Here is a 54,891-nt window from a genome sequence, read left to right as displayed (position 1 = left end):
GGCAGGCGGGTGACTTCGATTCCACCGTGGTCACCCTCCGGGGTTCCAAAGATGAACTCGTGACCATCTTCAACTCAAGGCATTCCGCGTATGGCTACGACCAGCGCATCGAGGCCTTCGGGTCAACCGGCTTGCTTCAGGTGGCCAACAAGAACGACAGCCTGGTCCGGCACTGGGGTGCCAGGACGGTGGAGGGAATAGCGCCGTACCAGAGCTTCTTCCTTGAGCGCTACGCGGAGGCGTATCGGCTTGAAGTCGCAGAGTTCCTGCGCGCTGTCCGCGGGCTTCCCTCGCGGAGTCCCGGTTTCGAGGACGGCCGTGCTGCCTTGATCCTGGCCGACGCGGCGGAGAAGTCCGCCCGAACAGGAGCTGCGATAGCCGTGGAGCTGTCAGCGTAGCCCTTATGACTGCCCGGTTTGGGCACGGATTCTTTCGCAACAATCCGTGCCTGGGCCGGGCTTTGTCCTTTAAGAGACTTAACCGCCAAGAATTGTTTCCCGCAGCAACAATTCCGGCAGGTCCGTGTTCCAAAGTGGCACACATGCCGGGTTATCCAATCCGTCAAAGTTCAAGTAAGTGAAACAGTGTGGCGAAGGTCACGCAGTTGTGGGGCTTTCTTGAATTACCCCGGAATCTGCAAAGTCGAACAACGTTGTTTGATGGTCCATCGCCAAAGGTGTTTCACCGGTTCATTTGCATGGCCCTATCAAACGAGGATGAGATGACCGACGCACCACCGGCGACAGCCCCACTTGTCGCCCTAAAGGACATACACAAGACATTCGGGGCGGTGTCCGCTCTGCGCGGAGTCAGCATCGATGTCATGCCCGGCGAAACCTTCGCACTTCTTGGAGACAACGCCGCCGGCAAATCAACGCTCATGAAAGTGCTGACGGGCGTCTACCAGCCCGATCGTGGCTCGATCGAGCTGGAAGGAAAGCGGACCGAGTTCCCAACGCCTTCCGCCTCCCGCGACCAAGGCGTCGAGATGGTCTACCAGGACTTCGCACTGGCCGACAACCTCGATGTCCGGACCAACATCTTCCTGGGCCGCGAGCCCCAGAAGAACATCCTGGGTCCGCTGTTGAGGATCATCGACCGGAAAAAGATGGAGGCGGAGACCAAGCGCGTCCTGGAACGCCTGGACATCCCCATCAACCCGCGGCTCAAGGTCAAGCGGCTCTCTGGTGGCCAGCGGCAGGCTGTGGCAATCGGACGCGCGCTGGCCTTCGACGCCCGCTTGATCATCATGGACGAGCCCACCGCCAACCTGTCGGTGGCCAAGGTGGACAAGCTCATCGAAGTCACCCAGCGACTCAAGGACCTTGGCATCGCGGTCATCATCATTACGCACCGCCTCGACGAAGCCTTCGCCGTGGCTGACCGCTTTGCCGTCATGCGCCAGGGCCAGGTAGTGGGACGCTTCCGCGTGGGCGAGGTCTCCGAGGCCCAGGTGGCCCACCTGATCTCCCACGGCACCTTGGACGACTACGTCGACCACGGCAGCGGCATTCCCGAGGACCGCCGCAAGATCGGAAGCACTTCATCCATGGAAACCGTTGATGCCTTTGCCGCACGCGGTACCACCAACGGGAGCAACTCATGAGCATCACCATGGACAACATCAAGACCAAGCTGGGGCCTGCAGACCTCAAGGAAGGCCTCACGGCCACCAAGGTCAAGCGCTTCATTGGCGATTACGGAATCATCATCTTGTTCGTGGTGATCCTCGTCTTCCTCGCTGCAGCGGCTCCGAACTTTCTCACACTGAACAACATCGTCAACGTGGTCAGGCAGTCCTCGATCATCGGGCTGATCGCACTGGGAATGACCTTCGTCATGATCACGGCAGGAATCGACCTGTCGGTGGGATCGGTGGTGGGCCTGGCCGGCATGACCTTCGCCCTGCTTGCCCCCGCCAGTGGTGGCGCCTTCTGGCTGCCGCTGATCGCCGGCCTGGGCGTCGGCCTCCTGGTCGGCTTCCTCAGCGCAGCGATGGTGGTTTGGGGAGCCATCCTTCCCTTCCTGGCAACGTTGGCCACCATGGCCATAGCCCGCACGGCGGCGCTCGTGATCACCGATGGCCAGGTTGTCTCCGGTCTCAGCGGTCCGGCCGAGTGGCTCGGATCCGGCTTCCTGGGCCCCATCCCGCTTCCCGTGATCATCTTCCTGGTGGCTGCCATCATCTGTGAGTTCGTGCTGAGCCGCACCAAGTTCGGTTCCCACGTCTACGCCGTGGGCGGCAATGAGGAATCGGCCAAGAAGGTCGGCATCTCGACAGGCCGCGTGCTCTTCATGGTCTACCTCATCGGTGGCGTCACCGCCGCCCTCGGTGGTCTCGTCCTGACAGCCCGTCTCGACGGCGCGGCCCCTGTGGCAGGTACCGGTTACGAACTCCAAGTGATTGCCGCCGTCGTGATCGGTGGAACGAGCCTCTTCGGTGGCGTCGGCACCATTCGCGGAACCGTCATCGGCGTGCTCCTGCTGGGTGTGGTGATGAACGGCATGAACCTGATGGGTGTTTCCTCTTACTTCCAGCAAGGCGTCCAGGGCGTGATCCTGGTGCTGGCCGTCCTGCTGAACCGCTGGAAGTCCGACTGAGCCGCCGAAAAGCACCAACAGTAACAACAATCTCCCAACGCACAGGCAAAACCACTGAAAGGAACAACCATGGGTATGCGACGTAAGATCGCCGCGGCGGTCGCCATGATGGCAGCGGGGGCACTGACCCTCACCGGCTGCGCGGGAAGCAGCAACGCCACCAGCAGCGGCGGGACGGGCAAGACCTACAACATCGGCGTTGTGGTCCTTGACCTGCAGGACCCGGACCTGGCCCACATGACGGACGCCATGAAGAAGACGGCTGATGAAAAGGGCGTCAAGCTCAACATCACCGACTCCAAGAAGGATGTCGGCAGCGAACTGAACCAGGTGGAGGACCTCCTCACCCGCCAGGTGGACGCCGTCATCATGCAGCCCCTTGACGGCGATGCCAGCCAGAACGCGGCCAAGCGGGTGATTGCGGCCAACATTCCCCTGTTCATCCTGTCCACCGAATTCGCCGAAGGTTCGAACATCGGTTACAAGAGCTACATCGGCGTGGACGACACCGTGGCAGGCCAGATGCAGGCCGAATACCTCAACAAGCTGATGCCCAACGGCGGCAACCTCGTGTTCGCGGCCGGCATCTACGGCGCCTCGTGGACCGACCGCCGCAAGTCCGGCTTCGACAAGACCATCAACAAGAACTTCAAGATCGTGGCCGAGTTCCAGGCCAAGGGCAGCCGGGATGATGCCAAACGCAACATGGAGGACACCCTGCAGCGCTTCCCGTCCGGCCAGGTGGACGCCGTAGTTGCCAACAACGACGAGATGGCCATTGGTGCCGCCTCCGCCATTGCCGACGCGGGCCGCTCGGCCGAGTTCAAGGCCGTGGTGGGCGTCGACGGTACAGATCCGGCACTCCAGGACATCAAGGCGGGCACCATGTCCGCTACGGTCCGCCAGGACTCTGCGGGCCAGGGTGTCAAGGCAGTCGAGGTGGTGACCGACTTCCTCAAGGGTGGAAACGTGGAGAACCGCTACACCCTGCCGTTCACGCTCATCACCAAGGACAATCTGTCTGAGTTCCTGAAGTAACCTCTTTCGGAAAAGGAACGGGCACAGCGGATCCCTCCGCTGTGCCCGTTCTGTTTTGGCACATTCCAGCAGCGCGCGGGCCTGCCTAAACTTCCAGCGGACCACTACGAATTGGAGACGGCCAACATGCCCCATGGTGACGACGGAGACACGAAAGTAGAGCAGTTGCTTGGCGCCCTGCGCGGGCAAGGCATCGAGGTGGATGACTCCGCGCGACGGCTCTCCGAGTACTCCTACGATGCTTCCAATTACCGGGTCCGGCCAGCCGCCGTCGCCTTCCCGGCAAGCGTCAAGGACGTCGGGAAAGTCGTACGCGCGTGTTCCATGCTTGGCGTCCCCATCACCCCGCGCGGCGGTGGAACGTCCATGGCAGGCAACGCTATAGGGGATTCCTTGGTGATAGACCTTTCGCGCCACTTGACATCCATAGGAGAGTTCGACGGCGGTAAGGCGGCGGTTTGGGCGGACGCCGGCGTGGTCCTTGGCGAGCTGCGCTCCTACGTCGAGAACGCGAGCGGCGGGGAGTTGACCTTCGCCCCGGACCCTTCGTCCATGACCCGTGCCACCATCGGCGGCTCCATCGGCAATGACGCCTGTGGCAACCACTCGGTGGCCTACGGACGCATGACCCAGCATGTGCAGGAACTGGAGCTCGTCACGGCGGACGGCGCCCACCTGCATGCGGGCACGGACTTCCTGCGGGCCGTGGACGCGGGTGACCAGCACTCCGTCGCCAGGGCCGAGGAACTTCTCATGGGCCTGAAGGAGTTGGCCCAAGCCAACCTTGCCCCGCTGCGCGTGGAGTTGGGAAACATCCCACGGCAGGTTTCGGGCTACCATCTGGGGCACCTCCTGCCCGAGAACGGCCTGGATGTGGCGGCCGCCTTGGCGGGGAGCGAAGGCACGTGTGCCCTGGTGGTCCGGGCCAAGGTGGGACTGGTGCCGAGGCCCCGAACCACGGCGCTCCTGTGCCTTGGCTACGCGAACACCATCGATTCGGCTCGCGATGTGATGACCATCCTCGCCGCGAAGCCAAGCGCCATCGAGGGCCTGGACGCCTCGATTGTGGACATCATGCGCCACCGCCGGGGCGCCGCCAGCGTGGACTCCCTGCCGCAGGGCAAGGCCTTCCTGATGGTCGAGTTCCCCGCGGACGGCATCGAACGTGCCGCCGCGCACTGCGAGCAGCTGCTGGAGAAACTCAAAGCCGACGGCCGGGTTTTGGACCACGCCCTTGTCACTGAGCCCCGGGAGCGCGCCAAACTGTGGCGGGTCCGCGAAGACGGGGCCGGGCTTTCCTCACGCAGGATCGACGGCGTCCAGACCTGGCCCGGCTGGGAGGATTCCGCGGTCGCTCCCGAGCGATTGGCGGACTACCTCGCGGAACTGCTGCCCCTCGTGGAGAAGTACGGCTACACCGCCTTCCTGTACGGGCATTTTGGTGCGGGCTGCGTGCACATGCGTCTGGACTACGACCTCCGAAGCGGTACTGGCCGGGAGTCTTTTGAGAACTTCACCCGCGAAGCCGCGGCCCTCGTGGTTGCCCACGGCGGCTCGCTTTCCGGGGAACACGGGGACGGCCGGGCACGCAGCGAACTGCTGGATGTGATGTACTCACCGGCCATGGTGGGCATTTTCAAAGCGTTCAAACACCTCTGGGATCCTGCCGGAATCCTGAACCCGGGAATCATCGTGGACCCCGAGCCCTTCGCTGCCTCGCTGGCTCTCGAAGGCGTGCCCCTGCCGGGGCCCGCGCACGGTGAGCCCGCCACGGTGCCGGGTACCGCCGTCGTACTTTCGTCCGAAAACCGCAGCCTGCTCCCGGTGGTGAGCCCGTTCGTCGGTAACACCCACGCGTGCATCGGAGTGGGCCGCTGCCGGGCGACCACCGGCGGTTTCATGTGTCCCAGCTACCGCGCCACGAAGGACGAGAAGGACTCGACGCGGGGCCGGGCGAGGGTCCTGCAGGAGCTTACCCGGACCAAAGGCACCAGCCACGACGGTTGGTCCAGCCCCGAGGTGCGGGAAGCGCTGGACCTGTGCCTTTCCTGCAAGGCCTGCTCGGCCGACTGTCCCACGGGGGTGGATATCGCTGAGGCCAAGTCGGAGCTGGTGGATGAGCACTATCGCGGCAAGATCCGGCCCTTCACGCATTATTCGATTGGCTGGCTGCCGCGTTGGCTGCCGCTTTTGACACGCATCGCCCCGATCGCCAATGCAGGGACTGGCTTCCGTCCGTTCCGTTGGGTGGGCGAAAAGTTGGGCGTTAGCGCACGACGACGGCTCCCGGACTTCGCGGGGAACGGCCGCATCCGGCGGCTGGCGCGGGAAGCGCAGTTCACGGACGCGGCCGACGTCCTGCTGTTCATCGACAGCTTTACCCGCGCCTTCCGTCCAGAGGTGGTCCCCGCCGCAGCCCGGGTGCTGCGTGACGCGGGAAGCTCCGTGGGCTGCACGCCGGACGCCTGTTGTGGGCTGACGTGGATCTCCACCGGACAGCGCGACGGTGCCCGGCGCCGCTTGGCCCGGTTGATCAGCAGGCTCGACGACGGCACGGACCGGGACATCGTGGTGCTGGAGCCGAGCTGCGCGGCAACCATACGCGACGAGGGACCCAAAATGGTGGGCGGGGCGGCGGCCGCGCGCGTGGCTGCCCGGGTCCGCTCGTTCTCCGTGGCGGTTGACGAGGCCATTAAGCGTGGATGGACGCCGTCCGCCGTTCCACCCCAAACTGCTGTCCTGCAGACCCACTGCCACGAGCATGCGGTCTTCGGTTCGGGTGCACAGAAACGGGTCCTGGAGGCGTGGGGAGTGCCTAACGTCGTGGAGTCGTCCTCGTGCTGCGGAGTGGCCGGAAACTTTGGCTTTGAGGCAGAGCACTTCGACATGTCGATGAAGGTGGCCGAGCATTCCATTGTGCCGGCGCTGGACAGCGGTGACGGGCTCGTGCTCACCGACGGGTTCAGCTGCGCCATGCAGGTCTCGCAGATTGACCCCGATCGCTCCAGCAAGCACCTGGCGATTGCCTTGGACCCGCTGAGTGCCCGATGGACGGAGGACTGAGTGGTGTACGTCGGCATTTTCCTCATCCTCGCAGCGGCCGGATTGCGCGTGGCGGGCCGGCATTACGCCGGACCGTCCCGTGAAACCCGGGCCACGGCCAGTTTTCGCGGCGTCCATGCGGTGCCCTTGGGAGCCGCGGCTTTCCTGGTTGCAGCGAGCGGCATTTTCATCGTCGCAACGGGCATCAGCCTTGGGTGACTTGCGGCCGTCGCGGGCTGTGTCCAGAAGGTGTCCCAACCGTGTCCCAAACTGACACGGTTGCTGCGGGTTCCCGGGACGGATGCTTGAAGGGACCCAATAGCCCCAATACTTTTTGAGAGTTGATCTCGATGATGAACAGGAAGCTCGCACAAGGACGGCACGTCGAATGGTTGCGGGCATCGGCACACTTCAACGAAACCGATCTCGGCGAACGGACCGACCTTCAGCTGAAGCGCTCCGGGAAACTCGTTCACCGTCTCCTTCAGGACATGGCAGAAGGCCGCGATAGCAGCGACGCCTCACCGTGGCCAACCCCGGGCATCTAGCCCCTCCAGCCGCGGTCCGTGGCGTTTGTTCCTGGCACTGTGTTCAAGCGCCACGGCCCGCTTCCTTTTACCTCAGGAGGCACAGTGGTCCCGCCAGCCAGCTACGTGTTGCCCGTTGCTTTCGGCGGGCCTGCCGGGCCTGACCTGGGGACGGCTGGCCTGCTCCTTGATATGCCGCCGCGGTCTTTGATCAGGCGCCTCTGCCGGACAAAGCACACCGTCAGACGGTTCACAGCGCCTGCGGCCTCTGCCCTGATAGAAGTTCCGTGGGGGATGGACTGGCACCAGACGGCCCACGCCGGCAGACGGATCAAAGCCGTACCCCAGGGATCCCTCACGCTCTCTGTCCTCGGCGTCACTCTAACCAGTTGCGATGGGTACACGGACGACCTTGTGGTGGGCCGGGTGCAGGAATGTTTCGCCGAGTGCCTCATCGGTGAAGGCGACTCTGTTTGGCTTCGGTCTTCTCAGCCTAACGACTGTTAGTTAGACTTATTTCATTACGACCCTTTGAGGATGAAATGAGTCCATCTCCGCGTGAGCAGGCGAACGCTGCTGTCCGGGAATTCCTGTCCAAGCGTGACTGGTCGGCACAGACGCCTGCCAGGAAGCGGATCCTCGCAGCTTTCCTCCGACTGGCCGCCACCAGCGGTTACAACTCTGTGAGCATGCGTACGCTGGGTCGCGAGCTGGGCCTCAAAGCGCCAAGCCTCTATTCCAGTTTTCCGCAGGGCAAGGAGCAGATTGTGGCGGAATCGCTCCTCTGGTTCACCCACGGATTCGCGCGCGAGCTCCTCGATGCAGTGCAGGACACTATGTACGCGGGCGACTACTGGGCGGCCCTTGTTCGCTTCCACGTCGCCCAGCAGGTGAGCACGCCCGAGGCCGATCTCTGGAATCTTTTGGTTGCTTCGGACAAGGTGGCTGGGTTCCTAAATCAAGGACTGCGGGAAGAGCTGGCTTTTTGGCAGCTTCTGCACGAGGAGATGTACACGGCTGCAGCCGAGGAAATGGGCCTCTCCGTTACTCGGCAAACCATCCAAGCCATTTTTACGCTGCTAGACGGCGCAGCCCACTGGTCCGCGTGGGACGGCACGGCGGCACATCTGGAAAGCCTGGCTGACCACGGTGTGGCACTGACCCGTTCCTTGCTTGAAGTCGGCGCCGCCACCCGCGCCGGCACGTAGCCTGTGCTGTCCCAACATGGCACACCGCCCTTATCTGCCCGGTCGATACTGTGATTCAGAACTCAATAATCAGTGATGAGGATTACATGAATAGCACCACTCTCGACGCCCCAAAGGTGTCGCGTCAGATCCAGGAGAATCGGCTCAGCGGCAACATGGGAGTGGGCGAACTCGTGATGAACGTGCTCGCTTTTTCTTCGCCACTGGCCACGGTGGCCGGAACGCTTCCCGTGCTGCTGATGTTCAGCGGTCAAACAGCGCCAGCCATCTATCTGCTGGTGACGATCATGCTGCTGATTTTCTCGGTGGGATTCGTCAAGATGAGCCGCAGCGTCCAGGGACCGGGTGGCTTCTACTCCTTTGTCACGGCCGGACTGGGCAAGCCGGCAGGTCTCGGCGGCGCCTTCCTCGCACTGTTTGGCTACATCTTTATCGGCTTCTTCGCTCCATCGTTCTTCGGGGTGACGCTCCAGGGGTTTGTTGTCGATACCCTTGGCGGACCGGATATAGCGTGGTACTGGTACGCCCTGGCCATCACTGCCGTTACCACGCTGCTGGCCTACAACCGCATCGACCTGTCCGCCAAGCTGCTGACCATCGTTATGTTGCTGGAAGTGGCAATCATTATTGTGTTCGACGTCGTGTCCTTCTCCAGCAACGGACTTGAGACAGTGCAGAGCGCAGGATTCGCCCTGCCGTCCATCACTGACGCCACCCTGGGCCTGGCATTGCTTTTCGCCGTGGGCAACTTCTTCGGCTTCGAAGCAACAGTCATTTACCGGGATGAGGTCAGGAACCCGGACAAGACCATCTCGCGGGCAACGTATCTGGCCGTCGCGGGCATCGGCGTTTTCTACGCAGTGGCAGCGTGGGCCTTCATTGCGTTCTTTGGGCCGGATAAGATCCAGGCCGAGGCAGAGAACAACACGGTGAATCTCTTCAACGACGCGCTTGTCGGCCTTGTGGGCAGGATCTTTGCCGATATCGCCGTCATCCTGCTCATCACATCCGTGCTCGCGTGCATGCTGTCCATCCAGAACATTGCCGCCAGGTACAGCTTCGCGCTGGCCTCGGACCACGCTCTCCCCAGGTTCCTGGGCCGGGTCCACCCGAAGCACAAGTCGCCGTACGTCTCGGCGTTGGCTGTGGGCATCGTTTGGGCTGCTGCCACCGTGCTCTTCACGGTCCTGGGTGTTGCTCCGGAAGCCTTGTATCCCATCGCCAGTGGAAGCGGAACCTTCGCCGTGCTGCTCCTGATGTTCATCACGAGCTTCGCCGTCCTGGTCTACTTCATCCGCCGCCGCGGCTTCGCGCCGGAATCGGTCTGGAAGACCATCGTCGCACCCATCATCAGCGTCCTGTTCCTAGGGGCCATCACTTACCTGGCAATTGCTAACTACCCCGAACTTATCGGCGGTTCGGCGGTCCTGACCCTCATCTTCATGACGTTCACCTTCGCGCTTTTCTTCGGCGGAATCGTCTACGCCTTCTTCCTGCGAAACAACCGTCCCGACATCTACGCCCGCTTGGGCCGCCAGCGCATCGACTGAGCCGGAACGGGCGGCCATGGGGCACAGGACCGCCCGTTCCCACCGAAGCACTCAGGAAACGGCAACCGCCGGGCCGGGCGAGGCTGGAACCTTCCCTTCAAAAGCGTCCAGCATGGCCTGGCGATCAAACTGCCCTTCCCACTTGGCAACCACGAACGTGGCTACGCAGTTGCCGAGCAGGTTCACAACTACGCGCATCGAGTCCATGAGCCGGTCCGCGCCAAGGAGCAATGCCACCCCGGCGACGGGGAAGATGCCCAGCGCTCCAGCCGTGGCGGATAGGGCCAGGAAGGCTGAACCTGGTACGCCGGCCATGCCTTTGGAGGTCAGCATGAGGACTCCCAATGCGGCGAGCTGCTGCCCGAGGTCGAGGTTGTGCCCGAATGCCTGTGCCAGGAAGAGCAGCGAAATGGACAGGTAGAGCGCGGCTCCATCAAGGTTGAAGGAGTATCCCGTGGGCACGACCAATCCGGTGGTTGCCCGGGAGCAGCCTGCATTGTTCAGCTTGGTCATGATGCGGGGCAGCACGGACTCGGTCGATGCAGTGCCAAGGGCCAGCAAGAACTCCTCCCGCGAGTATTTGATGAACTGCCACAACGGCACGCGGGGATAGGCCCAGGCCACCAGGAAAAGAAGGCCGATGAAGACCAGTGCCGAGCCGTAGCAGCATGCCACCAGCACGGCGTAGGTGCTCAGTGAGCTGAGGCCATATTGCCCGATGATGAACGCCATCGCTCCGAAGGCGCCGATGGGAGCGACGCGCATCACCCAAGCCATGATCTTGAAGAACAGTTCAAGCGTGGTTTCCATGACGTCGATGACGGGCTTGCACTTGTCCCGCCCGACCACAACGATTGCGGCTCCGAAAAACACGGCAAAGCAGAGCACCTGCAGCAGCGAGTTTGAGGCGAAGGCGCCAATGACGCTGCTCGGGATGATGCCAAGCAGGAATTGGCCGACATCCTTGGGAGGGGCGGTGCTGGTTTTGGCGTTCAGTGCATCCTGCGAAAGGGTGGCGGGATCTATGTTGAGTCCAGCTCCGGGTTGAACGAGGTTGGCCACCACCAGTCCGAACGCCAGTGCAAACAACGTGGCTGCAGTGAAGTAGGCCAGCGCCTTGATTCCTACCCGCCCCACTGCTTTGACGTCTCCCACCGCGGAAATTCCGGTCACGATCACCATGAAGATCAGTGGGGCGATGATCATCTTGATGAGCTGGATGAAACCGTCACCGAGGGGACGCAACGCCGCGCCGGCGTCGGGCCAGAGGTATCCGATGGTTATGCCGGCCACCACGGCAACCAGGATCTGGGTAAACAAGGATTTGTGCAGCGGCCGCTTGCTAATGGAGGCGGCCGGAGCCGGGGAGGTTTTCAATGGATCGCCTATCTGTGCGGGGCCGCGCAGGAGACCGCGGGGCCGGATCACAGATGACGCTATGGGTGGCATGTTTCCGGATTGCTAAAGGATGCGCTCGCCCATGTTTAATATTGGAATACACATTCCATCATGCGGAAATTCTAGATGAGGCCAAGTGGGCGACAGCCCTCGGCCCTGACCTCCGCAGGTTTAGGTGCCGGCCTTTGGCAGTCATCCAGATAGACGCGGTAGGACATGACGTGTGCGCTGAGCGGTCCGGCTGAACAATCGCATTTGTAGACGTGGGGCATCCACAAATCTCCTACGAAGGCTTTCAACCAGGCTTCGCATTCAAGCGGCAAGAGTTTGGCGGGCAGGCCGCTGGCCTCGTGATGTGCGGTAAGGGAGACCGTTACGCAGGTTCCGGCGGGCGCCGGACCTGCAGTGAACCAACCAAGCTCAGCCAATTCGGCAACGAGCGTGATCTTTACCGTCGAATCCTCCGTGGCCGCGAGCGGTCCGAGCCGATGCCGAGTGCGGCCGGATCCGGACCTTATCGCAGCACGGAGTTCTCCCAGGTCTTTGCCGTAGGTCCGCTGGATCCGTGCCGTCAGTTCCGTGCTTGACGCTAGCTGCGCTTCGCCACGATTCCCCGCACCGCGCACGACGCCTCCCAATCGCTCATCACCCCGGACACGGCGACATTACCCGCTCGGGGCATTAATTGGCCATAGGGATGCGACTATTCCTGCCTGAGGCCCTGATCATCCAGAATCAGGCTCGCCGTCACGAATCTCGGGCACTGTTCCCCGAACGGATACCTGCCTGTGGGAGTGAACGTCAGGCTGCGCGTCGGCAGGGGGGATCCCGAAGGTGATGTCCCGGTAGTCGTAGCTTCCATTGGGCTTTCCGTCAGGCTGGGCAAATCCAGGAGGCCCCGCACGGTCCCGTCATACGTCGACTTGGCGGAGCATACCCCTTCAGCGTTGCAGCCTTGGTCCACGGTGGCGGAACCGGGCCGCAGCACAAGGTCTCCTTCGCTGCAGGCCCCGTTCTGGCAGGCTTTCAGGTGCAATGTACCCACCGATGCCGAGTACCAGGCTGCCACCGTCACGGACACCCCTGTCACCTGCCCCATGGCGGGACAGGCAACCGGCCGTGGGTCGCAACTTGGCAGCAGCGCAGAAGCGCTCACAAGAGTCAATGCCAACGCAATCTTCCCCATGGCTTCAGGGTAGGGCGGGATGCGCTAGGCAGGAAGCCGCAGACCGCCGTCGTGCATTTCCGCCAAACCGTCGCTCAGCAGCCCGTCCAGCGCACGCTCGAGCTGTTCCGGAGCGGAGTTGAGCCGGTGTAAGGCGGCCAGCGGAACCCCGAAGCCCGTGGGTGCGAATCCAAGGTCAGCCGGCGCCCGTTCAAACAGCTCGCGGGGCACCGGGGCGTCGGCGACGCGCAGGACCGCCATCACGGCTCCGCGGACCTGCCGGTCGGTGCCGTGCCAGGCCTGTCCCTTCGGGGTGTACGACGGCGGCGGCTCGCCGGCCGCAAGCCAGGCGCAGCTTTCCCGGACCGGACAGTCGGCGCACTTCGGACTGCGGGCGGTACACACCGTGGCTCCGAGCTCCATCACCGAAGCATTCCAGCGCACGGACAAGCGGTGGTCGTCGGGGAGCAGGGCGTCCGCCAGCCGCATCTCAGCGGCCGTGAGCGCGGGCGCCGGAAGCGCGTGGCCGGACAACAGCCTCGCATGCACGCGGCGGATGTTGGTGTCCACCACGGTTTCGCGTTTGCCAAAAGCGAAAGAGGCGACGGCGGCGGCCGTGTAATTGCCCACGCCCGGCAGTTCCAGCAGTTCAGGATAGTTGTCCGGCACCTTGCCGCCGTGCCTGTCCCGGATGGCGACGGCGGCGGCGTGCAGCCGGAGGGCCCGGCGTGGATATCCAAGCCTGCCCCAATGCCGGACAGCCTCGCCGGAGGGCTCATTGGCGAGATCCGCGGGGGAAGGCCACCGCTCCATCCAATCCAGCCACACGGGCAGCACCCGGACCACTGGAGTCTGTTGGAGCATGACCTCGCTGACCAGGATTCCCCAGGGGCCGCAATCGGGTTCACGCCACGGCAGCTCGCGGGCGTTCTTGCCAAACCACTGGTCCAGGGCCTCGTGGAGCTGCTTCAAATGCTCGGTGTTCATGGGTGACATGCTGCCCTCCACTCTAGTTGAAACCGGGCCCGGCCCTCCCGTCCACGGAAGCATGGCGGACGTCACATTTGCGGTGGGCGGCGTGGTGGTGAGGTACCCGGAGGGTGCGCCGCCTAGCCTAGAAATATGGCCACCCAGGGTAAGCAGCAGTCGTCCGCGCGCGCGTCGGTGCCGACGCAAAAGCGGCGTCCCAGCCCTGCCGTGTACCGCCGTCGCAGGCTTGTTGTACTTATTGGGCTGCTGGTGGTGGTCGCGCTTCTGATCGCCGGTGTTTCCGCGATCGGGCGTGCCCTCGCGGGCGGTTCCGAGCCCCAAGCCGTCAGCACGCCGCCGGCCACCACCGCGGCGACGCCTGTGAGCACGCCCTCCGCCGGGACGGCGTCACCGTCAGCTTCACCGACCCCCGTCTGCGACTTCAACCTCATGACCGTGGCGGCCAAGACGGACAAGCCGGCCTATGCCGCAGAGGAACTCCCGATGCTCACCATGACCATCACCAATGGGGGCTCCGCGCCGTGCGAGGTCAACGTCGGCACCTCCCAGATGGAGTACCTGATCATGAGCGGAGCCGACCGGATCTTCTCATCCAAGGACTGCCAGACCGGTGGCGTTGACCTCATCAAAACCATCCAACCGGGCAAGAGTGAGACCGCCAACTTCCCGTGGCAGCGCAACAGGACCCTCGAAGGTTGTGGCGCCATCACCGCCAAGCCCGGGGCAGGCGGTGCCTACTACACGTTTGAGGCAAGGCTTGGAAACAAGGCCAGCCCCAAGGCCGTGTTCCAGCTGAACTGACCGTTAGAGGAAACGGTCCAAAAGGCTCGCCTCGGCCATGCGGCTCAAGCCCTCGCGGACAGTGCGGGCACGCTGGTCGCCGATGCCGTCCACGGTCATGAGGTCGTCGATGGTTGCGGCCATGAGGTTCTGGAGGCCGCCGAAGTAGTCCACCAGCCTGTCGGCGACGGCCTTCGGCACGGATTTCAAACCGGAGAGCAACCGGTACCCGCGGGGCTGGACTACTGCATCCAACTGTTCCACGCCACCTGCGAATCCGATGATGTGGGCAATCTTGCTCAGGTCGATCAGCTCCGTGGGACCAAGGTTCAAGAGGGCCTGGACGGATTCCTCGATGTCCTCGGCGCTGGCGTCCGGATCGGCATAGTCGCGGATGATCACATCGCTGCCGGGCCCTCGTCCCATTGTCAGTTCTTCAAGCTGCAGGGACAGAAGCCGCCCGTCTTCGCCCAGTTCCAGGACGTACTGCGCGATCTCCTCCGAGATCCGCCGCACCATTTCCTGCCGCTGCAGCGTAACGGCCACGTCCCTTACCGTTACCAGCGCCTCGATCTCCAGCGCGGAAAGCGAACTGGTGACCTGGTCCAGCCTTGCGCTGTACCGTTCCAGGGTGGCCAGCGCCTGGTTGGCGCGGGCAAGGACCTTCTCCGAGCCCTCCAGTACGTGCCGCAGGCCGTTCACATACAACGCGATGATCTGCATGGACTGGCTGACGGAAATCACTGGAACGCCGGTCTGGATGGCCACCCGTTCTGCCGTGCGGTGACGGGTGCCGGATTCCTGTGTTTCGATGCTGGAGTCGGGAACCAGCTGGACGGCCGCGCGGATGATGTTGCTGGCGTCCTTGTCGCAGACGATTGCCCCGTCCATCTTGGCCAGCTCACGCAGGCGGGTGGGGGAGAACTCGATGCCGATTTCGAATCCGCCGGAACAAATGGCATCGATGGTCCGGTCCGAACCCAGTACGATCAACGCTCCTGTACGGCCGCGGAGGATGCGTTCCAACCCGTCACGCAAAGGCGTTCCGGGTGCGACTCTGGCCAGAGTCGCCTTGAGCGATTCTTCCGGGCTCCGGGCCATGGGGTTTCCCTTCGAAGGTGCAAGCCTCGGCTCACAGACAAGCTGAATCCGGCGTCCGGGAACATCACAAAAGTGCCCCGAAGACGACTAGCACCATGATAGGGCTTCCGGGCACTGTTAACCGCACCAGCAAGCCGCAAAGTGGGTCATTTCGTTATCTTCGGGAGGACCCGGAAAGTGGGTTTGCGCTGCACTCAGCCAAGGGCATTTTGGTGTCAGTAGTCCACCTGCCGCTTCATCCTGTTGCCAAGCCATAGGACAGCAAGGCTCACCACAAGGAAGCCGACGGCGATGGCGATCGCGTACACCAGAACGCCGCCCCAGCCGCCGGCACGGTCCGGGTTGATGAACCAGTACGGATACCAGCGCACTATGGAGCCGCGGATCAGGCTGTACGCCAGGTACGCAACCGGGTAGATCAACCAGTACCAGATGTGTCGCAGCTCCAGCCGGGCCCGCGGCGGCTGGAAAAGCCAGTCCGCAACCATCACCACGGGCATCAGGTAGTGGACCACGAAGTTGACCCACGGAACCATGGAGCCCAGGTCCTCACCCGCGAGCAAAGCGCCAAAGACGAGGCCAACCACGGCCATGGCGATCGTCGCAGTGCCGCGCGTGACATCGTCCGCCTCACTGGGCCGTTTGCGGATAAGCACCCGATAGCCGCCCACCAGGAGCACAACGGCGGCGAAGATGTTGGACAGATTGGTGAAATAGCTGAAGAAGTTTCCGACGTCGTAATTCAGACCCACATGGACCACCAGTTGCGTTGCCACCGCCACCAAGGTCAAAAGGCCAAAGAAGAAGCGTCCCCCGATAAGCACTGTTCTTTTGGTCATGCGCCTAATACTTGCCGACACGCCGACGCCAAGAGCGCCGACACCCCGCAACGCCTAAGTGATGAGCAACTCGAGGGCCTCCGCAAGGTGCCCAACCTCGCGAACCGAGAAACCATCCGGGATGACACCCGCGCCTGCCGGGCTCGCCGGAACGATCGCGTGGGTGAAGCCGAGGCGGTGGGCTTCCTGGATGCGCTGGTTGATCCCGGGCACAGGACGCACCTCGCCGGCGAGGCCAACCTCACCGAAAGCGATAAGCCGCTGGGGGAGGGCCTTGCGCGACTTGGCCGATGCCACAGCGAGTGCGACAGCCAAGTCAGTGGCCGGTTCGCTGAGCTTCACTCCGCCAACGGTTGCGACGTAGGAATCGTCCTTGTGCAGCATGCAGCCCGCCCGCTGTTGAAGGACCGCGAGCAGCATGGCGACGCGGGAGCTCTCCAGCCCGCTCGTTGCCCTCCGTGGCTGGGCGTTCGCGCTGTCCGCCAGAAGTGACTGGACCTCGGCCAGCAGCGGCCTGCGGCCCTCCATGGTCACCGTGATGCACGTGCCGGAGACGGGCTCCCGCGTCCGTGAGACAAACAATCCGCTGGGGTCGGCGAGGCCTTCGATGCCGGTCTCGTTGAGGTCGAAGCAGCCGACGTCGTCCGTGGCGCCATAGCGGTTCTTGACCGCCCGGAGCAGCCTCAGCCTGGAATGGCGCTCGCCCTCGAACTGGCACACCACATCAACCAGGTGTTCAAGAAGCCGCGGCCCGGCAATGGTGCCTTCCTTGGTCACGTGGCCCACCAGGAGCGTGGTCATGTTGCGCCGCTTCGCTGCGGCAATGATGGAAGCGGCAACCTCACGGACTTGTGAAACGCCGCCGGCGCTGCCTTCGACGTCGGCACTGCTAAGCGTCTGGACGGAGTCGACAATGAGGAGCTTGGGCTCGAGCTTCTCCACCTGGCCGAGCGCCTGGCTCAGGTCTGTTTCGGCCGAGAGGTACAGCGTGTGCGCCACGGCGTCGATCCGTTCCGCACGCAGCTTTACCTGCGCTGCCGATTCCTCGCCCGTGATGTAAAGGACGTCCTGCCCTGTGCGCGCGAACTTTGCGGCAACATCCAGCAAGAGCGTGGACTTCCCGACGCCGGGTTCTCCGGCCAGCAGGATAACGGCACCCGGGACCAGCCCTCCGCCGAGGACGCGGTCGAGCTCGTCCACGCCGGTGGGAAGGAAGGCCGCCGTCGTGCCATCAACCTCGGCTATCCGGCGCGCCGGCTCCAAAACAGTGGCAGCCGCCGTCGTCCGGGCCACGGTGGCGCCGTACTCCTCAACGGTTCCCCACGCCTGGCATTCACCACAGCGACCCACCCATTTGATGGCAGTCCAGCCGCATTCGGTGCATTTGTAAGCGGGCGTCTTGGATGCACGGGAGGTCTTGGTTGCCATGGATCCAAGGTTAGCCGGGGGGACTGACAGGATTAGCCGATTGCCCCGCCGGCGAATCGACAGCCTACGCCGCTGCCCGCCCGTTCCTCGCCGCATCCACGAACACGGCCAGGCCCAGCACGCCCAAGGCAACACCAATCGAAGCCACGACGTCGGTGAGCCAGTGGTACCCGAGGTATAGCCGGCTGTAGGCGACCAACAGCGTGAGCAGCGCGGCGCCGGTGTAGGCGAGGACCGCCGTCGTGCGTGTTCCCGAACGCGAGACGAGCAGGTAGGCCAGCACCGAAACAAGGACGGCGGTGCCCAGTGTGTGGCCGGATGGGAAAGACAGGGCGTCGTCGGGGCCCAAGAGGAAGTCCGACGACGGCGGGCGGGAACGCGAAACTTCCAGTTTGATGACCGTAGCCAGGACCACGGACAGCACCATGGCCCCCATCAGGACGGCAGGGCGCCAGAGTTCCCGCTTCCACACGGCCCAGACGACAGCTACCAAGCCACCGAAGACGGCCATCACCGTGGGTGATGTCACGCTCGAGACAGCAGCCAGCAAACCCGTGGCGAAATCGCTCCGGGAGTCCACCACAAAGGTGTGGACAGCGCCGTCGAGCGTGGCAAGGCCGCTGGCTGACAAGACGGCGGCGAACATGAGCCAGAAAACCACGTCACCGGCGACGAACAGCGCACCGGCCCAGATGAACAACAGCCGCTGCCGGAGCCGCAGCACGGGGGCAGGCCTGAGGCGCAGGGACGTGAGCACTGATGAGGCAGGAAGCATCGGTCCATTATCCACACCCCACATGTGTCTTTGCTGGGAGTTACTGGAGTGGCGGCAGGACGGCCCGTGCTTCTTCCGGTTCCATTCCGCTTGCCTCCAGCAGGTCCACCATGAGCGGCCGGAACAGCATCACAACGGTCTCGCCCTCAAGCCGTTGCACGCCCAGCATCTTGGGGTGCAGGCGTGAAGCGACGTCGGTGAGGTCGGCCCGGGCCCGCCGGAGATGGGCCCGGCGGGTTCCCTCGCTCTGTTCGGACAAGCCGATAGTCAGTTCGTCGACGGCGGCCGCGGTTTCCTGCAGAACTTCGGAGATGGAATCGATGGCCTCGTCTGAAAGGGCGGCATGGTTGATGGCGCTTGTGAGCCTCCGCGCGAACACGCGGCTGTTGCGGAGTGCCAGGTCGATGTACTCCAGGGAATGCTCCAGGCCGGCCAGTTCGTCCCTGTGCCTTCGGTGCGCCGGTGCCAGCGTGGCCACCTCGCCGGAGGCCCGCAGGGTTTGCCGCATCCTGTCCACCAGCGGTTGGCAGTTCCTGCCCCGGATGAGGGCGTGCCAGGCGGTAGTCGAGTCGCTGTCGATCATGGCCTTGGCGCACTCCCGCAGGACCTCCGCGAGCTCGTGGAGGATCTTGCGGATGTCCTTCCGGGGCTCCCGGCGCGGGTCCTTCGGCACCAGGATGGTCACCAGCAAGGCGCAGACGCCGCCCACCACGGCGTCCAGGCTCCGCGTGAATGGGCCGCCCGCCGGTGCCGGGAGCAGCACCACCAGCAACGACTGCAGGCCCAGCTGCGTGGTGAAGATGGTGCCGCTGTCCAGGAACCTCGCCAGCAGGATAGAGAAAAGAAGCACGACGGCGGCCTGCCAGACTCCGGCCCCCAGCCAGTGAAGCAGGAGGTCGCCGACCACAATGCCGAGTGTGCAGCCAAGACCTACCTCAATAACCCGGCGAAGGCGCGGATCACGGGAGAACCCCAAGGCGATCAGCGAGGACGTGGCTGCGAACAAGGGCCCTTGGTGTCCCAGGACGTACTCGGCGAAGGCGTAGGCCCCCACAGCACAGACGGTCATCTGGATGGCGGGCACCAGCGAGGTCCGGCTTCGGACCAGGCCGGTGCGCACCCGGGTACGCAGAAACCTCTTGCTAGCGGAAAGTCCCTTCGCGGCGGCCATGTCCTCCAGTGTATTTGCCGGACTGCGTCCCAACTGCCCGAGTGGCGGTGACCGCGCACCAAAGCGCAACGCGTGCGGCCCTCAAGGTGGCGCGCGCCACATAACCCAATGGTCCGCCGTCGTTCACTTTCCGTTTACTTTGCACCACAGATCCCGTTACCTGCGCTCCTTACCTTCAATAAAGGAACTAAACGGTCCACAGCTCGCGCACGCCGAAATCTCCGTTCGGAACGCATCTGAGAAATCCCTGGAAGGGGCACATCCAAGTGAAGGCAACTCGCTTCGGCCGCAACGCGGCACTCGCGGTCATCGCAGCAGGCGCACTCGCGCTCACCGCTTGCGGTTCCGACAACGCAACCGGCACCACTGGCGGAACCCAGTCCGCCGCTTCGGGCACCAAGGTCACCGGTACCCTCACCGGCATCGGCGCTTCCTCCACCGGCGCTGCAATGGATGCCTGGAAGGCCGGCTTCTCCGCCGCCAACCAGGGCGCAACGGTCCAGTACTCCCCGGACGGCTCGGGCGCAGGCCGCAAGGCCATCATCGACGGCTCGGCACAGTTTGCCGGTTCCGACGCCTACCTGAAGGACGACGAGCTCGAGGCTTCCAAGGCCAAGTGCGGCCCCGAGGGTGCCATCAACATCCCCGTCTACATTTCCCCGATCGCCGTTGCCTTCAACGTCCCGGGCATCACCGACCTGAAGCTCGACGCCACCACGGTTGCCAAGATCTTCCGCGGCCAGATCACCAACTGGAACGACCCGGCAATTGCAGCCCTGAACTCCGGCGTCACCCTGCCGGACCTCAAGGTCACCCCGGTCAACCGCTCCGACGACTCCGGCACCACCTCCAACTTCACCGACTACCTCGCAGCCGCTGCTCCCGAGGTCTGGACGGACAAGGCTGCCGGTGTTTGGCCCGCATCGCTGAAGGGCGAGAACGCCAAGGGCACTTCCGGCGTGGTCAAGACCGTCACCGACACCGCCGGCGCCGTGACCTACGCTGACGACTCCGCTGTCTCCGGCAAGCTGGGCACCGCCTCCATCAAGGTCGGCACGGACTTCGTCAAGATCTCCGCTGACGCCGCTTCGAAGGCTGTCGAAGCCGGCAAGCCCGTTGACGGACGCGCTACCAACGATGTGGCCATCAAGCTGGACCGCAAGACCACTGCCTCCGGCGCCTACCCCGTGGTGCTCGTTTCCTACCACGTGGTCTGCACCACGTACGGAACCAAGGATGTAGCCGACCTGGTCAAGGCCTTCGAAACCTACGTCGTCTCCGACGAGGGCCAGAAGACCGCCGCTGATGCCGCAAAGTCCGCGCCGCTCTCCAAGACGCTCCAGGACAAGGCCAAGGCAGCCATCGAGTCCATCAAGGTCAAGTCCTAAGGCCTGGCCCGCAACGCGGCCGAACACTGAAGTTCCCCGTCCCGCGCGCCGGTGGCCACAACGCCACAGTTGTTGGTCCACTGCGTGGGGCGGGGAACTTAGCCATGTAAGACCAGTTCACTCCAGACTTAAGGATCGTGAAGTGACCACCAACTCCCTGACAACCTCCCGGGGCGCAGGACGCGCCGGGGACAAGGTTTTCTCCGGGGCCGCCATGGCCGCAGGGTGCCTGATTCTCGCGGTTCTCTTCGGAGTCGCGCTGTTCCTTGTGGTTCAGGCCATCCCCGCGCTCGTTGCCCCGCCGGAAAACATCCAGGGCGGGCACGGCTTCTTTGCCTACATCGCCCCGATTGTCGTCGGCACGCTCATTGCTGCCGTTATCGCCCTCGTTATCGCCACCCCGGTGGCCATCGGAGTGGCATTGTTCATCTCGCACTACGCTCCGCGCCGACTGGCTGCGGGGCTTGGCTACGTGGTGGACCTGCTCGCCGCCATCCCGTCCGTTGTGTACGGCGCATGGGGTGCGGCTTTCCTCGCCAAGGAAATCTCGCCTGCCTATGACTGGCTGGCCAACAACCTCGGCTGGATCCCGCTGTTCCATGGCCCCGCTTCGGCAACCGGCAAGACCATCCTGACCGCAGGAATCGTCCTGTCCGTCATGGTCCTGCCGATCATCACCTCCCTGTCCCGCGAAATCTTCCTGCAGACCCCCAAGCTGCACGAGGAAGCCGCGCTGGCACTCGGAGCCACCCGCTGGGAAATGATCAAGATGGCTGTGCTGCCCTTCGGCCGCCCGGGCATCATCAGCGCCATCATGCTGGGCCTGGGCCGGGCGCTCGGCGAAACCATGGCTGTGGCCCTGGTACTTTCATCCGGCGCCCTGACTGCGAGCCTCATCCAGTCCGGCAACCAGACCATCGCCGCCGAAATCGCCCTGAACTTCCCGGAGGCCAGCGGCCTCAAGGTGAATACGCTGATCGCCGCCGGCCTGGTGTTGTTCGTCATCACCCTTGGCGTGAACATGATCGCCCGCTGGATCATCACCAAGCACAAAGAATTCTCGGGAGCCAACTAAATGACCTCCACAGTAGTCCGTAAGCGTTCAGCGCTTACCAAGGGCCAGCTGCCGAAGTTCGCGCCCTACATTGTCCTGGTTGTCGCCCTCATTGTCGGTGCGGCCATCCTGGCATTGATCGGCTTCAATGCCTTCGGCTGGGGCTTGGTCACAGCCATCCTTTTCACCATCGGCCTGGTGGCCTGGAGCGGCGCCGTTGAAGGGGCCCGCAAAGCCAAGGACAAGTTGGCCACCTGCCTGGTTGTGGGTGCCTTCCTGATCGCACTCCTGCCGCTGGTTTCGGTCATCTGGACAGTGCTGGTCAACGGCATCCCCGGACTGGTCACGCCCGGATTCCTGGGTACGTCCATGAACGGTGTCACCGGCGCCTTCGACAACAAGGCGGCGGAAGAGGGCGGAAAGGTGCTGGGCGGTATCTACCACGCACTGCTCGGCACCATCCAGATCACGCTCCTGGCGACCGTTATCTCCGTGCCCGTTGGCCTGTTGACCTCCATCTACCTGGTGGAATACGGCAACGACCGTCCGTTGGCACGGGCCATCACCTTCTTCGTGGACGTCATGACCGGCATCCCGTCGATCGTGGCCGGCCTCTTCGCAGCAGCGTTCTTCTTTGCGGTTGTCGGCCCCGGCACCAAGACCGGTGCGGTAGCCGCCGTCGCGCTTTCCGTCCTCATGATCCCAGTGGTTGTCCGCTCCAGCGAGGAAATGCTCAAGATCGTCCCGAACGAGCTCCGCGAGGCTTCCTACGCGCTGGGTGTCCGCAAATGGCGCACCATTGTGAAGGTGGTCATTCCGACGGCGATCTCCGGCATCGCGTCCGGCGTCACCTTGGCAATCGCCCGCGTGATCGGTGAAACCGCGCCGATCCTGGTCACCGCCGGGTTCGCCACCACCATCAACAACAACGTATTCGGCGGCTGGATGGCCTCGCTCCCCACGTTCATCTACACACAGATCCTGAACCCGACGTCGCCGTCCAACCCTGGCCCCTCAGACCAGCGTGCTTGGGGCGCCGCCCTGGTGTTGATCATCCTGGTGATGCTCCTGAACCTCGGAGCACGCCTCATCGCCCGCATCTTCGCTCCCAAGACGGGCCGCTAAGCCGGGCTCCGGCCCCGGCCACACCACAAACTTCCAGACCCCCAAGGAACAAAGGAACACCATGTCCAAGCGCATCGACGTCAAAGACTTGAATGTCTACTACGGCAACTTCCTTGCCGTTGAAGGCGTCAACATCAACATCGAAGCCAAGTCCGTTACGGCCTTCATTGGCCCGTCCGGCTGCGGCAAGTCCACCTTCCTCCGCACCCTCAACCGCATGCACGAGGTCCTCCCCGGCGCCCGCGTTGAAGGCGAAGTACTGCTCGACGGCGACAACCTGTACGGTCCCGGCGTCGACCCCGTCACTGTCCGCACCCAGGTGGGCATGGTCTTCCAGCGCCCCAACCCGTTCCCCACCATGTCCATCCGGGACAACGTGCTTGCCGGCGTGAAGCTGAACAACAAGAAGATCTCAAAGGGCGCAGCCGACGCACTCGTTGAGAAGTCCCTCGTGGGCGCCAACCTGTGGAACGAGGTCAAGGACCGCCTGGACAAGCCGGGCTCCGGCCTTTCCGGTGGCCAGCAGCAGCGTCTGTGCATCGCCCGTGCCATTGCCGTTGAACCGCAGGTGATCCTCATGGACGAGCCCTGCTCCGCCCTGGACCCCATCTCCACCCTTGCTGTCGAGGACCTCATCAATGAGCTCAAGGACCAGTACACCGTGGTGATCGTGACCCACAACATGCAGCAGGCGGCCCGTGTATCAGACAAGACCGCGTTCTTCAACATCGCGGGTACCGGCAAGCCGGGCAAGCTCATCGAGTTCGCGGACACCACCACCATCTTCAACAACCCGTCACAGAAGGCCACCGAGGACTACGTCTCGGGCCGCTTCGGATAAGGGTTGACAGGCTCCGGTTTCCTTGGGGGAGCCGGCGGATGACGACGGCGGCCGTCGCCTTGGGGGTACGGCCGCCGTCGTCTTTTTCGTACCCAACCGTCGTTTGTCCCCCAATGGGTGAGGGGGCGGGTCAGAGGTCCGCGAGGGGTGAAAAGGCCAGCTCGAGGATGAACGCGACGGCTGCCGTAATGATTGGAGTCAGCACCCAGAACAGGAGAATCCTGCGCACCAGCCGGCGGTTGGTCACGTGGAACCGCTGGTTGGTCCCGGCGCCGAGGGCTGAGGCAGTGAGCGTGTGGGTGGTGGAGAGCGGGAACTGCAGGCCGATTGCCCCCACGAAGAGCATCACGGAGGTCAGGGTCTGGGCCACGAAACCGCGGAGCGGGTCGATCCGGATCATCCGGTGGCCCAGGTTATGGGAAATCCGCCAGCCTCCGAACAGCGTCCCGGCCGTGAGCATGAGGGCCGTGACAAGGAGGATCCAAAAGGGTACGTCTGCCCCGGATTCCAGTCCGGCAGCCACGAGCGCGAGGAGGAGGACCGCCGTCGTGCGTTGGCCGTCCTGCAGCCCGTGGCCGAACGCAACGGCCGCGGAGGAGACGGCCTGTGCCCTGCGGAAGCGCCGGTTGATGACGTTGGGCTGGGCGTAGCGCGCGGCCCACGTGACTGGCCAGACCAGCAGGTAGGCCGCGATGAAGGCAATGACCGGCGATACCACCAAGGGCAACACCACCTGCGTGATCAGGATGGAGTCGACGCCGTCAATGAAGTTGCCGCCCACCAGGACGCTGGCCGCCCCCGCTCCGATCAACCCGCCCACCAGAGAGTTGGTGGAAGACAGCGGAATGCCGCGCCACCACGCATAAACACCCCACAGGATCGCTGCTGCCAACGCCGAGGCCAGCATGGTCAGGCCGCCTGTTCCTGTCGGCAGCGTGATCCATCCCTGCGTGAAGGCAAGGACGAAGCTGCCGCTCAGCATGGCGCCTGCAAAGTTGAAGATGACGGCCAGCAATACAGCGATGGACGGCGTCAGGGCGCGGGTCCGAGTGGAGAGTGCCACGGCGTTGGAGACGTCGCGGAAACCATTCAGGAAGGCGAACCCCGCGGCCAAACCCACCACGAGGAACAGGACTGCGGTGGTCACGTCAGGATTCCTTGACGATGATGCTGCCTACCTGCGTGGCGATCTTCCGCATGTCCTTGGTGACTTCCACCAGTTGGTTGGCGATGTCCCGGTGCCGGGCGTACTGCGCCGATTTCATGTCCTTCAGCATCTCCGCCACCCACGTACGGTGCGTCCGCTCCGCCCGCTTGGCGAGCCGAAGGATCTCGATCCAGTAATCCTCGAGCTCGTCCAAGTCTTCGAGCTTCCGCATGGCGTCCACGGTGAGTTCGGCCTGCCGGCTGATGATTTCCAACTGGTCGGCCGCACGCTTGGGCAATCGGTCGAGCTTGTACAGCGCGACGAGCTCGCCGGCGGCATCGAGCTTCTCCATGGCCTCGTTGAGGTGGCGGGAGAGGGTGTACATGTCCTCGCGGGGAAGCGGGTTCACGAAGCTCGTCCGCATGTGGGTCAGGAGCGCGAAGTGCAGATCCAGGGATTTGGACTCGTGCTCATGGAGTTCTTCGCTGAGCCGTTCATGCTCGCTGGCCGGCGCGCCGAGGATCTCCGAGAGGGTACCCGTGGCCGCCACTATAACGCCTGCCATCTGCGCGAGCAGCACGAGCCCGGCAGGTTCCTGGGGGAAAAGGCGCAGCTTCATGTCGCTTTCCGGTCGGGGGACGGTGGGCGGCGGGACGCTTGACTTGACGCTTCCCGTTTCGGTCCCAACTTTACCGGTACAACAGGCCGGGCCGGTGTCCAGGCGGCGGGGAGCCATTTACACCAGGATCACCCTGCAGCAGGGCATGAAAATGGTGCCGAACCGGATACGCCTCTCGGCGGTAGGCCGCTCGAAGCGGCTATAAGTTGAAGCCCGGGGGTTTCGCGGTTCGACACCAATTTCAGTGTTCTACGTCGGAGAAACTAAGTCAACATTGACAGCGGGGGCCGGAAGTGGGTAACTTCCGGCCCCCGTTCCATGGCGTTTCAAGCCTTCAAACAGCTAGTCCAACTCGCCCAGGCGCCACGCATTTGCGGCGTGTTCAAGGTCTTCCGCGGTCTTCACGAGCTGGTGGGAATTGCGCGTCAATTTGCTGGCGTGACTCTCGTTGCTGTGCTCTGCGCCGTCGGCCAGCGTGGCTTGGCCGAGCGCCACGACGCGGCAGAAGGCTGCTGAACGTTCCAGCGCGACGTCGAAATCGCCGTCGAAAGCCCCGGACAGGATAGCGTCCGCCATCTTCTTCATTTCATCGGCGCCGGGCGGTTCTGCTGCGCCGGCCACGACGTTGGAGACCTGAGCAGTGTCCCGGCCTGCGCGGAAGTACACGGAGATCCGCTCGGGATTCTGGATGGTGGCGGCACGGAGTGCGTAGAGCCGCCACAATGCTCCGGGGAGGGAACGCGCGGGGCTCTCGGCCCACATTTCCGCGATGGCGTCCAGTCCTTGCTCGTCGGCGAGCTTCACGAGCCTGCGTGTGACTTTGGGGTCGTCGCTGTCCCGGCCGCGTCTCACCAAGGCCTGGGCAGCCAAATGCGCGGCTTCCGAAACCCGGGCCGGGTCAGCGCCACCTGCGAACGGTTCGAAATCGATGGGCGCGAAGGGCTTGGGCTTGTGGTGCCTGTTTGCTCCGCCGTACGCACGTGATCCTTGCTGTTCGCTCATGAGTTCACCGTACTCCTGTGCCCTGATGGGGTCGAGTAACGGTTGTTGCGGCCGGGTTCTGTTGCTCCGGTGGCTGTGGGGTACAGTATTCATGGCTGTTTCTACAGCTGGAGGGCCTTTAGCTCAGTTGGTAGAGCATCGGACTTTTAATCCGTGGGTCGTGGGTTCGATCCCCACAGGGCCCACCCTCCAAGCAGGTCAGAGGCGTTTAGCCTCTGACCTGCTTCTGTTCCCGAGGGGCTAATCCAACGGAAACCCAAGTATTTCGACCCGCTGCTACGTCGGTGGTCCCTGTTATCAGCCAGCAAGCTCGCCTGTGTACGTGCGACCTGGACGCGGGAGAGCGTGTGATCGGGTCGACTCTCTATACCACACCCGATCCTGTGGATAAGCCATGCATATTTTTTTCCATGTGGACAGAACGTGTAAAAAAAATGGCCATTTCTTTACACGTCATGGTTACGTTGCTAGTTTCTTTCTATGTCGAACTGGGATCCCAAGAAGCCGCACAACGAACTTCCGCACCTACCCCCAAAGACTGAAGTGGAGACGGTGGGCGTTCTGAAGTTGGCTATTGAGGCCCGAGCTGCACTGGCGGCTCTAAACCAGGCGACGTTGTCCATGACCAACCCCAGTGTGCTGATCAATGCCATACCGCTCCTGGAGGCTCAAGCCAGTTCGGAGGTCGAGAACATCGTGACCACGACTGACGAACTCTTTATGCACGCCCAGGATGAGTCCTCTGCCAACCCAGCGACGCGAGAGGCGCTGCGCTACCGGACTGCCCTGTTCGAGGGGTTTGAAAGCGTTACGACTAGGGGGATCGTAACCACCAACACGGCCCGTGAAGTGTGCTCCATCATCAAGATGCACAACATGGATCTGCGGCACTCCAGCGGTACCTACATCGGTAACCCCCAGACGCAGACTGCGATTTACACTCCTCCGGAGGGTTACTCGGTGATCGATGCCAAGCTGGGTGATTGGGAAATGTTCGTGAACTCCAGCGCCGGCTACGACCCGCTTGTAAGGATGGCCATAGCTCATTACCAGTTCGAAGCCATTCACCCATTCGAAGACGGCAATGGCCGAACAGGCCGCGTTCTCAACGTTCTAATGCTCGTGGCGGCCGGGTTGCTCAGCCAGCCCGTTCTCTACCTGTCTAAATACATCATCGGTAACAAGAATGACTACTACAAGAGGCTGCTTGCCGTAACGGCTGAGGAAGCCTGGACCGACTGGATCGAGTACATGCTGGAGGGTGTCCGTCAGACTTCGATCTCAACCCTTAAAAAGATTGACGCGATTCGGACGCTCCAGGGTGACATGAAGTTGGAGATGAGTAAGGTTATCAACGGCGGCGGGCACGTAGCCCTTTTGGATGTCCTGTTTGAGCAGCCTTACTGCCGCATCTCTAATGTTATGGATGTCTGTAGGGTATCGAGGCCTACTGCTACTAACTGGCTGAACGCCTTGAAGGATGGGGGGATCCTTGTAGACGTCAAAGTAGGTCGGGAACGGCTCTTCATAAACACCCGCTACATGAACCTCCTCGTTAAGGATGAATCGCCCGTCGCGGAACCAGGAAGTGATGACAGGTTGTTTTAGCTCCTGATGCGGGAGTAGCTCCGGCGCCAACCGTAGGCCCTCTCCGCTGAAGGGCCGAGCAGCCGTCTAACTCCGCTCAGTGCGACAGCTTTGCGAGAGCCTGGCGGACAATTGAGCGCCGAGCCCGGTGGCCTTGATCTGCTGGTCATGTGCCTCTGGTGGCGCTCCAGTCCTGCTCGAAATTACAGGCTCGACCGTACCACGTCCGGTCTTCTCCAAATTCAGCACCAGAGGGAGCGCCGCTTCGCCAACCCCCAACTTGTGCCCGGTTTCAATCACCGTCAGCACTGTGCCCGTCGTTCCCATAGTTTCGAGCCTTAACCTGTCGCGCCGGCGTGGTCAACGAGTAGCCCGAGTATACGAATATGCGATGGCTCAATCACGGACACAAATCGAATTCAGATGCCCTCCAAATCCAGCAGAGCATCATCGGACAGTATCGCGCAAGGGACCTTCCGAGCATTTCGGCCATAACCGCGAGCAGTGCGCGCCGGGCGGCATCGACTGCTTCAGCAGTCAGCAGAATCAAGTCCTCACGCTCCATCAAACGATGCACAACGTCCTCTAGCGATATGCCGGCTTCGACGGCGGCAGAAACCATCTGGCCGTCGACCCGCGTCCCTGAACCTCCTGCAGCTTCCCTCCAAAGGTGTGCAGCGCCTCCACCATTCCAGCAACAGGTATTGCGATAGGTGGGAAGGCGGGCGCAACGACGGCTCCCGCTGCAGCGGGGATGCCCTTGCCGGCAGGTCCAAGCCCTAGTTGCTGCGGCAAACGATCAATTGCTGGGTCAAGGTACTGGCTGTTCCATTAGTGCCTGATTGAACGATCCTGTTCAACGGGTCGGCTACTTCCTTGTGCACCCCCTTCCGGCCCATGTACACGTCCAGGGTCATTAAGATCTATGCATGGCCGAGTTCGCGCGTGGAATCCTTCGGCGCGAAAGTGTTTTCCTCTGAAGAGGCCACGATTGACGGGACTCACTATCAAGGGGAGTTGGACCGGCAGGAAGCAAGTTCAAGCCCCACCCCGATCGCCAGTAGCAGCGAACACGCTTAGCGGCCTGCACTCGGATAGGTAAAGCAAGAAATGTCTTGACGCATGACCCAAGCAGCAGCCAGCATTGTTTCTACAACGTTGTAGACTCGCAACAGCAAAATACCCAGTACAAAGGACGCCCGCTTGGAAACCCCAAAAACGCCGGAAAACAGCACTGCCAAAATCACCATCGACCCTGCATTCGCCGTGGGTCCTGTCCGGAGGAAGACCTTCGGGGCTTTCGTCGAGCACCTGGGCCGTTGCGTCTACACGGGCATCTTCGAGCCGGACCACCCCAAGGCTGACGAGGACGGGTTCCGCACGGACGTCCTGGAACTCACCAAGGAACTCGGCGTCTCAACTGTCCGCTACCCTGGGGGCAACTTCGTCTCCGGGTACCGATGGGAAGACGGCGTTGGCCCGAAGGAACAACGGCCTACGCGACTGGACCTCGCCTGGCATTCCTCCGACCCCAACCTGGTGGGCGTGGATGAGTTCACCGCATGGTCAAAGAAGGCCGGCGTTGAACCGATGATGGCCGTCAACCTGGGCACACGCGGAACACAGGAAGCCTTGGATCTGCTCGAGTACTCAAACATCAAGGGCGGAACGGCCCTGTCCGAACAGCGCAAGGCAAATGGCGCCGTCGAACCCCACAGTATTTCCATGTGGTGCCTCGGCAACGAGATGGACGGGTTCTGGCAGATTGGCCACAAGAAGGCGGGGGAGTACGCCCGGCTGGCCGCGGAGACCGCCCGCGCCATGCGGATGGTGAATCCGGACCTGGAACTGGTGGCGTGCGGAAGTTCGGGCCCGAACATCCCGACCTTCGGCGAATGGGAACGCGTGGTGCTCAATGAGACCTATGAGCTGGTGGACCTGATCTCGGCGCACCAATACTTCGAGGACTTCGGAGACCTTCAGGAGCACCTTTCGGCAGGGCATCGCATGGAGGCCTTCATCAAGGACCTCGTCGCCCACATCGACCATGTGAAGTCGGCCCTCAAGTCCGACAAACAGGTCAACATTTCCTTCGATGAGTGGAACGTGTGGCACATGTCCCGTGACGAATCGAAGGTGCCGACCGGCGACGATTGGCCCGTGGCTCCTGTGCTGCTGGAGGACCGCTACACGGTGGCGGACGCCGTGGTGGTGGGCGACCTGCTCATCACGCTCCTTCGCCACACCGACCGTGTCCATTCGGCCAGCCTTGCCCAGCTGGTCAACGTGATCGCCCCGATCATGACTGAACCCGGCGGCCGTGCCTGGAAGCAAACCACTTTCCATCCGTTCGCGCTTACCTCGCAGCATGCCACGGGCACGGTGCTGAACCTCGCCGTCGAATCGCCGCTGCTGGACAGCGAAAAGACGGCCGGCTTCCCGGCGCTCTCGGCTGTAGCCACCTACGACGCCGATGCGAACCAGGCGGTGGTCTTCGCCGTGAACCGCTCGGCCACGGACGCGCTTACCCTCGATGCCGCCGTCGGCGGGCTCGGGGCCGGCACGATCATCGAGGCCGTCACGTATACCAACAAAGATCCCTACTGGCAGGCAACGGCAGACGATTCGACGTCGGTCCTGCCGTCGGAGAACGTCAGCGCAAAGCTCGACGGCGGCAAGCTCACCGCTGTTTTGCCGGCGGTGAGCTGGACCATGATCCGGCTGCAGCTGGCCTAGCCCAAGAGACGCCTACGCAATCGCCTGCGAGCCGTCCTGGAAGACCGGGAAAAGCGAGATGGGGGTGACCGTGGCGGGGGTGGGTTCGGGCAAGCCTGCCGGAGCCTCCTCCCCGTCGCGGACAATCTCCAGCGATTCCAAGTCCAGGAGCCGTCGGTTTCCTGCGTCGTCCTGAAGCCAGAACAGGCCGGTGCCGGCCACTGTCTTGACCACGGTTCCGCGGTGGAAGAGGCGGCCGTGGTGCCAGGCCTCGATGTGTTCGCCGGCCTCAAGGGCGTGCGGCTCCGGCTCGTTGTCCGGCAGGGTGCCAAATGCCTGCGCGAGGCTTGCTTGAGTCTTCAGCGCTTGGAAAAGGTCTGTGTTTGCGATACCCATTGGTGCTCCCCTTGGCTTGCTTCCTTGCTCTGGGAACAGCTTGGCCCATTCATGTTGCAGGCTCGTTGCGGGGTGATGAGCGCCGTGTGACGTCTACGGGGAAACGGGATTTTCCGGGGTCGCGGAGCCGAGCAGCTCCTCTGCGTAGGGGGCGTGAGGTGAAGCGGTGCCCTCGGAGAGCTCGTTAGCGGCCAAAGCAAGGATGTCCCGTTGCAGAGACGGGATGGACAGTGCGCCTTCCAGGTAGGCATCAACTTCCAGTTCGCCCAACGAGCCGCTGAGGCTGACGTAATGGAGCCAGAGCGTCTCGGTACTGATGCCTGCTGCTGTCAGTACTCCCTGGAGCCCCTTGCTCTGCTCAGGTTCTTTGCTGTCGAAGCCCATGTTCTGCGCCTTGGAAACAGCCGACATCCGGATATCACTAGACATCCGAGTATTTATATCAGACTAACCGTTCGGCCCGTCAAGACCCAGAGCGGACGTCGGTTTTCCTAGGATGTATTTCGAACACCTCCCGGTACCTGCCGGAGGCCCCTGATCAAACTTGAGGAGCACGCCGATGGCCGTGACCATGAACGACGTCGCACGCGCCGCTGGTGTGTCCCTGAAAACCGTCTCCAACGTCATCAACAACTACGAATTCATCCGGCCGGCCACCAAGCAGCGTGTGCTTGATGCCATCAGCGAACTCGGGTACCAAACCAATTTGACTGCCCGCAGCCTCCGCTCGGGAAAGACCAGCATGCTGGGCCTTGTCCTGGCCGACCTCAACATTCCCTACTACGCGGAGTTCGCCTCCGACGTCATGAAAGCCGCCTGGGCCCGGGGTTACCGCGTCCTGGTGGAACAATCGGGCAGCGAGGCCGGCCATGAGCGCGCCGCGCTGCAAGGTCAATTCCGTAGCCTGACGGACGGACTGCTCTTCATTCCGCTGGCCCTCGACGCCGGGCAGATCATCGAGGCCGCCGGACAAAAGCCCCTGGTGCTCCTGGGCGAATCCGTGCAGGACCCGCGGCTGGACATGGTCCTCATCCGTAACCAGGAAGCGGCGGCAGCCGTCACCACGCACCTGCTTGACGGCGGCCGCCGTCGGATTGCCGTGCTGGGCGCGAACGACGGCGATACCACAGGGAGCAACGGCCTGCGGCTTACCGGGTACAAGACCGCGCTCGCTGCCGCCGGGGTGGCGTACGACCCCGCGCTGGTGGTCGGTTGCGGTTGGCGGCGCGACGGGGGAGTCGACGCCGTGGGGCGCTTGCTGGACAGCGGAGTGGAGTTCGATGCCGTTTTCGGTTTGAACGACGCCGTGGCGCTGGGGGCCCTGCATGCGTTGCTGTTGCGTGGCCGCCGAGTTCCGGACGAGATTGCCGTGGCTGGTTTCGACGACATCGAAGAGGCACGGTTTTCTTCACCCTCGCTGACCACGGTGGCGCCGGGCCGTACGGAAATTGCGGAGCGCGCCGTCGAACTGCTGATCCAGAGGATCGAAAGTGGGGACCAAGGGGGCGGGGTACAGCAGCCGGAGGCGGCTTTCTCGCTGCGGGTCCGGCAGTCGGCGCCGTAGGCGTTAGTGTCAAAGGATGAACCACTCAGTCCCCGCAGAAGTACTGACCCCTGCCATCATGATCGATGTGGATGTGCTGGACCGGAATATCGAGCGCATGGCATCGGGAATGCTGCAGCGCGGAATCAGGCTCCGTCCGCACGCGAAGACGCACAAAACCCTGGAGATCGCCGGCAAACAGCTGGCTGCCGGCGCGGTTGGACTCACCGTGGCCACGCTTGGTGAGGCGGAAGTATTTGCCGAAGGCGGCACCACCGACATCTTCATTGCCTACCCTTTGTGGGTCGAAGCTCCCCATGCGGAGCGGCTGCGGAAGCTCGTGGCCAAGTGCGCCGTCTCGCTAGGGGTGGATTCCGCGGAGAGTGCCACCCAAATGGGCAAGCAGCTCGGCGCCGATGCGGGCCGGGTGAACGTGCTGGTGGAGGTGGACAGCGGGCATCACCGAAGCGGAGTAATGCCCGGCGAGGTTGTGGAAGTGGCCCGCGCTGCTGCGGCTGCCGGGCTGACTGTGTCAGGCGTTTTCACCTTTCCGGGCCACAGCTACAAGCCCGGCATGCCCAGTGGTGCTGCCAGCAATGAAAACGATGCTCTGGGCCATGCCGCCACAGCGCTGAGCGACGCCGGTTTCGAAGTGAGCACCATCAGTGGAGGGTCCACGCCGACTGCCCTCATCGATTCGGAGACGGTGGCTACCGAACTGAGGCCCGGGGTTTACGTCTTTGGCGACGCCCAACAACTGGAACTTGAGCGTTGTTCCTGGGAAGACATCGCCCTGACTGTTGCGGCAACGGTGGTCAGCCGTCACGAGGCAACAGGTGGAAACGTCCGTCGGGTCGTTGTGGATGCTGGCAGCAAGATCCTGGGCAGCGACCGTCCGGACTGGGCTTCGGGCTACGGACGGCTGCCGGAGTTCCCGGAGGCGCGGATTACGGCCCTGTCCGAACACCACGCAACGGTGGTATGGCCCGACGATGCTGAGCTCCCTCCGCTGGGCCGGCGCCTACGGGTGATCCCCAACCACGTTTGCCTGGCGATGAACCTGGTGGACCAGGTCACGGCAATCCGCGGGAACTCCGTGGTGGACACGTGGAATGTGGCGGCGAGGGGTCGGAACAACTAAGCCCCGATGAGATGCCCGGTGAAGTAGCGGGAGTGCGTCTTTTCAACGGTTGCGAGGGAGTCGCTGTTGAGGGAGACGATCTCCCACTCGCGGCTTTCACGCTCGCGCTCAAGCTTCAGCCGGAGTTTGAGGGCCTCGCGATGCCCGAGGCTCCCGGGAAATTCGGTAACAATTCGGTCGCCAGTGCGCCTGTTGTATTTGATGACGAATCCAGCCAACTGATCATCACCTTCCTTTCTCTCGGATGGTATCAAATGTGGCCTTGAGCGAGTCCATCTGCGCCCGGATACTGTTTTCGGATTCCAAGACAATGGCGCGCAACTCGTCGAGTTGGCGTGTTTGCTTGGCTGCCCGTTGAGCGTAAAAGTCGTAGTCGGGCGTTCCCGGATCGTGCCGGGCCAGCTCGCCACGGGCGGTCATCAAGGACGACTCGAGCGGAAGCAGTCCGTTGCGGGCAGATTCAAGCTGTCGAATCCCCTCAACAGACATGTTCTGCAGGTCCGTTACAAACTTTCTCAGGCTGGGTTCGGCAGGAAACGCACCATACCTGATATCTCGCCCGAGTACGTCTGCGGCGGACTCGTACATGTTTGCCCAAGAACTCTGCATATGGGTTCTGATCTGTACTTCAATCCTTGCCGGCACCCTGAGCCAGAGATGAACGCCTCGGTAACCGCTGTGAGGCTGTGTCCTGAGATCATGGGTGCAACTGCCCGGAGAATGATCGAAAAGTCCAGCAATAGCGTTGGCCACTGCGTCTTGTTCATCAAGACTCATTTCAGCTTCGAACCGAACGCCTGCGATGTCCTGGACGTTTGAGAGTGGGGTACTTCTGTCCCGGATCAGTTTCTGGCGGAGAGTGTCAATGGTTTTTGGTCTTGAAGTGACCTCAAACGGGCGTCGATCTAAGAGCGGAGTCCAGTCCAGAGCTGCAATCATCTCCTGGGCTTCCGCCGCGACGTCGTTGTAGTACAGCATGACTTCGTCATAGGAGGGTAGTCCGGGCTTCGCAGTTACGCCGTCCCGTATCGATTCCCCCAACTTTCGCAGCTGCTTGGCCGACCATGGGGGGATTTCCATGTTTGAAGTCTATGTCGGGAGGATATCCAGACTCAGCGCGACGGGCGTTACCTGTGGATTGTTGAACACCGCGCTGACAGGCACATGCAAAAGCGGGCCGGGGAAAGCCCCGGCCACCGCTTTGCTGCTTAGTTGATGGGTGTTGGTGGTTGTTCGCCGCTCAGGACGGCGAGGGTGTTGCTTGCTGCCAGGACTGCCATGGCGGTGCGGGTTTCGACGGTGGCGGAGCCCAGATGGGGTACGAGGGCCACGTTCTCGAGTTCCAGGAGCCAGGGGTGGACCTTGGGTTCCTGTTCGAAGACGTCCAGCCCTGCGCCGGCGATCTGGCCTTCGCGCAGGGCCAGTGCCAGTGCGGCTTCGTCGATGATGGGGCCGCGTGCGGTGTTCACGAGGTACGCGGTGTCCTTCATGGTGGCGAGTTGCTCTGCGCCGATGAGGTGGTGGGTGTTCGGGCCGTAAGGGCAGTGGAGCGAGACGACGTCGGAGATCGCCAGGAGCTCGTCGAGTTCGACGCGGCGGGCACCGAGTTCGGCGGCGATGGCGGGGTCGATTTCGCTGCGGGATTGGTAGACGATTTCCATGCCGAAGGCCTTGGCGCGGCGTGCGGTGGCTTGGCCGATGCCGCCCATGCCCACGATGCCCAGGGTCTTTCCTTGCAGGCTGGAGCCGAGCAGGAAGAACATGCCCCATTTCCATGGCTGGCCGGCGCGGATGAGGCGTTCGCCTTCGCCGAGTCGGCGGGTGGCCATGAGGATGAGCCCGAAAGCGATGTCAGCGGTGGCTTCGGTGAGCACGCCCGGGGTGTTGGTGGCTGTGATTCCGCGTTCGGTGCAGGCCGGGACGTCGATGTTGTCGTAGCCGACGGCGACGTTGGAGACCACTTTCAGCTGCGGTCCGGCGGCGTCGAGCAGTTCAGCGTCGACGCGTTCGGTGAGCAGGCTGACGATCGCGTCGGCTCCGGCGACGCGTCGGAGGAGTTCCTCGCGGCTGATGGATCCCTCACCTTCCCAGGCGACGACGTCGTGGGAGGCACGAAGGTTTTCGAGGGCGGCTTCGGGGATGCGTCCCGTGACGACGACGCGGCTCATGCGGTTTCGATCCATTCACGCAGTCGGCCGAGGCCTTCACGGATGGCATCTGTTTCGATGCCGGAGTAGGCCAGGCGGATGTATTGGCGGTCTTCGCCGGGCAGGCGCCGGCCGAAGTGTTCGCGGGTGCAGAAGGAAACACCGGTTTTGTACAGGGCGTCCGAGGCGAAGTCGCCCACCGCGGTGTAGCCGAGTTTCTGCATGGCTTCGGTGACGTCCGGGAACAGGTAGAACGTGGACTGCGGCACGGCGACGTTCATGCCGGGGATGGCGTTGACGATTTCGCAGGCGGCGTCGCGGCGGTCCTTGAGGATGTCGAGCATGGCCTGGACGGGTTCCTGCGGGCCGCGGAGGGCTTCGATGCCGGCCCACTGGACGTAGTGGGTGGTGCAGGATTCGTCATTGGTGTTCAGGGTGGACAGAACCTGGGCGATCTCCTTGGGGGCCACGGCGCAGCCCAGGCGGGAGCCGGTCATGGCGAACTTCTTGCTGAACGTGTAGAGGATCACGGTGCGCTCGGCCATGCCCGGGATCGAGGTGATGGAGCTCGATACGCCTTCGTACCGGGTTTCGAAGTAAGCCTCGTCGGAGAGGACCCAGAGATCGTGTTCGATCGCGATTTGGGCGATCGCTTCGCGTTCGGCCGCGGTGGACTCGGCGGAGATCGGGTTCTGCAGATCGTTGTAGATGATCGCGGTGGTGTTGGGGGTGATCGAGGCCCGGACCTGGTCGAGGTCGATCGCGAAGCCCTTGGAGGTGGGCACGTAGCGGTAAGGTACGGCCGTGCCGCCAAGGTACTCGATCTGGGATTCGTAGATCGGGAAGCCGGGGTTGGGGTACAGCACTTCCTCGCCGGGGTTCATCACGGCCTGGAGGAACTTGGTGATCACGGGCTTGCCGCCGGTCATGACCACGACGTTCTCCGGGGAGAATTCGATCCCGCGGCGGGATCCAATGTCCTCTGCCAGTGCTTCGCGCAGCTGCGGGATGCCCGGGCCGGGGCAGTAACCGGTGTAGCCGTCAGCGATGGCCTTGTTCATGGCCTCGATGATGTGCGGGGCCGTCGGGATGTTGATATCACCCAGGTGGAAGGGGTAGACGAGGTTGCCCTTCGCCTTCCAAGCGGCAGCGGCCTGCGCGACGCTGAAAGCAGTTTCAGTGCCCAGGCGTTCAAGCCGGTGTGCGAGTTTCTGCATGTGCTGACTAACTCCTCCTCGAGTCGATCACGCTCACGGCGTGAAGTACCCAACTAGTATATTAGTCATGTATTAGACTGTCCATGGGTTTTCGATGACTGATTGGCAGCTGGCTGACCCTCCCCTCACAGCTCCGCGTTTGACAAACTCGAAGCCATGCAGTCACTTTTTGAGGGGCTCCTCCACGCCAGCCCGCTCGTGGTGGTCTGCATCGTGTTCGCGCTGGTCTTCGCCGAGGACGCGTTGTTCATCGGATTCGTCATTCCGGGTGAAACGGCGGCCGTCATCAGCGGAGTCTTCTCGAGCCAAAGTGGCTTCCCGCTCTGGGTGATGATCCTTGTGGTCATAGCCGCTGCCATCCTTGGAGACACGGTGGGCTACGAAATCGGCAAGCACTTGGGCCCGCGCATCATGCGCATGAAGATCCTGGACAAGAGGCGGGCCCGCCTGCAGAGAGCCGAGGACTTCCTTGCGCGCAGGGGCGGGCTGGCGGTGTTCCTCGGACGCTTCACCGCCTTTTTCCGCGCCGTCATGCCGGCACTCGCGGGCCTCAGCCAAATGCCATACCGCAGATTTGCGCTGTGGAACTTCACTGGCGGCATTGTCTGGGGCGGCCTTTTTGTCACCATCGGCTTCCTGGCCGGAAATTCCTACGAAGAAGTGGCCCGGACCTACGGCCGCGGCGCCGCGCTGGTAGTGGCGGGCGTCGCCGTCGTACTCCTGCTCGTCTGGCAGGTGCGCAAGCACATGGCCGAAGGCAAAACCAAAACGGATTCGCAGGAGTAGGAAACGCGGACGAAACCTTGCAAGTCATACGCTGGTCGCAATTCGTTGGCAGGAATACCAAGTGGATATGTCCGACGTTTGGAGCTATAAGAGTAGTAGCGCCCGACGTCCTCGGCAGTTCTTGCCTCGAGTGATCTGACGTCCGTCTGCGCGCCCCAAGAAAGTTTGAAGGAGAACCGATGCATCTTTTGCCGCGTGAGCAGGAAAAACTCATGATCGTGGTAGCTGCCGACCTGGCACGGCGCAGACAGGCGCGAGGTTTGAAACTCAACTACCCGGAAGCCGTTGCGATCATCAGTTATGAGCTCATCGAGGGCGCGCGGGACGGCAGGACCGTGGCCGAACTCATGAGCTACGGCACCGCCCTGCTCCGCCGCGAAGACGTCATGGAAGGCGTCCCGGAGATGATCCACGACGTCCAGATCGAAGCCACCTTCCCGGACGGCACCAAGCTCGTCACCGTCCACGATCCCATCCGCTAGGAGCCCGCAATGATCCCCGGAGAGTACCGGCTCCAATCCGGAGCCATCGTCTGCAACAGCGGCCGTGACGCTATCGCCGTCGAGGTGGTGAACCGCGGCGACCGCCCCATCCAGATCGGTTCGCACTACCACTTCGCCGAAGCCAACCGAGCCCTCGAGTTCGATCGCGAAGCCGCCTACGGACGCCGGCTGGATATCCCAGCCGGCACTGCCGCGCGCTTCGAGCCAGGCGACACCAAGACCGTGCACTTGATTGACCTCGCGGGGTCCCGTGAAGTCTTCGGACTGCGGAACGCCGTTAATGGAAAGCTCGACGGCGGAACCCGCCCGGGCGGGCCCGTCACCGAAGGAGACGCCGAATGAGCTTCGAGATTTCACGCAAGCAATACTCCGAGTTGTACGGCCCCACCACAGGTGATGCGATTCGCCTGGCGGACACTGAGCTGTTCCTCGAGATCGAGAAGGATTACACAGCGTACGGCGAAGAAGTGGTCTTCGGCGGCGGCAAGGTGATCCGTGACGGTATGGGCCAGAACGGGCAGCTCACGCGCTCGGAGGACATCCCGGACACTGTCATCACCAACGTGATCGTGCTGGACTACACCGGCATCTACAAGGCCGATGTTGCGCTCAAGGACGGCCACATCTTCAAGATCGGCAAGGCCGGGAATCCGCAGATCACTGACGGCGTGGACATCGTGATCGGGGCCAGCACCGAGATCATCGCCGGTGAACGGAAGATCCTCACGGCCGGCGGCATCGACACCCACATCCACTACATCTCTCCGGAACAGGTTCCCACGGCACTGTGCAACGGAGTGACCACCATGGTGGGCGGTGGAGCCGGGCCCGCAGAGGGAACCAAAGCCACCACCATCACGCCAGGCCCTTGGCATATCTCGCGCATGCTCCAGGCTGTTGAAGGGCTGCCCATCAACATCGGCATCTTCGGCAAGGGCCACGCATCCGCCGTCGAGCCCCTCGCCGAGCAGATCCGCGCAGGTGCCGTGGGCCTCAAAGTCCATGAAGACTGGGGTGCCACTACCTCGTCCATCGACATGTCCTTACGGGTTGCGGACGAATACGACATCCAGGTGGCCATCCACACCGACACCCTGAATGAGTGCGGATTCGTGGAAGACACCATCAACGCGATCGATGGACGCGTCATCCACACTTTCCACACCGAAGGCGCAGGTGGTGGACACGCCCCGGACATCATCAAGATCGCCGGGCTGCCCAACGTCCTCCCCGCCTCCACCAACCCCACGCTGCCGTACACGAAGAACACCATCGAAGAGCATCTGGACATGCTGATGGTGTGCCACCACCTCAACCCGGACATCCCCGAAGATGTTGCTTTCGCCGATTCACGGATCCGGGCCGAAACCATCGCTGCCGAAGACGTGCTCCACGATCTCGGCGTTTTCGCGATCACCTCCTCGGACTCGCAGGCCATGGGCCGCGTGGGCGAAGTGGTCACGAGGACCTGGCAGGTGGCCGACGCCATGAAGCGCCAGAGGGGAGTCCTTCGTGATCCCTCCGGGGCAGTCCACGGTTCGCCGGAGAGTGACAACTTCAGGCTCAAGCGCTACGTCGCCAAGTACACGATCAACCCCGCCATCGCGCAGGGCATGGCAGACACCATCGGCTCGGTGGAGCCCGGCAAATTCGCCGACCTCGTGCTATGGGATCCGGCGTTCTTCGGCGTGAAGCCGGAAGTGGTCATCAAGGGCGGCCAGATTGCCTATGCGCTCATGGGCGACTCCAACGGTTCGATTCCCACACCCCAGCCGCGCACCATGCGGCCCATGTTCGCCACGTACGGCAAAGCGCTCCAGCAGTCCTCCATCACGTTCCTCTCCAAGGCAGCCATCGACGCCGGAGTGCCCGCGGAGCTGGGACTCGAACGGGTCATCCGGCCAGTGAGTGGCATTCGCGATGTCCGCAAAGCGGACCTTAAGCACAACGGGGAAACCCCGGACATTGTGGTCGATCCCGAAACGTACAAGGTAACGGTTGACGGAGTCGAAGCCACCTGCGAGCCCTCCGACGTGCTGCCCATGGCGCAGCGCTACTTCCTCTTCTAGGACATCCATGATCATCGAAAAAATCCTCGGCAACCTGCACGAACTGTCCCCGGAAACCTACGCGCACCACCACAAAGAGAAAGTGGTGCTCCCCAGCGCATTGCTGGTCAAGCGGATCCAGCGTGTCACCACGGACCACGGCAAGGAACTCGGCATCCGCCTCCCCTCCGGATCCGGCGACCTTCGCGACGGCGACATCCTCGCCGTCGAGGATGCCAACCTGATTGTCATCTCCGTGCTGCCAACGGACGTCCTGATCATCGCCCCGCGGACCATCCACGAAATGGGCGTCGTTGCCCACTCCCTTGGCAACCGGCACTTGCAGGCACAGTTCTTCGACGCCGCCTCCGAATACGCGGCAGAAGTCATGGTGTGCCAGTACGACCACACTGTTGAGGACTACCTCAAGCATGTGGGAGTGCCCTACGACAGGCAGGAACGGGTGATGCCGGTGCCGTTCCGCCATGCAGAGCACACGCACTGATTACCAGCTTGCCCTCCAGCAGCTGACCGACTCGGCGTTGCCAACGGGGGCGTTTGCGCACTCCCTCGGGTTTGAGACGTACATCGACCGGGAGCTGGTCACGGACGAGGTCACATTCACCGCATGGATGGGGTCGTTCATCGGGCAGCAGCTGACGTACTCTGACGGGCTGGCCATTCGCTTCCTCTACGAGGGGATCAACCTGGTTGACCTGGATGAGCTGTTGACTGGTTGCCTTCTGGCGCGCGAAGTCCGCGAAGCGTCCGCCAAGATGGGCGGACGACTGCTGGAAATCGGGGGAGAGGTGTTTCCCTCGCCTGAGTTGGACGCCTACCGAAGCCTGGTCCGGGAGGGGCGCGCGGTGGGGCATCAGCCCTTGGCGTTCGCCGTCGTCGCGCGTTCCCTTGACGTGCCTTTGCGCGAGGCGCTGGCTGCCTACTTCTTCGCTACCGTCACGTCCCTGACGCAGAACGCCGTTCGTGCCATCCCGCTCGGCCAGAACGCCGGGCAGCGGGTTCTTCGGGCAACGCACGACGCCGTCGCTGCCGCCGTCGAGCTTGTTCCCCACCTCAGCCGGGACGACTTCGGGGCCGTGAGCCCCGGACTGGAAATTTCACAAATGCGGCACGAACGGCAACGCGCCCGCATGTTCATGAGCTAAACCAAGGAGGACACATGACTGAGCCCATCATCATCGGCATCGGCGGACCCGTCGGAGCCGGAAAGACCCAGCTCGTGGAGCGCATTACCCGCCACATGAGCGGCGACATCTCCATGGCCGCCATCACCAACGACATCTACACGATCGAAGACGCCAAGATCCTCGCCGCCAACGGCATCCTGCCCGAGGACCGCATCATCGGCGTGGAAACCGGAGGCTGCCCGCACACCGCCATCCGCGAAGACACCTCCATGAACACCGCTGCGATCGAGGAACTCAAGGAACGGCACCCGGACCTCCAGGTGATCTTCGTCGAATCCGGCGGCGACAACCTCTCGGCAACCTTCAGCCCGGAGCTGGTGGACTTCTCCATCTACATCATCGACGTAGCCCAAGGTGAGAAGATCCCCCGCAAAGCCGGGCAAGGCATGATCAAGTCCGACCTGTTCATCATCAACAAGACCGACCTGGCACCGCACGTGGGCGCGGACCTGTCCATCATGGAGCGGGATTCCAAGGAATTCCGCGGCAACAAGCCGTTCTGCTTCACCAACCTCAAGACGGACGAAGGGTTGGAGAATGTGCTGGGCTGGATCAAGCGCGACGTCCTGATGCTCGATCTGGCGCAATGAGTACTGCCGTCAGCGCGCCGCCACGGGGTGAACTCCGGCTGCGGATCGCCGAGCGAGCCGGCAGGTCCGTTGCTTCGAGGCAGTTCCACGAGGGCGCATTGCGGGTGCTCCGGCCGCATTACTTGGATCAAAGCGGCCAGGTTTGCTATGTCATGGTCAACCCCGGCGGGGCTTATCTGGGGGCGGACCTGTTCCTCGTGGAAGTGGAGGTGGAGGACGGCGCGGAGCTGCTGCTCACTACGCAATCGGCCACCAAGATCTACAGGACCCCGGAGTCCTTTGCCGAGCAGCGGATGACCCTGCGCCTGGGGGAGGGGGCCCGGCTGGAACTGGTTCCGGACCAGCTCATCGCCTACCGAGAGGCCAGCTACCGGCAGGTTTCGCACATCAGCCTGCGCCCGACGTCGAGCCTCGTCATGGCTGAGGTCATCACACCGGGCTGGTCGCCCGACGGAGCCGCTTTCCGCTACGAGGAGCTCCGGCTCCGGAACGAGATCCGGGTGGAAACGGACCACGGTTCCAAACTGCTCGCGCTCGACAACCTCCTCATTCGTCCACCGCTCGGGGACGTGACGGGCATGGGATTCATGGAGGGCTACAGCCACTTGGGTTCCCTGATTGTTGTGGACCCCCGGGTGAACCAGGAACTCGCCGACCAACTGGACCGGGCGGCGCGTGACTACGAAGCCTGTTCGGGTGTTTCATTGACCATCAGCGTCGCAGGGACCACGGGGTTGGTGATGCGTTCGTTGTCGAACAGCACCCGGGAGCTCAATGAATTGCTGGGCGCCTGCACTGCCCTTCTGCGGAAGCGTTGGCACGGGCAGGAGCCCTTGAACCTAAGGAAATACTGATGACCACGCTGACCGAGTTCGCCGCAATGTATCGGGACCGGGAAAAACTCTCCTTCCGCACGCGCTTGCTGTTCACTTTCGGTGCCGTCGCTGCGTTGCACGCGGCCGCCGTCGTGCTTTTGCTGGCGGGTGCCGCGGGAGGTGCGCAACCGCTGGCGCTGGGCCTCGTGGTCACCGCCTATGTGGCCGGAATCAAGCACAGCTACGACTGGGACCACATCGCCGCGATCGACAACTCCACCCGGAAGTTCGTCGCGCAGCGCAAGGACCCCGTCAGCGTGGGCTTTGCGTTCAGCCTGGGCCACAGTTCAGTGGTGGTCCTGGCCGGTTTGCTGGTGGTGGCGGGCGCCACGGTGATCGGGCAGTTCATGGAGGACGGCACCACCGGGAACAAGGTCCTGGGCCTGATCGGCAGCGGGGTCTCGGGCTTGTTCCTGCTGGTCATGGGGCTCTTCAACGGTTCGGCATTCGTCCGTGCCACCCAGGCGTACCGGAACGTTCAGGCCGGCGGCGATGTCCGGCCCGAGGACCTCGAAGCCAAGGGATTCGTTGCGAGGCTCCTGTCCAAGCCGCTGTCCAAAGTGGAGCGGCCGCGGAACATCTACGTCATCGGTTTCCTGTTCGGCCTCGGGTTCGACACGGCCACAACCATCGGGCTGCTGGTCATCACCACGACGGCGTCCCTAGCCGGTGTTTCGCCCCTCGCCTTGATGGCCCTGCCGCTCGCGTTCACCGCAGCGATGACCCTATGCGACTCAGCGAATGGCGTGGCCATGATGAAGATGTACCGGTCGGCCATTCACAACCCGCAGCGCAAGCTCGGCTTCAACGCCGTGATCACGGGCATCTCCGCCGTCTCTGCCCTGTTCATTTCCGTCATCACGCTGGGCGGATTCCTGAACGCAGCCTTCGACCTTGAAGATCCGCTGACCACGTGGCTCGGAGAGATTGACCTCGGTGATGCGGGCTTGATCCTGGTTGGCCTGTTTGTGGTGGTGTGGTCCGTGTCCGCGTTGCGTGGCCGGACTCGGGAGGGTTAGGAAGCAGCCACCGCGTTGAACAACTCGGTGGTGTCCACCCCTCGGCCCGGTGTGTCCAGGACTTTAAGTGGGCGCAAGCAGATTTTGCTGGATCATTCGCCTGGCTCCCCGAGTAAGCCGCGCAAATCCGGGCTTCCTTCGGGTGCGGGTGCGAATGATCCAGCAGAATCTTCACGCACACTGTAACCGTGGCGACCCGGCCGGAAACTATATGGGTATCCTGCAGTTCCGGGTTCTATTCATCAGGGGGAAATCGTGCTTTCCGAGCGCGAATTGGCGTTTATCGCCATTCACAAAGACAGCTATCCAGCCGTTTTCAGATTTGTTGGCCGCCGCGTGGAATCGGCGGAGGTGGCGGAGGAAATTGCCGCCGATGTATTCCGCGTGGTGTGGCAGAAATGGGCGGATGATTCCAAGCCCGAACTCCCGTATTTGCTAAGCGTCGCGCGGAACCTCGTGGGGAATGCCTATCGCAGCAGGGACCGCCAGCAGGCGCTCCAGGAGAAGTTGCGTACGACGGCGGTGCAACGTTTCGGCGGTAGCTCCGAAAACGTCGCGGTACAGGATGCAATGGCCCGCCTGCGCGAGAAGGACCGGGACATCCTCCAGTTGGCCTACTGGGACGGCTTGGGCAGCGCCGAAATCGCCGAGGTTCTCCAGTGCAGCGAATCCGCCGCGAAAGTACGGCTGCACCGCGCCCGCGCCGCATTCCGGAAACAACTGCCTGCAGGTTCAGAAACGACTACAGAGAAGTTGGGGGTCTGACCATGGATCCGATCAAGAACCAGATTGCCGCAATCGACCCTTTCGATCCGGCGACGGAACCGAACGGCGAGGAAGCCCTGCACAAGATGCTCTCCGGCTCCACCGTCTACAGCGACACCAACCCGCTGCGTGGCGTTCCATCACTTGAGGAACGGCGGCTGCGGAAGGCACGGATCGCCGGAGGCCTGCTCCTGGGGGCGGCCGCTGTCACCGCGGGGGTCCTGGTGGCGTCCAACTTCGGACCGGTCAGCTCGACGCCCGCACCAGCTGTCACCGTGGACACCGCCACGCCAACGCCTTCCGCCACGGCTACGACAACTCCCACGGCCACCCCAACGCCCTCGGCAACCCCTACGGCGGCACCCACCCAAGTGCCGACGCCGACCACGCCCGCCGTGGCCACCACTGCGCCGGTTGTGCCGCCCGTGCAGGTGCCGACGACGAAGACGTTCACGTTCCCGGACGGGCATTTGTCGTTCACATATCCGGCTGCTTGGACTGTGCAGACGGAGCAGGGCCCGTACCTTTCGGAGGAGACGAAGGCTGCGTCGCTCGGTGCCACCATCTTTGATGAGGCGGGCGCCAAGCTCGCCGTTATCAACAGCGGGATGTATGGAGATGGCACGGGTGGTTGGGTGAAACGGACGGTTTTCGACAGGGCCACGGTGCCCGGCCTGAAGTCGATGATCCGGCCGCAGGATACGGTGGAATTCGGGTTCTACTCCCACCAGGCAGCCTTGATGGTCCATCCAGGTGAGACGCAGCCGGCAATGCCACTCGACACGACGCCCTGGTATGGCATGGACGTGCGCCTGTCTTCCGAACTCCAAGAGGGCGAGACGGGCTCCGGCACCAACCAGATCCAAATGGGTAACGGCATGATGAGCGCCTACGTGTACTTCGACTTCGAAAAGCAACCCACGTTCGCCACTCCTGCCGCAGCCAAGGCGTGGATGGGGTCCCGGCAGTATGCCCAGTTGAAGGCAATGCTCCTGAGCCTGAGCTACAAATAGGACGAAACGAAGCCCGCAGGACCTTCATGGGAGGTCCTGCGGGCCTTCCCACGACTCGACGGCGCCAATCATGCTGGTCAAATGCATCTAACCATGCGGAAACCTTGTGCATTTGCCCATAACAAACGCGGGAGGAGTTTCATAGGGTTGAGGAGATCTGCTTCACACTGCAGAGTCCGGACCTACCCAAGGATGAGTTTTCAACGATGAAGAGCATCGCCCTCCTGCGTGAACGAGCCACCCGCGTCATGCCTACCGGTTCCCACTGCCCGGCATCGGGTATGTGGAGTCCCGAGTCGGAGCCCGACGCCGTTCAGATTTTCCCCGAGGGGCATGTCCTTCCCGCCCACAACGGCGCGCCGACTGTGTGGCGTCGGCGCCTCTCCGCCGACGTGTCGGCATGACCAGCAGCATCCTCCACCGCCCGGCCGAGTACAGCCATGTCCCCGCAAGCGAGTGGAGCCACCTGAAGGCCGGCGATCCCGTCTGGATCTACGACGTTGCCTGGGGCGCCGGTACGGGCCGGGTCGATGACGTGTCCCAACACCAGGAACTCCTGTGGGTCATCCTCGAGCCGACGGGCCGCAAACTCATCTGCGGCACGGACGACGTTGAGGTCTGGGCCGCCTAAGAACCACCGGGATGGCATTAGGTGCCAATGTTTGAGCGGAGCATTGGCACTTAATGCCATCCCGGCGCTTTTAACCGGCAGGTACCAGGACGCTTGGCGATCCCGTCTCCACGCGGCTGACCGGCCCATCCGGAAGGCCCGTTTCCGCGTCCAGTTTGTAGCTCACGACGTCGTTGGAGCCTTCGTGCGCCACGAACAGCCAGCCTTCGCGCACCAAGTGGTGCCGCGGCCAGTCGCCACCGCTGGACACGTCGACCAAAGGGGCCAGGCTGGTTCCGTCGTCTCCGACCTTCAGGATGCAGATCCTGTTGGACCCGCGCACGCCAACATAGGCGAACCGCCCGTCAGGTGACAGGGCAATCTCCGCTGCCGCATCGCCGTCGAACGGTTTGTTGACGCTCACCGGCACCATGGCGGTGAGTTCAAAGACGCCTTGGGGTTCGGCCTTGATCGCCGCCACCTCGACCGAATACTCCGTGTCGATGAAAACGGTGCCGCTGGAATGCCTGGCCATGTGGCGCGGTCCAGAGCCCTTCGGCAGGATCACCTGATGGTCGGCGTGAAGTCCTTCGCCTACCGAGTACTTCCAGACCCGCACCAGGTCGTTGCCCAGGTCTGTCGTCAGGATCCGGCCGTCCGGGAGCATGAGGCTTGAATGCGCGCGGCTGGGCCTCGGCTGGTTGGGGGCTCCGTTGTAGTGGGGGTCGACGGCGGCTTCCGCGCTGTGGCGGGAGGTGATGGCGCCGTCGTCGTCGAGTTCGAAGAGGATGACCTGACCGTCGCCCCAGCAGGTGGCGATGATGAAATGCCCTTGCGGATCCGCCGCAACGTGGCAAGTCGCTTCCCCGGTGGGCCAAGGCTCGCCGAAAGGCTCCAGTTCGGCAACACCCGTACGGCGGTAGGCCTGCACTTTCCCGGCTTCTTCGGCCACGGCGTAGAGCACGGGAAGTGTGGGGTGCAGGGCGATAAATGAGGGGGAGTCGGCGGCAGCGGCGAGCCCCAGGGAAGTGAGCTTCCCGTGGGAGTCGGCGGAAATCGCGCCGATGCCCTCGCCCTTGGCGTTGCGGTCGGCTGTATAGGAGCCGGTCCAGATGACGGTTTCCATATAAGTCCTCCCCCTAGTGTCCCTGGACGTCCGAATCGACTCCGGCGTCCGGTCCGGCGTCGAGCGTTTGCAGTGCGTCCAAATCATCGGGGTCGAGTTCGAACCCGAACACGTCCAGGTTTTCCTGCATGCGCTGGGGATTGGCCGTCTTGGGAATGGCCACCAGTCCCTGCTGGACGTGCCAGCGCAGCACCACTTGGCCAGGGGTCTTGCCGTGCTTCTCGCCGATCATCCCCAACACCGGTGCGTTCAGGAGGTCGCTGCCGGCACCCAGGGGGCTGTAGGACTCCGTGACGATGCCGTGCTTCTCGTTGAAGGCCCGGGCGGCCGGCCGCGGAACTGACGGGCTGACCTGGATTTGGTTCACCGCCGGCACAACGCTGGTCTCGGCAAAGAGCCTGTTTAGATGGGCCGGCTTGAAGTTGGAGACACCTATGGAACGGACTTTGCCAGATGCCTGGAGTTCCTCGAAGGTCTTCCATGTGGACACGAACTCGTCGCGGCGGGGGAGTGGCCAGTGGATGAGCAACAGGTCCACGTAGTCCAGGCCGAGCCGCTTCAAGGAACCGTCCAAGCCGGCGACTGCCTTGCCGGACCCCTGGTATTCACCATCGAGTTTGGTGGTGATGAACAGCTCGCTCCGGTCGATTCCGCTGTTCCGGATCCCGTTGCCCACGCCGGTCTCGTTGCCGTATTTCACTGCTGTGTCGATGTGCCGGTACCCCCGCGAGACGGCTTCCACCACCGCCTCGGCAACCTGGGTGTCGTCCAAGGGCCATGTGCCCAGGCCAAGCTGGGGAATTCGGTGTCCGTCGTTGAGTTCTATGAGCGGGGCTGACGCCATGGGGCACGATCTCCTTGGTCGGAACGAAAAAGAAAGATTCCTTACTTTTCTACGCTGGCAGCGCAGGGCTTGGCAACAATTGACGTCGCGACCACTCGTAGAGGCGGTCACTCAGCTCCATGTAATCGTCATTCACCACCTGCAGTCCGGAATGCCGATCGTGCCATTCCACGATCTCTGCCGCGCCGTCGGCGAACGGAATGGTTGCCGCATAGTCCGGAACGAGGGCCTTGATCTTTGAGTTGTCGAACACTACGGAGTGGGACCGGTCCCCGAGCAAATTGGGACCGAGTTCGGGGCTGTGGGCAGCGATGGTCTCCGAGGAGACATGGAACAGCTCCGGCTCCGGAACTCCCGCGGCCCGCGCAAACAGCCGATAGACCTGGTTCCACGGCAGGTACTCGTCCGAGGTGATGGTGTAGCTCTCTCCGATGGCCTGCGGGCGGGCGAGGAGTCCCACAAACGCTTTGGCAAAGTCGCGGCTGTGGGTCAGGGGCCACAGGGAAGTCCCGTCTCCGTGAACCAGGACGGGCAGCCCCGCCCGCATCCGGTGGATGTCCGTCCAGCCGCCAACCATCGCAATCTTGGTCCGGTCGTAGGTGTGCGACGGGCGCACCACCGTTACCGGGAAATCCTCCTCGCGGTAGGCCCGGAAGAACAGTTCTTCGCAGGCGATCTTGTCCCGCGAGTACTGCCAGAACGGATTCTTCAAAGGGGTCGATTCCCTGATGGGCAAGGTGGCGGGAGGTTTTTGGTAGGCAGAGGCGGAACTGATGAAGACGTACTGCCCCGTCCGTCCGCGGAACAACTCCAAAGCCGTTTGCGCCTGATCGGGAGTGTAGGAGATGAAGTCCGCTACGGCGTCGTACTCCCGTCCTCCAAGCACCTCGCGCACGGCAGCGGCATCGCGGACGTCCGCATGCAACACCTCGGCACCTTGGGGAACCGGCCGCCCGGCTGACCGTCCGCGGTTGAGGATGGTCAGCCGGTGGCCCAGTGCGACGGCGCGTTCAGCCGCCGCCGCGCTGATGACCCCGGTCCCGCCGATGAAAAGGATGTTCCGCGGCGGGACGGCGCCTGTTTCGGGCAGGAGGCTGCTCACCAGGCGTAGTCCTCGGGGGCGGGGCGGTGGCCCGGGAAGATATCGTCGAGCCGCTTGAGGGCGTCCTCGTTGAGGGTGACGTCCAGTGCCCGAATCGCCGAATCAAGCTGCTCCTGCGTACGCGGGCCCACGATCGGTGCCGTCACCGCGGGCTGGTGGAGCAGCCACGCCAAGGCGACATCGCCGGGGGCATGTCCCAGCTCGTCTGCGAAGTCCTCGTACTGGCGGATCTGGTTCTCATGCTTCTTCAGGGTCTCCAGCGCGCGGCCTTCGGTGCGGCGAACGCCCTGCTCTTCCTGCTTGAGCACGCCGCCGAGCAGGCCACCCTGCAGCGGGGACCACGGGATCAGGCCAAGGCCATACTGTTGGGCCGCCGGGATGACCTCGAGTTCGAGTTCACGGCGGAACAGGTTGTAAATGGACTGCTCGCTCACCAAGCCGGTGTAGTTGCGGCGACGTGCTGCTTCCTGCGCCTGGGCAATGTGCCAACCGGCGAAGTTGCTGCTGCCCGAGTACAGGATCTTGCCCTGTTGGACAGCTACCTCGATGGCCTGCCAGATCTCGTCCCACGGCGTATCGCGGTCAATGTGGTGGAACTGGTAGATGTCGATGTAGTCCGTCTGCAAACGCTTCAAGCTGGCATCCAGGGCGCGGCGGATGTTCAGCGCCGAGAGTTTTGATTCGTTGGGCCGGTCCGTCATGGTTCCGTAGAGCTTGGTGGCGATCACGGTCCGTTCCCGGCGCTCGCCGCCCTTCGCGAACCAGCGGCCAATGATCTCTTCGGTCCAGCCGCGGTGTTCGGCGCCGCCGTAAACGTTGGCTGTATCGAAGAAATTGATGCCTGAGTCCAACGCGGAATCCATGATCGAGTGCGACGCCTCTTCTTCGGTTTTGGGTCCGAAGTTCATGGTTCCCAGGCAGAGGCGGGAAACCTTCAGGCCGGAGCGGCCCAAGTGGGTGTACTGCATTGTCTTAAGTCCTTTCCGGATTGCGGCCAGGGGTTAGAGCTGGGTAAAAGCTGCGACGGCGGGATCGGAGCCGATGCGGGCGCCGGATTCGAGGGCGGTGATTGCTGCAAGCTCGGACTCGGTGAGGCTGAGATCGGCCGCGCCGAAGTTTTCCCGCATGCGGCTGGAGTCCGCGGACTTGGGGATCACGATGGTTCCCTGGGCAAGGTGCCAGGCGAGGATCACCTGCGCGGGAGTGGTCCCATGCGCCGCGGCCACGAGTGCCACCTGCTCGGCGTTCAGGTCCTTGCCTTGGCCGAGCGGGCTGTAGGCCTCGACGGCGATGGTCAGGTCGCGGCACTTGCTTGCCAGCTCGCCCTGTTGGTACGTGGGGTGCAGTTCGATCTGGTTGACGGCAGGCACCACCTCGGCCTCGCGGAGCAAGGTGTCCACGTGGTCCGCAAGGAAGTTGGAGACGCCGATGGCCCGGATCCGCTTGTCCTGGTACAGCTTCTCCATTTCCTTCCAGGCTTGCGTGTAAAGCCCTTGGGAGGGGACCGGCCAGTGGATGAGGTAAAGATCCACCACGTCCAGGCCCAACGCGTCGCGGCTGCGCTGGAAAGCGTCGTATGCCTCGCCCTGTTCGCCGTTGCGGAGCTTGGTGGTGATGAAGAGTTCCTCACGGGGGATACCCGAGGCGGCGATGGCGGCCCCCACTCCGGACTCGTTCCGGTAGGCGGCCGCAGTGTCGATGTGCCGGTAACCCGCCTCAAGGGCGTCTTCCACCACCTTCTGGGTTTCGCCCGGGGGCACTTGGAAAACACCGAATCCGAGCTGCGGAATCGTGACGCCGTTGTTCAATGTCAGCTCTGGCATGAAGGTCTCCTCTAAATCTCAGGGTGTTTTGTCTAATTCCAGAAAGCGTTTTCGGGGCTCTGTGTTGAGCCTATTCAGTTTTGGGCGGCGAGTCAGCACTGCAGCGTGATCTTGTTTTTCCTAGGTCTGCCAGTCCTACCCAAAGTGGTGGATCGGGCGTCATAAACGCGGGCAGAATGGATGAATGGGTCAAAGCGCAGAGTTCGGAAAGTTCCTCAAGGTTATGCGTGCGCGCCTCACTCCGGAGGACGCCGGTGCACTGGGTTCCACGGGCTCCCGGAGGGTGCCGGGGCTCCGCCGCGAGGAAGTGGCGAGGCTCTCCGGCGTGAGCACCGACTACTACACCCGCCTTGAACAGGGACGGAACATCCACCCCTCCAAGGCGGTGCTCGATTCCGTGGCGCGGGCCCTGCGCCTGGACGCTGGGGAGCAGGCACACATGATGGACCTCCTGGCCCATTGCGCCAACTCCGCCGCCGGCCCGGGCCCGGTCCAGAAGGTTCGGCCGGCGGTGCGGCAACTTTTGGACGCGGTAGGCGACGTTCCGGCCATGGTCCTTGGCCGCCGCACCGATGTCCTGGCGGCCAACCGAATGGCAAACCTCCTCTTCACGGATTTCACGTCGTTGCCTGCCGGGGAGCGGAACCTCACTCGCTGGCTCATCCTCGATTCCGGCGCGGGCGTGCTGTTCCGGGATTGGAAGACCGTAGCTGCCGAGGCTGTGGGCGCTTTGCGCATGGACGTTGGCCGCCACCCCAATGATCCCCAGACCAATCAATTGGTGGGGGAACTTGCCGTACATAGCGACCACTTCCGCCAGTGGTGGGCGGGCCACCGGGTGGCTACCCGTTCGGCAGGCATCGTGCGCCTGCACCATGCGGTGGTCGGCGATCTCGAACTGAACTTTGAAACGCTCAGCCTCCCGGACGACGCCGACCAGCACCTTCGGGTCTATTCCGCCAAGGCCGGGTCGCCGTCGTCGGACGCTTTGACGCTTTTGAGCAGCTTTGGTGCGACGCCCGACGGCGGCAGGGGCGGCTCCGGGGACCTGGCGGTTAATGCCGATGTTCCTGACGAACACCGGCATTAACCGCCATCCCGAAGCGAAGGCGCTCAGCGCTCCAGGCGGAAGCCCAGTTTGATGGTGACCTGCCAGTCGGCCACGGCTCCATCCTCAAGGTGACCGCGGATCTCCTTGACCTCGAACCAGTCCAGGTTGCGCAGGGTCTGGGAAGCGGTCGCAATGCCGTTCTTGATGGCGTCATCGACGCCCTCGGTGGAAGTTCCTACAATCTCGGAAACGCTATAGGTGTGGCCAGCCATGGTGCTCCTCATCAACGTCTTTCGAATCTTGGAAAATCGGGCCCGCAAGGCAGGCCGTTCATGCAGACTAGCCCACGGAAGTTCGTGCGGCCAGAGACTTTGCGGCTTAGCTTTCCCGCCAGTCATTGCTTGTAATATGCGATCCCGCCTGGGGTCCCATTTGCAGCATTCCGCCGTCAACCGGCCAGGAAGCGCCGTTGACGTAGCTCGCATCCGGCGAGGCCAGGAAGGCGATGACGGCGGCGATTTCCCTGGCATCGCCCGGGCGGCCGACGGGTACGCCCGGCCGTTCCTCCTGGCGTGGGTCCTGGTCCGTCTGGCCCGTCATGGGCGTCGCGATCTCGCCGGGTGCCACGTTGTTTGCCGTGATGCCGTGCTCCGCCAGTTCCAGGGCCATGGTCTTGATGAGCCCGCCAAGGCCGTGCTTGGAGGCATCGTAGGCTGAGGAACCAACACGTGGCTGGAACTCGTGGACGCTCGTTACAGCGATGATGAGCCCGCCACGTCCCGCCTGGACCATGCGTTTGGCCGCTGCCTGCATGGCAACGAATGCTCCGTTGAGGTTTGTGTCCAGCGTGTTCATCCAGGTGTCGTAGTCGAGTTCCAGGAACTTGGTGCCATCGCCCGTTCCTGAGTTGTTGACGAAAACGTCTACCCCGCCGAGCTCTTCTGCCAGATGGTCGATTGCCGCAGCGGTTTCCTTGGCTTTGGTGGTATCCAGTTGCTGGACCACGGCTTTGCGGCCAAGGTCCCTGACTTCCTGGGCGGTGTCTTCGGCGCCTTGCTGGTCCGAGTGCCATGTGATTCCCACGTCCATGCCTGCCTTGGCCAAAGCGACGGCCGTGGCGCGTCCGATGCCTGAATCCGAACCCGTGACGATAGCCGTCTGCGGATTGAATGACTGATGTGCCATGATCCTGCCTTTCCGGTTGAGCCGATACCCCTACCCCTACCCGGCATGACACGGCCTAAACGGGGGATCCCGGCAAATGGCGAACGCGTGTAGATTTCTTTGCAGCACCACTGGAGCACCACCCAACCGATCCATGAGGAGAAGGCATGTCTGATGTGATTGTTGTCGGCGTAGACAACAGCGAAACCGCCAAGAGGGCGGCTGTGGCCGCAGCCAAGCTGGCCACCGCGCTTGGCGCCGAGCTGCACGTGATCAGCGGATTCTCCGATGACCGGATCGAGGAGTTCGGCAGCGGCAGCGACCGCATCACGGTTTCCTCGGCCGACTCCGCCGAGTATGTTGCCCGCAAGGTTGCCGAGGAGCTGGACGTTCCGGACAACAGCGTGAAGTACTACGCCGCCCGCGGCACGCCGGCAAACGCCCTCATCAATTACGCCGAGACGCACAACGCTTCGCTCATTGTGGTTGGCAACAAGCGCATGAAGGGCCTCGGCCGCGTGCTCGGAAGCATCGCCAACAGCGTGGCCCACGGTGCGCCATGCGACGTTTACATCGTGAACACGGAAGTGGACGCCTAAGCACCCATGTAGGTAGCAGTTAAGCGCGTTCTGACCGCTCAAAACGTGCTTAACTGCTACTCAGTTGGGCGTACGCTACGCCTCCAGCACGTACTTCTTCAGGTCGTCCAGGGTCTGCTGCATGTGGGCGTCCATGGCGAGTCGCGCCTCCTGGGGATCACGTGAGGACAAGGCTGTCGCGATTTTCCGGTGGTGGCCGATCGCGTGTTCCTGGATCTCGGGGACGGCGG

General features: G+C 63.0%; 58 protein-coding genes and 1 tRNA gene (2 of these 59 only partly in view). 35 read left to right on the top strand and 24 right to left on the bottom strand.

What is annotated here, in order from left to right; genetic code table 11:
- The 9 genes from iolG to ACIPY2_RS17150 form a co-directional block, all read left to right on the top strand.
- Positions 1 to 398, top strand: partial view of an inositol 2-dehydrogenase gene (iolG, locus tag ACIPY2_RS17190; RefSeq protein WP_400267604.1) — the 3' end only. Its footprint begins 613 nt before the window's first position; 398 of the gene's 1,011 nt are visible here — the last part of the coding sequence; the start codon falls outside the window, past its left edge; its stop codon occupies positions 396 to 398.
- A 323-nt stretch (positions 399 to 721) separates the two neighbouring features.
- Positions 722 to 1,606 (top strand): ATP-binding cassette domain-containing protein, encoded by an 885-nt coding sequence (locus tag ACIPY2_RS17185; protein WP_400267603.1) that lies wholly within the window; start codon positions 722 to 724, stop codon positions 1,604 to 1,606.
- The gene (locus ACIPY2_RS17180) at positions 1,603 to 2,601 is read left to right on the top strand and encodes an ABC transporter permease (RefSeq protein WP_400267602.1); all 999 of its coding nucleotides are present in this window, start codon (positions 1,603 to 1,605) and stop codon (positions 2,599 to 2,601) included. Before ACIPY2_RS17185 ends, ACIPY2_RS17180 begins: the two co-directional genes overlap by 4 nt.
- A 69-nt stretch (positions 2,602 to 2,670) precedes the next feature.
- Positions 2,671 to 3,639 (top strand): sugar ABC transporter substrate-binding protein, encoded by a 969-nt coding sequence (locus tag ACIPY2_RS17175; protein WP_400267601.1) that lies wholly within the window; start codon positions 2,671 to 2,673, stop codon positions 3,637 to 3,639.
- 126 nt (positions 3,640 to 3,765) lie between these two features.
- Complete coding sequence (locus tag ACIPY2_RS17170) at positions 3,766 to 6,702, top strand: FAD-binding and (Fe-S)-binding domain-containing protein (RefSeq protein ID WP_400267600.1); 2,937 nt, start codon at positions 3,766 to 3,768, stop codon at positions 6,700 to 6,702.
- A 3-nt stretch (positions 6,703 to 6,705) separates the two neighbouring features.
- Complete coding sequence (locus ACIPY2_RS17165) at positions 6,706 to 6,900, top strand: hypothetical protein (protein WP_400267599.1); 195 nt, start codon at positions 6,706 to 6,708, stop codon at positions 6,898 to 6,900.
- 131 nt (positions 6,901 to 7,031) lie between these two features.
- The gene (locus ACIPY2_RS17160) at positions 7,032 to 7,229 is read left to right on the top strand and encodes a hypothetical protein (RefSeq protein WP_400267598.1); all 198 of its coding nucleotides are present in this window, start codon (positions 7,032 to 7,034) and stop codon (positions 7,227 to 7,229) included.
- A gap of 521 nt (positions 7,230 to 7,750) precedes the next feature.
- Complete coding sequence (locus ACIPY2_RS17155; RefSeq protein ID WP_400267597.1) at positions 7,751 to 8,416, top strand: TetR/AcrR family transcriptional regulator; 666 nt, start codon at positions 7,751 to 7,753, stop codon at positions 8,414 to 8,416.
- Between the two features lie 86 nt (positions 8,417 to 8,502).
- Entirely contained in the window at positions 8,503 to 9,966 is a 1,464-nt protein-coding gene (locus ACIPY2_RS17150; protein WP_400267596.1) for an APC family permease, read from the top strand.
- 51 nt (positions 9,967 to 10,017) lie between these two features.
- On the opposite strand, the gene ACIPY2_RS17145 is transcribed toward ACIPY2_RS17150, so the two are convergent.
- Entirely contained in the window at positions 10,018 to 11,415 is a 1,398-nt protein-coding gene (locus tag ACIPY2_RS17145; protein WP_400267595.1) for a cation:dicarboxylate symporter family transporter, read from the bottom strand.
- A gap of 737 nt (positions 11,416 to 12,152) precedes the next feature.
- Here ACIPY2_RS17145 and ACIPY2_RS17140 point away from each other — a divergent pair.
- Entirely contained in the window at positions 12,153 to 12,563 is a 411-nt protein-coding gene (locus ACIPY2_RS17140) for a hypothetical protein (RefSeq protein ID WP_400267594.1), read from the top strand.
- An 11-nt stretch (positions 12,564 to 12,574) separates the two neighbouring features.
- On the opposite strand, the gene ACIPY2_RS17135 is transcribed toward ACIPY2_RS17140, so the two are convergent.
- On the bottom strand, positions 12,575 to 13,516 hold the full coding sequence (locus ACIPY2_RS17135) for an A/G-specific adenine glycosylase (RefSeq protein WP_400267593.1): 942 nt from the start codon (positions 13,514 to 13,516) through the stop codon (positions 12,575 to 12,577).
- Between the two features lie 135 nt (positions 13,517 to 13,651).
- Between ACIPY2_RS17135 and ACIPY2_RS17130 the strand changes: the two genes are divergently transcribed.
- The gene (locus ACIPY2_RS17130; protein ID WP_400267592.1) at positions 13,652 to 14,320 is read left to right on the top strand and encodes a hypothetical protein; all 669 of its coding nucleotides are present in this window, start codon (positions 13,652 to 13,654) and stop codon (positions 14,318 to 14,320) included.
- 3 nt (positions 14,321 to 14,323) lie between these two features.
- Here ACIPY2_RS17130 and disA read toward each other — a convergent pair whose 3' ends face one another.
- The 5 genes from disA to ACIPY2_RS17105 form a co-directional block, all read right to left on the bottom strand.
- A complete protein-coding gene (gene disA / locus ACIPY2_RS17125; protein WP_400267591.1) occupies positions 14,324 to 15,400 on the bottom strand; it encodes a DNA integrity scanning diadenylate cyclase DisA in 1,077 nt (358 codons plus the stop codon).
- Between the two features lie 215 nt (positions 15,401 to 15,615).
- Positions 15,616 to 16,239: a Pr6Pr family membrane protein gene (locus tag ACIPY2_RS17120; protein ID WP_400267590.1), complete on the bottom strand. Its 624-nt coding sequence runs from the start codon at positions 16,237 to 16,239 to the stop codon at positions 15,616 to 15,618.
- Between the two features lie 54 nt (positions 16,240 to 16,293).
- Entirely contained in the window at positions 16,294 to 17,667 is a 1,374-nt protein-coding gene (gene radA / locus ACIPY2_RS17115; RefSeq protein WP_400267589.1) for a DNA repair protein RadA, read from the bottom strand.
- Between the two features lie 64 nt (positions 17,668 to 17,731).
- The gene (locus ACIPY2_RS17110; RefSeq protein ID WP_400267588.1) at positions 17,732 to 18,442 is read right to left on the bottom strand and encodes a phosphatase PAP2 family protein; all 711 of its coding nucleotides are present in this window, start codon (positions 18,440 to 18,442) and stop codon (positions 17,732 to 17,734) included.
- Between the two features lie 40 nt (positions 18,443 to 18,482).
- A complete protein-coding gene (locus ACIPY2_RS17105) occupies positions 18,483 to 19,613 on the bottom strand; it encodes an aromatic acid exporter family protein (protein ID WP_400267587.1) in 1,131 nt (376 codons plus the stop codon).
- A gap of 266 nt (positions 19,614 to 19,879) precedes the next feature.
- Here ACIPY2_RS17105 and pstS point away from each other — a divergent pair, with 266 nt between their 5' ends.
- From pstS to pstB, 4 genes are all read left to right on the top strand, one after another.
- Positions 19,880 to 21,001, top strand: a complete 1,122-nt coding sequence (pstS, locus tag ACIPY2_RS17100; RefSeq protein ID WP_400267586.1) for a phosphate ABC transporter substrate-binding protein PstS — start codon at positions 19,880 to 19,882, stop codon at positions 20,999 to 21,001.
- A 142-nt stretch (positions 21,002 to 21,143) separates the two neighbouring features.
- On the top strand, positions 21,144 to 22,076 hold the full coding sequence (gene pstC / locus ACIPY2_RS17095) for a phosphate ABC transporter permease subunit PstC (RefSeq protein ID WP_400267585.1): 933 nt from the start codon (positions 21,144 to 21,146) through the stop codon (positions 22,074 to 22,076).
- Positions 22,077 to 23,180, top strand: coding sequence for a phosphate ABC transporter permease PstA (gene pstA / locus ACIPY2_RS17090; RefSeq protein ID WP_400267584.1), 1,104 nt, complete (start codon positions 22,077 to 22,079; stop codon positions 23,178 to 23,180).
- Positions 23,181 to 23,241: 61 nt separating this feature from the next.
- Positions 23,242 to 24,021 carry a phosphate ABC transporter ATP-binding protein PstB gene (gene pstB, locus ACIPY2_RS17085; RefSeq protein WP_400267583.1) on the top strand — a complete coding sequence of 260 codons (780 nt, stop codon included), beginning with the start codon at positions 23,242 to 23,244 and terminating at the stop codon, positions 24,019 to 24,021.
- A gap of 130 nt (positions 24,022 to 24,151) precedes the next feature.
- Here the strand turns inward: pstB and ACIPY2_RS17080 are convergent, their stop codons facing one another.
- The 3 genes from ACIPY2_RS17080 to ACIPY2_RS17070 all read right to left on the bottom strand — a co-directional run bounded on the left by ACIPY2_RS17080 (position 24,152) and on the right by ACIPY2_RS17070 (position 26,789).
- The gene (locus ACIPY2_RS17080) at positions 24,152 to 25,168 is read right to left on the bottom strand and encodes an anion permease (protein ID WP_400267582.1); all 1,017 of its coding nucleotides are present in this window, start codon (positions 25,166 to 25,168) and stop codon (positions 24,152 to 24,154) included.
- Position 25,169: 1 nt separating this feature from the next.
- Positions 25,170 to 25,787, bottom strand: a complete 618-nt coding sequence (locus ACIPY2_RS17075; protein WP_400267581.1) for a DUF47 domain-containing protein — start codon at positions 25,785 to 25,787, stop codon at positions 25,170 to 25,172.
- Between the two features lie 342 nt (positions 25,788 to 26,129).
- The gene (locus ACIPY2_RS17070; RefSeq protein WP_347109212.1) at positions 26,130 to 26,789 is read right to left on the bottom strand and encodes a hypothetical protein; all 660 of its coding nucleotides are present in this window, start codon (positions 26,787 to 26,789) and stop codon (positions 26,130 to 26,132) included.
- A 112-nt stretch (positions 26,790 to 26,901) separates the two neighbouring features.
- Here ACIPY2_RS17070 and ACIPY2_RS17065 point away from each other — a divergent pair.
- The 3 genes from ACIPY2_RS17065 (at position 26,902) to ACIPY2_RS17055 (ending at position 31,112) form a co-directional block, all read left to right on the top strand.
- Positions 26,902 to 26,974, top strand: a tRNA-Lys gene (locus ACIPY2_RS17065).
- A 295-nt stretch (positions 26,975 to 27,269) separates the two neighbouring features.
- Positions 27,270 to 28,397 (top strand): Fic family protein, encoded by a 1,128-nt coding sequence (locus ACIPY2_RS17060; RefSeq protein ID WP_400267580.1) that lies wholly within the window; start codon positions 27,270 to 27,272, stop codon positions 28,395 to 28,397.
- 1,182 nt (positions 28,398 to 29,579) lie between these two features.
- Positions 29,580 to 31,112 carry an alpha-N-arabinofuranosidase gene (locus tag ACIPY2_RS17055; protein WP_400267579.1) on the top strand — a complete coding sequence of 511 codons (1,533 nt, stop codon included), beginning with the start codon at positions 29,580 to 29,582 and terminating at the stop codon, positions 31,110 to 31,112.
- 12 nt (positions 31,113 to 31,124) lie between these two features.
- Here ACIPY2_RS17055 and ACIPY2_RS17050 read toward each other — a convergent pair whose 3' ends face one another.
- Both ACIPY2_RS17050 and ACIPY2_RS17045 read right to left on the bottom strand, forming a co-directional pair.
- Positions 31,125 to 31,487 carry a hypothetical protein gene (locus ACIPY2_RS17050; RefSeq protein ID WP_400267578.1) on the bottom strand — a complete coding sequence of 121 codons (363 nt, stop codon included), beginning with the start codon at positions 31,485 to 31,487 and terminating at the stop codon, positions 31,125 to 31,127.
- Between the two features lie 93 nt (positions 31,488 to 31,580).
- On the bottom strand, positions 31,581 to 31,916 hold the full coding sequence (locus ACIPY2_RS17045; RefSeq protein ID WP_400267577.1) for a hypothetical protein: 336 nt from the start codon (positions 31,914 to 31,916) through the stop codon (positions 31,581 to 31,583).
- 130 nt (positions 31,917 to 32,046) lie between these two features.
- Between ACIPY2_RS17045 and ACIPY2_RS17040 the strand changes: the two genes are divergently transcribed.
- A complete protein-coding gene (locus ACIPY2_RS17040; protein WP_400267576.1) occupies positions 32,047 to 33,051 on the top strand; it encodes a LacI family DNA-binding transcriptional regulator in 1,005 nt (334 codons plus the stop codon).
- Positions 33,052 to 33,067: 16 nt separating this feature from the next.
- Positions 33,068 to 34,171 (top strand): D-TA family PLP-dependent enzyme, encoded by a 1,104-nt coding sequence (locus ACIPY2_RS17035; protein WP_400267575.1) that lies wholly within the window; start codon positions 33,068 to 33,070, stop codon positions 34,169 to 34,171.
- On the opposite strand, the gene ACIPY2_RS17030 is transcribed toward ACIPY2_RS17035, so the two are convergent.
- From ACIPY2_RS17030 to ACIPY2_RS17015, 4 genes are all read right to left on the bottom strand, one after another.
- Positions 34,168 to 34,389: a hypothetical protein gene (locus ACIPY2_RS17030; protein WP_400267574.1), complete on the bottom strand. Its 222-nt coding sequence runs from the start codon at positions 34,387 to 34,389 to the stop codon at positions 34,168 to 34,170. The two genes, ACIPY2_RS17035 and ACIPY2_RS17030, sit on opposite strands and share 4 nt — an antisense overlap.
- Before the next feature lie 7 nt (positions 34,390 to 34,396).
- Positions 34,397 to 35,251, bottom strand: a complete 855-nt coding sequence (locus tag ACIPY2_RS17025; protein WP_400267573.1) for a hypothetical protein — start codon at positions 35,249 to 35,251, stop codon at positions 34,397 to 34,399.
- 128 nt (positions 35,252 to 35,379) lie between these two features.
- Entirely contained in the window at positions 35,380 to 36,339 is a 960-nt protein-coding gene (locus ACIPY2_RS17020) for a 2-hydroxyacid dehydrogenase (RefSeq protein WP_400267572.1), read from the bottom strand.
- Complete coding sequence (locus tag ACIPY2_RS17015) at positions 36,336 to 37,535, bottom strand: pyridoxal phosphate-dependent aminotransferase (protein ID WP_400267571.1); 1,200 nt, start codon at positions 37,533 to 37,535, stop codon at positions 36,336 to 36,338. The genes ACIPY2_RS17020 and ACIPY2_RS17015 overlap by 4 nt, the downstream gene beginning before the upstream one ends.
- A gap of 156 nt (positions 37,536 to 37,691) precedes the next feature.
- Here ACIPY2_RS17015 and ACIPY2_RS17010 point away from each other — a divergent pair, with 156 nt between their 5' ends.
- The 13 genes from ACIPY2_RS17010 to ACIPY2_RS16950 all read left to right on the top strand — a co-directional run bounded on the left by ACIPY2_RS17010 (position 37,692) and on the right by ACIPY2_RS16950 (position 46,973).
- A complete protein-coding gene (locus tag ACIPY2_RS17010; protein WP_400267570.1) occupies positions 37,692 to 38,321 on the top strand; it encodes a DedA family protein in 630 nt (209 codons plus the stop codon).
- Positions 38,322 to 38,500: 179 nt separating this feature from the next.
- Complete coding sequence (locus ACIPY2_RS17005; protein WP_400267569.1) at positions 38,501 to 38,803, top strand: urease subunit gamma; 303 nt, start codon at positions 38,501 to 38,503, stop codon at positions 38,801 to 38,803.
- Between the two features lie 9 nt (positions 38,804 to 38,812).
- Positions 38,813 to 39,166 (top strand): urease subunit beta, encoded by a 354-nt coding sequence (locus tag ACIPY2_RS17000; protein ID WP_400267568.1) that lies wholly within the window; start codon positions 38,813 to 38,815, stop codon positions 39,164 to 39,166.
- Positions 39,163 to 40,893 carry an urease subunit alpha gene (gene ureC, locus ACIPY2_RS16995; RefSeq protein WP_400267567.1) on the top strand — a complete coding sequence of 577 codons (1,731 nt, stop codon included), beginning with the start codon at positions 39,163 to 39,165 and terminating at the stop codon, positions 40,891 to 40,893. Before ACIPY2_RS17000 ends, ureC begins: the two co-directional genes overlap by 4 nt.
- A 7-nt stretch (positions 40,894 to 40,900) precedes the next feature.
- A complete protein-coding gene (gene ureE / locus ACIPY2_RS16990) occupies positions 40,901 to 41,377 on the top strand; it encodes an urease accessory protein UreE (protein WP_400267566.1) in 477 nt (158 codons plus the stop codon).
- On the top strand, positions 41,358 to 42,038 hold the full coding sequence (locus ACIPY2_RS16985; protein WP_400267565.1) for an urease accessory protein UreF: 681 nt from the start codon (positions 41,358 to 41,360) through the stop codon (positions 42,036 to 42,038). Before ureE ends, ACIPY2_RS16985 begins: the two co-directional genes overlap by 20 nt.
- Before the next feature lie 14 nt (positions 42,039 to 42,052).
- Positions 42,053 to 42,670, top strand: coding sequence for an urease accessory protein UreG (gene ureG / locus ACIPY2_RS16980; RefSeq protein ID WP_400267564.1), 618 nt, complete (start codon positions 42,053 to 42,055; stop codon positions 42,668 to 42,670).
- Positions 42,667 to 43,524 (top strand): urease accessory protein UreD, encoded by an 858-nt coding sequence (locus ACIPY2_RS16975; RefSeq protein WP_400267563.1) that lies wholly within the window; start codon positions 42,667 to 42,669, stop codon positions 43,522 to 43,524. The genes ureG and ACIPY2_RS16975 overlap by 4 nt, the downstream gene beginning before the upstream one ends.
- Complete coding sequence (locus tag ACIPY2_RS16970) at positions 43,524 to 44,564, top strand: HoxN/HupN/NixA family nickel/cobalt transporter (RefSeq protein ID WP_400267562.1); 1,041 nt, start codon at positions 43,524 to 43,526, stop codon at positions 44,562 to 44,564. Before ACIPY2_RS16975 ends, ACIPY2_RS16970 begins: the two co-directional genes overlap by 1 nt.
- A gap of 255 nt (positions 44,565 to 44,819) precedes the next feature.
- Positions 44,820 to 45,329: an RNA polymerase sigma factor gene (locus tag ACIPY2_RS16965; protein ID WP_400267561.1), complete on the top strand. Its 510-nt coding sequence runs from the start codon at positions 44,820 to 44,822 to the stop codon at positions 45,327 to 45,329.
- A gap of 2 nt (positions 45,330 to 45,331) precedes the next feature.
- Positions 45,332 to 46,342 (top strand): hypothetical protein, encoded by a 1,011-nt coding sequence (locus ACIPY2_RS16960; protein ID WP_400267560.1) that lies wholly within the window; start codon positions 45,332 to 45,334, stop codon positions 46,340 to 46,342.
- Between the two features lie 206 nt (positions 46,343 to 46,548).
- A complete protein-coding gene (locus ACIPY2_RS16955; RefSeq protein ID WP_400267559.1) occupies positions 46,549 to 46,746 on the top strand; it encodes a hypothetical protein in 198 nt (65 codons plus the stop codon).
- Positions 46,743 to 46,973, top strand: coding sequence for a hypothetical protein (locus ACIPY2_RS16950; RefSeq protein WP_400267558.1), 231 nt, complete (start codon positions 46,743 to 46,745; stop codon positions 46,971 to 46,973). Before ACIPY2_RS16955 ends, ACIPY2_RS16950 begins: the two co-directional genes overlap by 4 nt.
- Positions 46,974 to 47,043: 70 nt before the next feature.
- Here the strand turns inward: ACIPY2_RS16950 and ACIPY2_RS16945 are convergent, their stop codons facing one another.
- Genes ACIPY2_RS16945 through ACIPY2_RS16925 form a run of 5 tightly spaced genes read right to left on the bottom strand, consistent with a single transcriptional unit; the run spans position 47,044 to position 51,847 of the window.
- A complete protein-coding gene (locus tag ACIPY2_RS16945) occupies positions 47,044 to 48,078 on the bottom strand; it encodes a lactonase family protein (protein WP_400267557.1) in 1,035 nt (344 codons plus the stop codon).
- Positions 48,079 to 48,091: 13 nt separating this feature from the next.
- Positions 48,092 to 48,922, bottom strand: coding sequence for an aldo/keto reductase (locus ACIPY2_RS16940; protein WP_400267556.1), 831 nt, complete (start codon positions 48,920 to 48,922; stop codon positions 48,092 to 48,094).
- A 49-nt stretch (positions 48,923 to 48,971) separates the two neighbouring features.
- Complete coding sequence (locus ACIPY2_RS16935; protein ID WP_400267555.1) at positions 48,972 to 50,024, bottom strand: NAD-dependent epimerase/dehydratase family protein; 1,053 nt, start codon at positions 50,022 to 50,024, stop codon at positions 48,972 to 48,974.
- Positions 50,021 to 50,992, bottom strand: coding sequence for an aldo/keto reductase (locus ACIPY2_RS16930; protein WP_400267554.1), 972 nt, complete (start codon positions 50,990 to 50,992; stop codon positions 50,021 to 50,023). The genes ACIPY2_RS16935 and ACIPY2_RS16930 overlap by 4 nt, the downstream gene beginning before the upstream one ends.
- A 33-nt stretch (positions 50,993 to 51,025) precedes the next feature.
- A complete protein-coding gene (locus tag ACIPY2_RS16925) occupies positions 51,026 to 51,847 on the bottom strand; it encodes an aldo/keto reductase (protein ID WP_400267553.1) in 822 nt (273 codons plus the stop codon).
- Positions 51,848 to 52,031: 184 nt separating this feature from the next.
- Between ACIPY2_RS16925 and ACIPY2_RS16920 the strand changes: the two genes are divergently transcribed.
- Complete coding sequence (locus tag ACIPY2_RS16920) at positions 52,032 to 52,937, top strand: helix-turn-helix transcriptional regulator (RefSeq protein WP_400267552.1); 906 nt, start codon at positions 52,032 to 52,034, stop codon at positions 52,935 to 52,937.
- Between the two features lie 23 nt (positions 52,938 to 52,960).
- Here ACIPY2_RS16920 and ACIPY2_RS16915 read toward each other — a convergent pair whose 3' ends face one another.
- A complete protein-coding gene (locus ACIPY2_RS16915) occupies positions 52,961 to 53,170 on the bottom strand; it encodes a dodecin (protein WP_011773002.1) in 210 nt (69 codons plus the stop codon).
- A gap of 106 nt (positions 53,171 to 53,276) precedes the next feature.
- Positions 53,277 to 54,083 carry an SDR family oxidoreductase gene (locus ACIPY2_RS16910; protein ID WP_400267551.1) on the bottom strand — a complete coding sequence of 269 codons (807 nt, stop codon included), beginning with the start codon at positions 54,081 to 54,083 and terminating at the stop codon, positions 53,277 to 53,279.
- Between the two features lie 146 nt (positions 54,084 to 54,229).
- Here ACIPY2_RS16910 and ACIPY2_RS16905 point away from each other — a divergent pair, with 146 nt between their 5' ends.
- Positions 54,230 to 54,661, top strand: a complete 432-nt coding sequence (locus tag ACIPY2_RS16905) for a universal stress protein (protein WP_400267550.1) — start codon at positions 54,230 to 54,232, stop codon at positions 54,659 to 54,661.
- Between the two features lie 75 nt (positions 54,662 to 54,736).
- Here the strand turns inward: ACIPY2_RS16905 and ACIPY2_RS16900 are convergent, their stop codons facing one another.
- Positions 54,737 to 54,891: the 3' end of a FadR/GntR family transcriptional regulator gene (locus tag ACIPY2_RS16900; RefSeq protein WP_400267549.1), read on the bottom strand. Its footprint extends 547 nt past the window's final position; the window shows 155 of its 702 coding nt (coding positions 548–702); its start codon lies beyond the right edge, outside the window; its stop codon occupies positions 54,737 to 54,739.

Origin of the sequence: Paenarthrobacter sp. NPDC089675 (assembly GCF_044749185.1) — a bacterium.
Classification (GTDB): domain Bacteria; phylum Actinomycetota; class Actinomycetes; order Actinomycetales; family Micrococcaceae; genus Arthrobacter.
The sequence above is the reverse complement of the archived record's forward strand: the minus strand, read 5'-3'. Positions and strand labels throughout refer to the sequence as shown.

What these genes read in the sequence shown, in the direction of transcription:
- ACIPY2_RS16960 (WP_400267560.1), top strand. Translation starts at nt 45,332, where the DNA reads ATGGATCCGATCAAGAACCAGATTGCCGCAATCGACCCTTTCGATCCG.
- ACIPY2_RS17135 (WP_400267593.1), bottom strand. Translation starts at nt 13,516, where the DNA reads ATGAACACCGAGCATTTGAAGCAGCTCCACGAGGCCCTGGACCAGTGG.
- pstA (WP_400267584.1), top strand. Translation starts at nt 22,077, where the DNA reads ATGACCTCCACAGTAGTCCGTAAGCGTTCAGCGCTTACCAAGGGCCAG.
- ACIPY2_RS17120 (WP_400267590.1), bottom strand. Translation starts at nt 16,239, where the DNA reads ATGACCAAAAGAACAGTGCTTATCGGGGGACGCTTCTTCTTTGGCCTT.
- ACIPY2_RS16950 (WP_400267558.1), top strand. Translation starts at nt 46,743, where the DNA reads ATGACCAGCAGCATCCTCCACCGCCCGGCCGAGTACAGCCATGTCCCC.
- ACIPY2_RS16940 (WP_400267556.1), bottom strand. Translation starts at nt 48,922, where the DNA reads ATGGCGTCAGCCCCGCTCATAGAACTCAACGACGGACACCGAATTCCC.
- ACIPY2_RS17105 (WP_400267587.1), bottom strand. Translation starts at nt 19,613, where the DNA reads ATGGCCGCCGCGAAGGGACTTTCCGCTAGCAAGAGGTTTCTGCGTACC.
- ACIPY2_RS17075 (WP_400267581.1), bottom strand. Translation starts at nt 25,787, where the DNA reads ATGAAGCTGCGCCTTTTCCCCCAGGAACCTGCCGGGCTCGTGCTGCTC.
- ACIPY2_RS17180 (WP_400267602.1), top strand. Translation starts at nt 1,603, where the DNA reads ATGAGCATCACCATGGACAACATCAAGACCAAGCTGGGGCCTGCAGAC.
- ACIPY2_RS17005 (WP_400267569.1), top strand. Translation starts at nt 38,501, where the DNA reads ATGCATCTTTTGCCGCGTGAGCAGGAAAAACTCATGATCGTGGTAGCT.
- disA (WP_400267591.1), bottom strand. Translation starts at nt 15,400, where the DNA reads ATGGCCCGGAGCCCGGAAGAATCGCTCAAGGCGACTCTGGCCAGAGTC.
- ACIPY2_RS16970 (WP_400267562.1), top strand. Translation starts at nt 43,524, where the DNA reads ATGACCACGCTGACCGAGTTCGCCGCAATGTATCGGGACCGGGAAAAA.
- ACIPY2_RS17160 (WP_400267598.1), top strand. Translation starts at nt 7,032, where the DNA reads ATGATGAACAGGAAGCTCGCACAAGGACGGCACGTCGAATGGTTGCGG.
- ACIPY2_RS17145 (WP_400267595.1), bottom strand. Translation starts at nt 11,415, where the DNA reads ATGCCACCCATAGCGTCATCTGTGATCCGGCCCCGCGGTCTCCTGCGC.
- ACIPY2_RS17015 (WP_400267571.1), bottom strand. Translation starts at nt 37,535, where the DNA reads ATGCAGAAACTCGCACACCGGCTTGAACGCCTGGGCACTGAAACTGCT.
- ACIPY2_RS16985 (WP_400267565.1), top strand. Translation starts at nt 41,358, where the DNA reads ATGCAGAGCACACGCACTGATTACCAGCTTGCCCTCCAGCAGCTGACC.
- ACIPY2_RS17170 (WP_400267600.1), top strand. Translation starts at nt 3,766, where the DNA reads ATGCCCCATGGTGACGACGGAGACACGAAAGTAGAGCAGTTGCTTGGC.
- ACIPY2_RS16930 (WP_400267554.1), bottom strand. Translation starts at nt 50,992, where the DNA reads ATGCAGTACACCCACTTGGGCCGCTCCGGCCTGAAGGTTTCCCGCCTC.
- ACIPY2_RS16905 (WP_400267550.1), top strand. Translation starts at nt 54,230, where the DNA reads ATGTCTGATGTGATTGTTGTCGGCGTAGACAACAGCGAAACCGCCAAG.
- pstB (WP_400267583.1), top strand. Translation starts at nt 23,242, where the DNA reads ATGTCCAAGCGCATCGACGTCAAAGACTTGAATGTCTACTACGGCAAC.
- ACIPY2_RS17000 (WP_400267568.1), top strand. Translation starts at nt 38,813, where the DNA reads ATGATCCCCGGAGAGTACCGGCTCCAATCCGGAGCCATCGTCTGCAAC.
- ACIPY2_RS16910 (WP_400267551.1), bottom strand. Translation starts at nt 54,083, where the DNA reads ATGGCACATCAGTCATTCAATCCGCAGACGGCTATCGTCACGGGTTCG.
- ACIPY2_RS16945 (WP_400267557.1), bottom strand. Translation starts at nt 48,078, where the DNA reads ATGGAAACCGTCATCTGGACCGGCTCCTATACAGCCGACCGCAACGCC.
- ACIPY2_RS17175 (WP_400267601.1), top strand. Translation starts at nt 2,671, where the DNA reads ATGGGTATGCGACGTAAGATCGCCGCGGCGGTCGCCATGATGGCAGCG.
- ureG (WP_400267564.1), top strand. Translation starts at nt 42,053, where the DNA reads ATGACTGAGCCCATCATCATCGGCATCGGCGGACCCGTCGGAGCCGGA.
- ureE (WP_400267566.1), top strand. Translation starts at nt 40,901, where the DNA reads ATGATCATCGAAAAAATCCTCGGCAACCTGCACGAACTGTCCCCGGAA.
- ACIPY2_RS17010 (WP_400267570.1), top strand. Translation starts at nt 37,692, where the DNA reads ATGCAGTCACTTTTTGAGGGGCTCCTCCACGCCAGCCCGCTCGTGGTG.
- ACIPY2_RS17045 (WP_400267577.1), bottom strand. Translation starts at nt 31,916, where the DNA reads ATGTCTAGTGATATCCGGATGTCGGCTGTTTCCAAGGCGCAGAACATG.
- ACIPY2_RS16955 (WP_400267559.1), top strand. Translation starts at nt 46,549, where the DNA reads ATGAAGAGCATCGCCCTCCTGCGTGAACGAGCCACCCGCGTCATGCCT.
- ACIPY2_RS17060 (WP_400267580.1), top strand. Translation starts at nt 27,270, where the DNA reads ATGTCGAACTGGGATCCCAAGAAGCCGCACAACGAACTTCCGCACCTA.
- ACIPY2_RS17150 (WP_400267596.1), top strand. Translation starts at nt 8,503, where the DNA reads ATGAATAGCACCACTCTCGACGCCCCAAAGGTGTCGCGTCAGATCCAG.
- ACIPY2_RS16915 (WP_011773002.1), bottom strand. Translation starts at nt 53,170, where the DNA reads ATGGCTGGCCACACCTATAGCGTTTCCGAGATTGTAGGAACTTCCACC.
- ACIPY2_RS17025 (WP_400267573.1), bottom strand. Translation starts at nt 35,251, where the DNA reads ATGGAAATCCCCCCATGGTCGGCCAAGCAGCTGCGAAAGTTGGGGGAA.
- ACIPY2_RS16920 (WP_400267552.1), top strand. Translation starts at nt 52,032, where the DNA reads ATGGGTCAAAGCGCAGAGTTCGGAAAGTTCCTCAAGGTTATGCGTGCG.
- ACIPY2_RS17050 (WP_400267578.1), bottom strand. Translation starts at nt 31,487, where the DNA reads ATGGGTATCGCAAACACAGACCTTTTCCAAGCGCTGAAGACTCAAGCA.
- ureC (WP_400267567.1), top strand. Translation starts at nt 39,163, where the DNA reads ATGAGCTTCGAGATTTCACGCAAGCAATACTCCGAGTTGTACGGCCCC.
- ACIPY2_RS17130 (WP_400267592.1), top strand. Translation starts at nt 13,652, where the DNA reads ATGGCCACCCAGGGTAAGCAGCAGTCGTCCGCGCGCGCGTCGGTGCCG.
- ACIPY2_RS17040 (WP_400267576.1), top strand. Translation starts at nt 32,047, where the DNA reads ATGGCCGTGACCATGAACGACGTCGCACGCGCCGCTGGTGTGTCCCTG.
- ACIPY2_RS17110 (WP_400267588.1), bottom strand. Translation starts at nt 18,442, where the DNA reads ATGCTTCCTGCCTCATCAGTGCTCACGTCCCTGCGCCTCAGGCCTGCC.
- radA (WP_400267589.1), bottom strand. Translation starts at nt 17,667, where the DNA reads ATGGCAACCAAGACCTCCCGTGCATCCAAGACGCCCGCTTACAAATGC.
- ACIPY2_RS17185 (WP_400267603.1), top strand. Translation starts at nt 722, where the DNA reads ATGACCGACGCACCACCGGCGACAGCCCCACTTGTCGCCCTAAAGGAC.
- ACIPY2_RS17020 (WP_400267572.1), bottom strand. Translation starts at nt 36,339, where the DNA reads ATGAGCCGCGTCGTCGTCACGGGACGCATCCCCGAAGCCGCCCTCGAA.
- ACIPY2_RS16925 (WP_400267553.1), bottom strand. Translation starts at nt 51,847, where the DNA reads ATGCCAGAGCTGACATTGAACAACGGCGTCACGATTCCGCAGCTCGGA.
- ACIPY2_RS17070 (WP_347109212.1), bottom strand. Translation starts at nt 26,789, where the DNA reads ATGAGCGAACAGCAAGGATCACGTGCGTACGGCGGAGCAAACAGGCAC.
- ACIPY2_RS17155 (WP_400267597.1), top strand. Translation starts at nt 7,751, where the DNA reads ATGAGTCCATCTCCGCGTGAGCAGGCGAACGCTGCTGTCCGGGAATTC.
- ACIPY2_RS17035 (WP_400267575.1), top strand. Translation starts at nt 33,068, where the DNA reads ATGAACCACTCAGTCCCCGCAGAAGTACTGACCCCTGCCATCATGATC.
- ACIPY2_RS16975 (WP_400267563.1), top strand. Translation starts at nt 42,667, where the DNA reads ATGAGTACTGCCGTCAGCGCGCCGCCACGGGGTGAACTCCGGCTGCGG.